General features: G+C 52.2%; 51 protein-coding genes (1 of these 51 running past the window's edge). 20 read left to right on the top strand and 31 right to left on the bottom strand.

What is annotated here, in order from left to right; translation table 11 throughout:
- The 18 genes from ahcY to VMT71_07645 all read right to left on the bottom strand — a co-directional run.
- Nucleotides 1-744, bottom strand: partial view of an adenosylhomocysteinase gene (ahcY, locus tag VMT71_07730; protein ID HVN23846.1) — the 5' portion only. Its footprint begins 579 nt before the window's first position; 744 of the gene's 1,323 nt are visible here — the first part of the coding sequence; its start codon is at nucleotides 742-744; its stop codon lies beyond the left edge, outside the window.
- A 9-nt stretch (nucleotides 745-753) separates the two neighbouring features.
- Nucleotides 754-1,917: a methionine adenosyltransferase gene (metK, locus tag VMT71_07725; GenBank protein HVN23845.1), complete on the bottom strand. Its 1,164-nt coding sequence runs from the start codon at nucleotides 1,915-1,917 to the stop codon at nucleotides 754-756.
- Between the two features lie 35 nt (nucleotides 1,918-1,952).
- Complete coding sequence (gene ptsP / locus VMT71_07720; protein HVN23844.1) at nucleotides 1,953-3,749, bottom strand: phosphoenolpyruvate--protein phosphotransferase; 1,797 nt, start codon at nucleotides 3,747-3,749, stop codon at nucleotides 1,953-1,955.
- Nucleotides 3,746-4,012 carry an HPr family phosphocarrier protein gene (locus VMT71_07715; GenBank protein ID HVN23843.1) on the bottom strand — a complete coding sequence of 89 codons (267 nt, stop codon included), beginning with the start codon at nucleotides 4,010-4,012 and terminating at the stop codon, nucleotides 3,746-3,748. Before VMT71_07715 ends, ptsP begins: the two co-directional genes overlap by 4 nt.
- On the bottom strand, nucleotides 4,009-4,425 hold the full coding sequence (locus VMT71_07710) for a PTS sugar transporter subunit IIA (GenBank protein ID HVN23842.1): 417 nt from the start codon (nucleotides 4,423-4,425) through the stop codon (nucleotides 4,009-4,011). The genes VMT71_07715 and VMT71_07710 overlap by 4 nt, the downstream gene beginning before the upstream one ends.
- A complete protein-coding gene (gene rapZ / locus VMT71_07705; GenBank protein HVN23841.1) occupies nucleotides 4,422-5,276 on the bottom strand; it encodes an RNase adapter RapZ in 855 nt (284 codons plus the stop codon). Before rapZ ends, VMT71_07710 begins: the two co-directional genes overlap by 4 nt.
- Nucleotides 5,273-6,214, bottom strand: coding sequence for an HPr(Ser) kinase/phosphatase (gene hprK / locus VMT71_07700; GenBank protein ID HVN23840.1), 942 nt, complete (start codon nucleotides 6,212-6,214; stop codon nucleotides 5,273-5,275). The genes rapZ and hprK overlap by 4 nt, the downstream gene beginning before the upstream one ends.
- Entirely contained in the window at nucleotides 6,211-6,678 is a 468-nt protein-coding gene (locus VMT71_07695; GenBank protein ID HVN23839.1) for a PTS sugar transporter subunit IIA, read from the bottom strand. Before VMT71_07695 ends, hprK begins: the two co-directional genes overlap by 4 nt.
- Nucleotides 6,675-7,199: a ribosome-associated translation inhibitor RaiA gene (gene raiA, locus VMT71_07690; GenBank protein ID HVN23838.1), complete on the bottom strand. Its 525-nt coding sequence runs from the start codon at nucleotides 7,197-7,199 to the stop codon at nucleotides 6,675-6,677. The genes VMT71_07695 and raiA overlap by 4 nt, the downstream gene beginning before the upstream one ends.
- Before the next feature lie 258 nt (nucleotides 7,200-7,457).
- Entirely contained in the window at nucleotides 7,458-8,831 is a 1,374-nt protein-coding gene (rpoN, locus tag VMT71_07685) for an RNA polymerase factor sigma-54 (protein ID HVN23837.1), read from the bottom strand.
- On the bottom strand, nucleotides 8,818-9,561 hold the full coding sequence (gene lptB / locus VMT71_07680) for an LPS export ABC transporter ATP-binding protein (GenBank protein HVN23836.1): 744 nt from the start codon (nucleotides 9,559-9,561) through the stop codon (nucleotides 8,818-8,820). Before lptB ends, rpoN begins: the two co-directional genes overlap by 14 nt.
- Nucleotides 9,558-10,469, bottom strand: coding sequence for an LPS export ABC transporter periplasmic protein LptC (lptC, locus tag VMT71_07675; protein HVN23835.1), 912 nt, complete (start codon nucleotides 10,467-10,469; stop codon nucleotides 9,558-9,560). Before lptC ends, lptB begins: the two co-directional genes overlap by 4 nt.
- Before the next feature lie 6 nt (nucleotides 10,470-10,475).
- Nucleotides 10,476-11,447 (bottom strand): KpsF/GutQ family sugar-phosphate isomerase, encoded by a 972-nt coding sequence (locus tag VMT71_07670; protein ID HVN23834.1) that lies wholly within the window; start codon nucleotides 11,445-11,447, stop codon nucleotides 10,476-10,478.
- Nucleotides 11,444-12,256 carry a 3-deoxy-8-phosphooctulonate synthase gene (gene kdsA / locus VMT71_07665; protein HVN23833.1) on the bottom strand — a complete coding sequence of 271 codons (813 nt, stop codon included), beginning with the start codon at nucleotides 12,254-12,256 and terminating at the stop codon, nucleotides 11,444-11,446. The genes VMT71_07670 and kdsA overlap by 4 nt, the downstream gene beginning before the upstream one ends.
- Nucleotides 12,241-13,890 carry a CTP synthase gene (locus tag VMT71_07660; protein HVN23832.1) on the bottom strand — a complete coding sequence of 550 codons (1,650 nt, stop codon included), beginning with the start codon at nucleotides 13,888-13,890 and terminating at the stop codon, nucleotides 12,241-12,243. The genes kdsA and VMT71_07660 overlap by 16 nt, the downstream gene beginning before the upstream one ends.
- Before the next feature lie 3 nt (nucleotides 13,891-13,893).
- Nucleotides 13,894-15,093: a cofactor-independent phosphoglycerate mutase gene (locus VMT71_07655; GenBank protein HVN23831.1), complete on the bottom strand. Its 1,200-nt coding sequence runs from the start codon at nucleotides 15,091-15,093 to the stop codon at nucleotides 13,894-13,896.
- Nucleotides 15,094-15,221: 128 nt separating this feature from the next.
- Nucleotides 15,222-16,511: a homoserine dehydrogenase gene (locus VMT71_07650; protein ID HVN23830.1), complete on the bottom strand. Its 1,290-nt coding sequence runs from the start codon at nucleotides 16,509-16,511 to the stop codon at nucleotides 15,222-15,224.
- On the bottom strand, nucleotides 16,508-17,692 hold the full coding sequence (locus VMT71_07645) for an aminotransferase class I/II-fold pyridoxal phosphate-dependent enzyme (GenBank protein ID HVN23829.1): 1,185 nt from the start codon (nucleotides 17,690-17,692) through the stop codon (nucleotides 16,508-16,510). Before VMT71_07645 ends, VMT71_07650 begins: the two co-directional genes overlap by 4 nt.
- 144 nt (nucleotides 17,693-17,836) lie before the next feature.
- Between VMT71_07645 and VMT71_07640 the strand changes: the two genes are divergently transcribed.
- The 10 genes from VMT71_07640 to VMT71_07595 all read left to right on the top strand — a co-directional run bounded on the left by VMT71_07640 (nucleotide 17,837) and on the right by VMT71_07595 (nucleotide 30,494).
- A complete protein-coding gene (locus tag VMT71_07640; protein HVN23828.1) occupies nucleotides 17,837-18,877 on the top strand; it encodes a potassium channel protein in 1,041 nt (346 codons plus the stop codon).
- Between the two features lie 32 nt (nucleotides 18,878-18,909).
- On the top strand, nucleotides 18,910-19,692 hold the full coding sequence (locus VMT71_07635; protein HVN23827.1) for a carbon monoxide dehydrogenase accessory protein CooC: 783 nt from the start codon (nucleotides 18,910-18,912) through the stop codon (nucleotides 19,690-19,692).
- 3 nt (nucleotides 19,693-19,695) lie between these two features.
- Entirely contained in the window at nucleotides 19,696-20,403 is a 708-nt protein-coding gene (locus VMT71_07630; protein HVN23826.1) for a lysophospholipid acyltransferase family protein, read from the top strand.
- Entirely contained in the window at nucleotides 20,388-22,421 is a 2,034-nt protein-coding gene (locus tag VMT71_07625) for a DNA translocase FtsK 4TM domain-containing protein (protein HVN23825.1), read from the top strand. The genes VMT71_07630 and VMT71_07625 overlap by 16 nt, the downstream gene beginning before the upstream one ends.
- Nucleotides 22,418-23,143, top strand: coding sequence for an outer membrane lipoprotein chaperone LolA (gene lolA, locus VMT71_07620; protein ID HVN23824.1), 726 nt, complete (start codon nucleotides 22,418-22,420; stop codon nucleotides 23,141-23,143). Before VMT71_07625 ends, lolA begins: the two co-directional genes overlap by 4 nt.
- Entirely contained in the window at nucleotides 23,143-23,922 is a 780-nt protein-coding gene (gene recO, locus VMT71_07615) for a DNA repair protein RecO (protein ID HVN23823.1), read from the top strand. Before lolA ends, recO begins: the two co-directional genes overlap by 1 nt.
- A 4-nt stretch (nucleotides 23,923-23,926) precedes the next feature.
- The gene (locus tag VMT71_07610; protein HVN23822.1) at nucleotides 23,927-24,808 is read left to right on the top strand and encodes a glycine--tRNA ligase subunit alpha; all 882 of its coding nucleotides are present in this window, start codon (nucleotides 23,927-23,929) and stop codon (nucleotides 24,806-24,808) included.
- Entirely contained in the window at nucleotides 24,805-26,892 is a 2,088-nt protein-coding gene (glyS, locus tag VMT71_07605; GenBank protein ID HVN23821.1) for a glycine--tRNA ligase subunit beta, read from the top strand. The genes VMT71_07610 and glyS overlap by 4 nt, the downstream gene beginning before the upstream one ends.
- A gap of 137 nt (nucleotides 26,893-27,029) precedes the next feature.
- Nucleotides 27,030-29,774 (top strand): pyruvate, phosphate dikinase, encoded by a 2,745-nt coding sequence (ppdK, locus tag VMT71_07600; GenBank protein ID HVN23820.1) that lies wholly within the window; start codon nucleotides 27,030-27,032, stop codon nucleotides 29,772-29,774.
- A 183-nt stretch (nucleotides 29,775-29,957) separates the two neighbouring features.
- Entirely contained in the window at nucleotides 29,958-30,494 is a 537-nt protein-coding gene (locus VMT71_07595) for an epoxyqueuosine reductase QueH (protein HVN23819.1), read from the top strand.
- A 24-nt stretch (nucleotides 30,495-30,518) separates the two neighbouring features.
- Here VMT71_07595 and VMT71_07590 read toward each other — a convergent pair whose 3' ends face one another.
- A complete protein-coding gene (locus VMT71_07590) occupies nucleotides 30,519-30,710 on the bottom strand; it encodes a twin-arginine translocase TatA/TatE family subunit (protein ID HVN23818.1) in 192 nt (63 codons plus the stop codon).
- A gap of 245 nt (nucleotides 30,711-30,955) precedes the next feature.
- Here VMT71_07590 and VMT71_07585 point away from each other — a divergent pair, with 245 nt between their 5' ends.
- Nucleotides 30,956-31,168, top strand: a complete 213-nt coding sequence (locus tag VMT71_07585; GenBank protein ID HVN23817.1) for a DUF2905 domain-containing protein — start codon at nucleotides 30,956-30,958, stop codon at nucleotides 31,166-31,168.
- 63 nt (nucleotides 31,169-31,231) lie between these two features.
- Here VMT71_07585 and VMT71_07580 read toward each other — a convergent pair whose 3' ends face one another.
- From VMT71_07580 to VMT71_07555, 6 genes are all read right to left on the bottom strand, one after another.
- Nucleotides 31,232-32,218 carry a patatin-like phospholipase family protein gene (locus tag VMT71_07580; protein ID HVN23816.1) on the bottom strand — a complete coding sequence of 329 codons (987 nt, stop codon included), beginning with the start codon at nucleotides 32,216-32,218 and terminating at the stop codon, nucleotides 31,232-31,234.
- Nucleotides 32,219-32,300: 82 nt separating this feature from the next.
- On the bottom strand, nucleotides 32,301-32,633 hold the full coding sequence (locus VMT71_07575; protein ID HVN23815.1) for a DUF4404 family protein: 333 nt from the start codon (nucleotides 32,631-32,633) through the stop codon (nucleotides 32,301-32,303).
- A gap of 284 nt (nucleotides 32,634-32,917) precedes the next feature.
- A complete protein-coding gene (gene corA / locus VMT71_07570; protein HVN23814.1) occupies nucleotides 32,918-33,985 on the bottom strand; it encodes a magnesium/cobalt transporter CorA in 1,068 nt (355 codons plus the stop codon).
- Between the two features lie 97 nt (nucleotides 33,986-34,082).
- Nucleotides 34,083-34,868 carry a prolipoprotein diacylglyceryl transferase gene (gene lgt, locus VMT71_07565; protein ID HVN23813.1) on the bottom strand — a complete coding sequence of 262 codons (786 nt, stop codon included), beginning with the start codon at nucleotides 34,866-34,868 and terminating at the stop codon, nucleotides 34,083-34,085.
- A gap of 51 nt (nucleotides 34,869-34,919) precedes the next feature.
- A complete protein-coding gene (locus tag VMT71_07560) occupies nucleotides 34,920-35,537 on the bottom strand; it encodes an HAD family phosphatase (protein ID HVN23812.1) in 618 nt (205 codons plus the stop codon).
- Entirely contained in the window at nucleotides 35,515-36,258 is a 744-nt protein-coding gene (locus VMT71_07555; GenBank protein HVN23811.1) for a hypothetical protein, read from the bottom strand. Before VMT71_07555 ends, VMT71_07560 begins: the two co-directional genes overlap by 23 nt.
- 253 nt (nucleotides 36,259-36,511) lie before the next feature.
- On the opposite strand from VMT71_07555, the gene VMT71_07550 reads away from it, so the two are divergent.
- The 7 genes from VMT71_07550 to VMT71_07520 all read left to right on the top strand — a co-directional run bounded on the left by VMT71_07550 (nucleotide 36,512) and on the right by VMT71_07520 (nucleotide 46,201).
- Nucleotides 36,512-37,150, top strand: a complete 639-nt coding sequence (locus VMT71_07550) for a LysE family transporter (protein HVN23810.1) — start codon at nucleotides 36,512-36,514, stop codon at nucleotides 37,148-37,150.
- Nucleotides 37,151-37,240: 90 nt separating this feature from the next.
- Nucleotides 37,241-37,846, top strand: coding sequence for a lytic transglycosylase domain-containing protein (locus tag VMT71_07545; protein ID HVN23809.1), 606 nt, complete (start codon nucleotides 37,241-37,243; stop codon nucleotides 37,844-37,846).
- A 266-nt stretch (nucleotides 37,847-38,112) separates the two neighbouring features.
- A complete protein-coding gene (gene mfd, locus VMT71_07540; protein ID HVN23808.1) occupies nucleotides 38,113-41,277 on the top strand; it encodes a transcription-repair coupling factor in 3,165 nt (1,054 codons plus the stop codon).
- Nucleotides 41,278-41,330: 53 nt separating this feature from the next.
- Complete coding sequence (locus VMT71_07535) at nucleotides 41,331-42,323, top strand: peptidyl-prolyl cis-trans isomerase (protein ID HVN23807.1); 993 nt, start codon at nucleotides 41,331-41,333, stop codon at nucleotides 42,321-42,323.
- Nucleotides 42,320-43,258: a peptidyl-prolyl cis-trans isomerase gene (locus VMT71_07530; protein HVN23806.1), complete on the top strand. Its 939-nt coding sequence runs from the start codon at nucleotides 42,320-42,322 to the stop codon at nucleotides 43,256-43,258. Before VMT71_07535 ends, VMT71_07530 begins: the two co-directional genes overlap by 4 nt.
- On the top strand, nucleotides 43,255-44,217 hold the full coding sequence (pdxA, locus tag VMT71_07525) for a 4-hydroxythreonine-4-phosphate dehydrogenase PdxA (GenBank protein HVN23805.1): 963 nt from the start codon (nucleotides 43,255-43,257) through the stop codon (nucleotides 44,215-44,217). The genes VMT71_07530 and pdxA overlap by 4 nt, the downstream gene beginning before the upstream one ends.
- 7 nt (nucleotides 44,218-44,224) lie before the next feature.
- Nucleotides 44,225-46,201: an APC family permease gene (locus VMT71_07520; protein ID HVN23804.1), complete on the top strand. Its 1,977-nt coding sequence runs from the start codon at nucleotides 44,225-44,227 to the stop codon at nucleotides 46,199-46,201.
- A gap of 573 nt (nucleotides 46,202-46,774) precedes the next feature.
- Here VMT71_07520 and VMT71_07515 read toward each other — a convergent pair.
- Genes VMT71_07515 through VMT71_07500 form a run of 4 tightly spaced genes read right to left on the bottom strand, consistent with a single transcriptional unit; the run spans nucleotide 46,775 to nucleotide 50,969 of the window.
- Nucleotides 46,775-47,665, bottom strand: a complete 891-nt coding sequence (locus tag VMT71_07515; protein HVN23803.1) for a phosphoribosylaminoimidazolesuccinocarboxamide synthase — start codon at nucleotides 47,663-47,665, stop codon at nucleotides 46,775-46,777.
- Between the two features lie 22 nt (nucleotides 47,666-47,687).
- The gene (locus VMT71_07510; GenBank protein ID HVN23802.1) at nucleotides 47,688-48,395 is read right to left on the bottom strand and encodes a flavin reductase; all 708 of its coding nucleotides are present in this window, start codon (nucleotides 48,393-48,395) and stop codon (nucleotides 47,688-47,690) included.
- A 23-nt stretch (nucleotides 48,396-48,418) separates the two neighbouring features.
- A complete protein-coding gene (locus VMT71_07505; GenBank protein ID HVN23801.1) occupies nucleotides 48,419-49,270 on the bottom strand; it encodes a 2-oxoacid:ferredoxin oxidoreductase subunit beta in 852 nt (283 codons plus the stop codon).
- Complete coding sequence (locus tag VMT71_07500) at nucleotides 49,248-50,969, bottom strand: 2-oxoacid:acceptor oxidoreductase subunit alpha (protein HVN23800.1); 1,722 nt, start codon at nucleotides 50,967-50,969, stop codon at nucleotides 49,248-49,250. Before VMT71_07500 ends, VMT71_07505 begins: the two co-directional genes overlap by 23 nt.
- Before the next feature lie 272 nt (nucleotides 50,970-51,241).
- On the opposite strand from VMT71_07500, the gene VMT71_07495 reads away from it, so the two are divergent.
- On the top strand, nucleotides 51,242-54,235 hold the full coding sequence (locus tag VMT71_07495) for a ChaN family lipoprotein (GenBank protein ID HVN23799.1): 2,994 nt from the start codon (nucleotides 51,242-51,244) through the stop codon (nucleotides 54,233-54,235).
- A gap of 12 nt (nucleotides 54,236-54,247) precedes the next feature.
- On the opposite strand, the gene VMT71_07490 is transcribed toward VMT71_07495, so the two are convergent.
- Complete coding sequence (locus tag VMT71_07490) at nucleotides 54,248-55,306, bottom strand: radical SAM protein (GenBank protein HVN23798.1); 1,059 nt, start codon at nucleotides 55,304-55,306, stop codon at nucleotides 54,248-54,250.
- 471 nt (nucleotides 55,307-55,777) lie between these two features.
- On the opposite strand from VMT71_07490, the gene VMT71_07485 reads away from it, so the two are divergent.
- Complete coding sequence (locus VMT71_07485) at nucleotides 55,778-56,611, top strand: aldo/keto reductase (GenBank protein ID HVN23797.1); 834 nt, start codon at nucleotides 55,778-55,780, stop codon at nucleotides 56,609-56,611.
- A 25-nt stretch (nucleotides 56,612-56,636) separates the two neighbouring features.
- On the opposite strand, the gene VMT71_07480 is transcribed toward VMT71_07485, so the two are convergent.
- On the bottom strand, nucleotides 56,637-57,671 hold a 1,035-nt coding region (locus VMT71_07480), incomplete at its 5' end, for an alpha/beta fold hydrolase (protein ID HVN23796.1).

Here is a 57,671-nt window from a genome sequence, read left to right as displayed (position 1 = left end):
CCTTTTCGCCACTCCCTTGCCACACCAGCCGTAACCTGAAACCACGAAATTCGAACCTGCCATGAGTATGTTGGTCGCGCGGATAATGCCATCGATCGTACTCTGGCCCGTGCCGTAACGGTTATCGAACATGTGTTTCGTGAGTGCATCATTCACCGCGATCGCAGGGAAACGGAGCACACCTTCTGCCTCCATGCTCTTAAGGCGTATCACGCCTGTCGTTGTCTCTTCGGTCGTTCCCACGATATTGTCTATCAGCTCCTGTCTCTTCTTTTGACCCAGTGTCTTTACCCAATTCTGGATCGATTTGTGTAGACTCTCGTACCGCTCGAACGCAATCATATGCAGAGCGCCCACAAGATCGGCTCCATCATCCATCGTGATGTGCGGCATCAGCGCCAGCGCCTGTTGAATGTGCGTGTAGTACTGGTCGCCGTTCTCACCCTTAATGGAGAATGCCTGCACTTTCACATGCTTGACAATCGCGGCAGCCACGTCATCCTGCGTGCTCAGCGGGTTCGATGCGCAGACCGCAACGGTTGCGCCGCCTTCTTTCAGTGTGCGCATAAGATTGGCTGTCTCGGACGTAACATGGAGACAGCAGGCTATCCGCATTCCCCTGAGAGGCTTCTCTTTGCTGAAGCGCTCCCGTATCCTCCTTAAGACCGGCATTCTCCGGTCGGCCCAATCCACCCTCTCCAGTCCGGCGTTTGCAAGTTTCAGATCTTTAACGTCGTAATCCATTGTGCCCCCTCACACTGATGCCGCTTTTTTGATCATATCCACCATGTCAAGCCGCTCCCAGGTGAATTCAGGCTCCACCCTGCCAAAGTGACCGTATGCAGCCGTCTTTCTGTATATAGGCCTCAGAAGATCAAGCTTCTCTATTATCTTTCTCGGGCGCATGTCAAAGACCTCGTTGACAATCTCCGCTATTCTGTCAGGGCTTATCTTGGCGGTTCCCTCAGTATCGACCATCACGGAGACAGGCTTCGCCACGCCGATGGAATATGCAATCTGCACCTCCATACGATCCGCCAGTCCTGCCGCAACAAGATTCTTGGCGATGTACCGTGCCATGTAGGAAGCGCTCCTGTCCATCTTGGAAGGATCCTTTCCGGAGAAGGCGCCGCCCCCGTGGCTTCCCTGGCCTCCGTACGTGTCAACGATGATCTTTCTCCCGGTCATCCCGCAGTCACCTTTTGGTCCACCAACAACAAAACGGCCTGTGGAGTTCACATAGATCGTTGTCTTATCATCCATAAGTTCCCGGGGAATCACCTTCTTGATCACTTCCTCTATGATACCTTCCCTGATAGTCTGGTAGGTAACATCCGGGTTGTGCTGCGCCGCTATGACGACAGAATCGACTCTCCTCGGCTTTCTGTCCACATATTCTACGGTAACCTGGCTCTTCCCGTCAGGCCTCAAAAAGTCGAGGGCCCTGCTCTTCCTCGCGTCAGAAAGCCTTCGCACAAGCCTGTGCGCGTAAATGATCGGCATGGGCATATACTCTTCGGTTTCGTTACATGCATAGCCGAACATCAAGCCCTGGTCTCCGGCACCCTGCTCGTGATCCGACGTTTCGTTCACGCCCATCGCGATGTCGGGTGACTGCTCGTCGATTGCGGTAACCACCGCACAGGTCTCCCAATCAAAACCCATTGAGGAATTGTTGTAGCCTATATCCTTGATCGTCTGCCTCACGACATCGGGCACGTGTACGTAACAATTCGTGGTTATTTCACCTCCTACCAAGCAGAGCCCTGTTGTAACCAGCGTCTCACACGCCACCCTTCCTTTTTTATCCTGTGCCAGAATGGCATCAAGCACAGCATCAGAGATCTGATCGGCAACCTTGTCCGGATGCCCCTCGGTGACTGATTCCGACGTAAAAAGAAAACGACTCATTCCCATCTCATTTCCTCCTTTATATAATTACATTTATACAATTACATTGCGGTTCTATCAGTGGATACCTGTCCAAAATCGTCGGGGAAGAGCTTCGTCATCTCCTTTCTCACAAAGGCCTCACTTTCTTTCGGTGAATCTTTAGCGAGAACTTCCGCGACAAGGGTCTTGCAATAGCTATGCCTCAAGCCCCGGATCATCTTCTTAACCCTCGGGATCGAATAGGCATTCATGCTCAACTCATCAATCTCCAGGCCAAGCAGTATGGGAACATAGAGGGGCTCCCCTGCCATCTCCCCGCAGATGGCAACTTCAATATTGTGTGCATGGGCATCATCGACTGTCTTTTTTATCATTCTCAGCACAGCCGGGTGAAGGGGTTCATACAGATACGATACATACTCATTGACCCTGTCTATTGCCAGCGTGTACTGAATAAGGTCATTTGTCCCGATACTGAAGAAGTCGACTTCGTCCGCCAGAAGGTCTGTAATCATGCAGGTGGACGGGACTTCCACCATGATGCCGATCTTTATATGCTCATCGAAGTCCACCTTTTCGTCGCGAAGTTCATCCATACACTCCCTCAGAAGGGCCTTTGCTTTTTTCACCTCTTCCATACCCGATATCATCGGAAAAAGAATCTTTAGCGGCCCGTGGGCACTCGCCCGCAGGATGCCGCGAAGCTGTGCCTTGAAGAGGTCGATCTCCTTGATGCAAAGGCGGATCGCCCGCAACCCCATTGCGGGATTTATTTCCTTAGCAACCTCGATATTGGAGGAGAACTTATCGCCGCCTATGTCGAGCGTGCGTATAGTCGTATACCTGACATTGCCATTCTCTGCAAGTTTACGGTAGATATGGTAATGATCCATCTCTGTCGGCAGCGTTTTGCTGGATAGGTAGATATATTCAGTCCTGTAAAGGCCGATGCCTTCGGCCCCGTAACGCTCGACAATGTCCATCTCGGCAAGTAACTCGATGTTGGCACCCACGCGCACCTTGAAGCCGTCCTGAGTTTCTGCTTTAAGCTTTCCAAGCCTCAGGAACTCCTTGCGCTGGGCGGTCAGATGGGCGTGCCTCATCAGGTACTCTTTCTGCAGGCCCTTGTCGGGGTTGACAATCACCGCGCCCTCATCACCATCTATGATAACGGTGTCACCGTCTTTTGCAATCGCAGTAATATTGCCGAGCCCCACTACCGCCGGTATCTCCAGAGCCCTTGCCACTATTGACGTGTGCGACGTCCGGCCGCCCACGTCGGTTACGAACCCCGACGTCCTGTTCAGATTGATCTGAATCGTGTCGGCAGGTGAGAGATCGTGGGCCACGATAATACCCTTCCCGCGCACGCTCCTCTCGTAAATACCTTCCACTTCCCTATTTACCATGATGCGCAGGAGTCTTTGATATATGTAATCAAGATCCTGCCCCCTCTCTCTCAAATAAGGGTCTTCGACTTTTCCGAAACCGGTCAGAAATTTTGAAACCACGAGGTCAAGGGCCCACTCCGCATTGACCTTCCTCGATTTTATTGTGTCGACAACTTCCTTAATGAAGGATTGATCCTGCAGCATCAATATATGCGCGTCTATTATGAAAGCGTGCCTGCGTATATCGTCATCAGGAATGTTCTCTTTGATGCTGTTCAGTTCATTGACAGCATTTTTTATCGCGTTCTGAAACTTGGCAATCTCTTTTTCGGTCTGCTCCTCTTTGATCGAATACTTCTCTACATGGATCCTTCCGCGCTCCAGAAGATAGACCTTGCCTATGGCAATCCCGGATGAGACGCCAAGGCCGCGCAGCATCTTGTTGTCGAAGCTATCCTCTGTCACCGCTCGCCAAACCCGTCCTCTATCAAATCTTTCAATGCTTCAAAAGCCTCGGTTTCATCGTTCCCCTCTACTTTGACCATGATGTCCGAACCCAGGGGGCAAGCCAGCATCAAAAGACCCATTATGCTCTTGCCGTTCACGCGTGTCCCGTCCTTTTCCACCCAGACTTCAGAATCATACTCGCCCGCCTTTTTCACGAAAATTGCGGCCGCACGAGCATGAAGACCCAAGCGGTTTCTGATCGTGAGCAGCCCTTCTCTCACGGGATCTCCGGCTTTTTGCTGCGGAGCACATCGGTCGCCACATATATGTTTCTCTTGCCATACCCTGATATGAATTCGGCCAACTCAGCCAGTGTCTTGTCCTTTCTATAGGTGACAAGCTTGATCAGCATGGGAAGATTCACTCCGGTTACCACCTCTACCTTCCCTGCTTCCAGAAAAGAAAGGCTTATATTGGACGGAGTTCCACCGAACATATCGGTGAGAATAATCACTCCCTTTCCGGCGTTAACGCTTTTGAGAGCAGCCACTACTCTGCCCTTAATGGCCTCGACATCCTCGTCCGGGAAAATATCCACGTAAGTAAATTGTTCCTGCTTGCCCACAATCAGCTCTGTTGCAGCAACCATTTCGCGGGCAAGGTTGAAATGCGCCACAACAATGATCCCTATCATCGCCCCTCCCTCTCTATATCCCGATGGATCGAGGACATCTTATAACCCATAGCGCGCAGGTTGTGTTCGAGCTCAGCCACTACGGACACGGACCTGTGCCGTCCGCCGGTACATCCTATGCCGACGGTAAGGTAGCTCTTTCCTTCCTTTTCAAAAAGCGGCAGCAGGTACATGAGAAAATCAAGCAACATGGGAAAGAACTTACCATAAATCTCGTTGGACTTTACATACCCTATCACATCAGGCTCCAGGCCCGATTTTTCCCTCAACCCCTTGACAAAGAACGGGTTCGGCAGGAAGCGTACGTCGAGAACAATATCGGCCTCCAGCGGAATACCGTACGCGTAGCCGAAAGAGACGAGGTTGATGTTCATCCTTTTCTCGTCCTGACCGTAAGCCCTGAGTACCAGGTTTCGCAGCCCGTGTGTGGTGTACTGGGAGGTATCGACCACATTGTCTGCCATCTCCTTTATCCAGTTCACCTGTTCCCGTTCAGTTTGCAATGCATCCTTGATATTTGACTCGGCGTACAGCGGATGAGCCCTTCTGGTCTCAGTGAATCTGCGAAGGAGCGTCTCGTCGCTGCTTTCTAGAAAGACCAACTCTGCCTGAAACTTCTCTTTGACGCTCCTGAGCACCTCTCTTCCCTCTTCAAAAAACTCCCTCTCCCGTATGTCTATAACAAAGCCACAGCGGGCTATTCGCTCACCCGCCAATTCGTATACCTCAAGAAATTTAGAGAGAAGAAAGAGCGGGAAATTGTCCACGCAGAAAAATCCGGTATCCTCGAGCGCTTTAAGAAAGGTCGTTTTGCCCGATCCAGAAATCCCGCTGACTATAACTACCTTCACGGTTTGTCCTTCCTCTGCATGGAGTCGAGTATTTTTTCATCAAGGTCCCTGGCGGTATGAACTCCCCCCATCTTCAGCACATGATTCCTGCAGGCGAGCTCAACTATTGTGGATGCGTTTCTGCCAGGACTCACAGGAATTCTCACTAGAGGGAGGTCTATGCCGAGCAATCTGTATTTCTCATCCTTGAGACCGATCCTCTCATATTCCATTGTCTTGTCCCAATCAACAAGCTCAACGACAAGCTCGATCTTTGTCCTGTCGCGAACGGCCGACACGCCAAAAAGGTGCCGTATATCCACGATACCCACGCCACGGACCTCGAGCAGGTTCTTTATCATTTCCGGAGCATCGCCAACCAGATCGAGCGCTGCCATTTTTTTTATCTGGATCGCATCGTCCGACACTAATCGGTGTCCACGCATGATCAATTCAAGTGCATTTTCACTTTTACCGATTCCGCTTCTTCCTATCATCAGTACGCCAACACCCATGATTTCCATGAGCACGCCGTGGATGACTGTGGAAGGGGCAAGTTCTTCCTCCAGGTATCTCATAATCCTGTCGATGAACGTAGAGCTCACAAGCTTTGTCCGGAGAAGGGGAATCCTCCTCTCATCCGCTTCGCGGAGCATCTCTTCCGGGACTTTGAGATTTCTGGTTACGATAAAGCAGACGACCTCTTGTCTGCAGAGCTCGCTGATAATCCTCCCTCTTTCTTCCGGACCAAGCTGCCTGAGAAATGAAATTTCAGTGTTTCCAAGGATCTGCACACGATGAGGATGGAGATAGACCATGAAGCCCGCGGCGATAAGGCCCAGCTTTTGTATTCTGGGATTGTATATCTTCTTGGAGAGGCCTTCCGAACCGGCTATGACTTCTAACTCAAATCCATATGCTTTGTTTTCGAGGAGCTCCTGGACCGTTATCCCCTTCATCCACTAAACTTCTTGTCCTCCTCCACGATGTCCTTGAACACCTGAGGAGCGTGCACCTCTTCCATCAGTTTCTTTCTGAAGGGGGCGTCCCTCACGATCCTGGAAATCCTTGACAACATCTTTAGATGCAAACCTGTGCTTGCTTCGGGCGCAAGGAGCAGAAAGAAGATATGCACCGGTTGGCCGTCAACGGCTCCAAAATCGATACCTTTCGCTGACCTCCCGAATGCGCAGAGAACGCTTTGCAAGTCCTTCATCTTCCCGTGGGGGATGGCCACCCCGTCACCTATGCCGGTACTCCCCAGTTTTTCACGGTCAAGAATTACTCTGACCCCTTCCTCCACGCTCTCTATCAGGCCCGTCTCCTTCAGTGATGAAACAAGCTCCGTCAAAACCTCTTCTTTTGTTTGCCCCTTGAGATCGGCTATAACACAGGTTTCCCTAAGGGCGTCACCTATATTCATGAAATTCTTCCTGCGGTCTCAATAAGGCCGTAATTACCGTCTTTCCGCTTGTACATGACGCAGACATTTCCTCGTTCGATACCTCGGAATATTATAAAATTGTTCCCCGATGCGGCCAGCTGCATTGCCGCCTCTTCCGGGTCCATGGGCTTTGCGTCAACCGGCTTCGTAACAAATATTTTCGCGCTTTCTTCCTCGGGCGCGGCGCCTACGAATTGAGGCTTCGCCTCCCTGTATCGCTTGATTTTTTCCCTGAAGCGCTTCAGCCTCACCTCGAGCTTGTCAACGATGCGATCGACCGCCGCATACATGTCATCCATCACTTCGTGGGCGTTGATGACCGCACCGTTGAGGGTAAACATCACATCAATCCTCTGCCTGTAGGTCCGCTCTATAGATAGCACCACATGAACATCGAGGGGAGTTTCGACGTACTTCTGAAGTCTCACCAACTTCTCCTCGACGTATCGTTTCAGGGTTTCATCAGGCGTAACGTGACGAAAACTTATGCTCAGATCCACGGCTCCTCCCCAGCAATTAAATAGATTCCGCGGTCAAATCTCCAATCCTGCACAGCCGTTACGAAGCATCCCCTCAATGCAAGGAGCACTTGCTGGCCGCCGGAATCTATCTGGCGATCTCAACCGACCGGGCACCCACAGCCGCAACGCGTCTGAAGGGTGAGGGGATGGCTCTGGCGGCCTTGCCGCGGGAGGGGGCGATGACGGCCCCCACAAGGGTACAATGCTATCAGACGAGGTACTACCTGTCAACTCAAATCAGTCCAGCCTTCTTCTCTCTCTTGACGACTGGATATGTAGCACTTCCCTGTATTTTGCTACTGTTCTCCGGGCTATTTTTATACTGTGTTGATTCTTCAAAAGGGCGACGATCTCCTCATCCTTGAGGGGATTTTTCCGATCCTCTTTGGATATGATCTCAGCGATCAGGTCCATGACGGCGTCCGTTGAAACAGCCTCTCCGTACTCGCTGCCCACGCCGGTGGTAAAAAAGAACTTCATCTCATATACCCCCGACGGGGTACCCATATACTTGTTCGTGGTTATTCTGCTGACGGTCGATTCATGGACTCCAATGTAGTGCGCAACATCCTTGAGTATCAGCGGTTTGAGGTAGCGTATGCCCTTCTCGAAGAATTCCGACTGAAAATCGACGATACTCTTGGAGACGAGGTAGAGTGTCTTCTGCCTCTGTTCCAGGCTCTTCATGAACCACTCGGCCTGTTTGATCTTTTTCTTGATGTAGTCGCGGGCGTCGCCGTTCAATTTCTCATCGCCGTGCATGCTCATGTAGTAACTGCTCATGCGCAGTTCTGGTATTCCATCATCGTTAAGAAGAACATCAAAGGTACCGTCTTCCGTTTTAACCACGTAGACGTCAGGTACCACATATATGGTCTGATCGCTCTCAAAATTGCGGCCAGGCTTAGGGTCAAAACTCTTGATCCTATCGAATACCTCCCTGATCTTCTCCATGGGGTGACCCGATTTCTTCGCGATCTCCTTTAAATCCATCTTACGGAAAAATTCGAAGTAGGAGTTCACCACCTCTTCAAAGACAGGGTCTTTCTCACCCTGCTCCCGGTATTGAATCAGAATACATTCTTTGAGGTCTCTGGCACCGACACCGGCCGGATCCAGCTTCTGCACCTTGAGAAGCACTCTTTCCAACGATTCGACCGGTACACCGGAGACTTCCGATATCTCATCCAGCGGGGAGGCAAGGTAGCCATTGTCGTTTATATTTTCAATGATCCACTCGCCCCAAAGACGTTCGTCGCTGCCGAAGTCGGAGACGCCAACCTGCCATCGCAGGTAATCGCGCAGGTCGCTTGCCTTCTTAACGATATTTTCGTAGTCGGGATAGTCCTTCTCTTCCCTGCCGAGAAAATCCTCAGACGGCGAGAATCTTTCCAGCCATTCTGCGATCTCCTCTTTCTTCTGGACCTCTTTTTCCTCCGCCGCAGCCGCCGGCTCTTCTTCAATCTCCAGGACAGGGTTTTCTTTGATCTCCTGCTCGATCGCCTCGATCAACTCCATCTGGGAGAGCTGAAGCAGCTTGATTGCCTGCTGGAGCTGTGGCGTCAATACCAACTGCTGGGCCAGCTTTTGAGTCTGCTTAAGTTCCAACATCTAAGTAAAATTCCTCTCCAAGATAAACCTCACGCACTACCTTGTTATTTACTATCTGAGACGGATCGCCTTCCAGGATTATTTTCCCCTCGCTCATGATGTAGGCCCGATCGCATATAGGCAAAGAATCTCTCACATTGTGATCGGAGAGCAGGACTCCTATCCCCCGTCTCTTCAGCCCGGTTACGACCCTCTTCAGGTCTGCAACAGAAATCGGGTCAATGCCGGAGAAAGGCTCATCCAGGAGTATGAAACGCGGAGTCAGCATCAGAGCCCGGGCCACTTCCAACCGCCGCCGTTCGCCACCCGATAAGAGGTCTGCATTGTTAGGGGCAAGGTGGTCCAGCTTGAAGGATTCCAGCAGCTCCTGGACCTTGTGCTCAATCACCTCGTGGTCCGCCTCATGGAATTCCATCACAGACTTGAGATTATCTGCGACGCTCAGTTTCTTGAAGATGGAAGGCTCCTGCGGCAAATACGTGATACCTTTTCTCGCCCTCATGAACATGGGGAGGGATGTGATCTCTTCATCGTCAAGGAGAGTCTTGCCCGCATCCGGCCTCAAAAAACCCACAACAGTATAAAAAGTGGTTGTCTTGCCAGCGCCGTTGGGTCCGAAGAGACCCACGATCTCACCTGTCTTGACGTCAAAGCTCACATCATTCACCACTCGCCTTGCGCCGAATGATTTTGAAAGCTCTTGAGCCTTAAGGATTGATTGCACGTTCACCGTTGTATTTTCATCTTCGGCCGCTCAACCGAAAATTTTCCAGACGAGAGGCTGTAAACGATCTTTTCGCCTTCCATATCCACCTTATCTCTGCTAACCCTCGGTGAATCTTCAAGCGTGACCTTGTCATCCTTAAAATAATATACTGCTCTGCCGCTTTTCGCAAGCGTGCCCTTTGCGTTGAGTACGACGTTGCCACGCGCATCCAGCTTGTCAACGGTATCTCCTGTGCTTGTTACATCTATCCTATCACAGAAAAGGGTCATATCTTCTCCCTTAACCGCGACACTGCCTTCAAATGTGTAGACGTTCTGTTTAACATCATAAGAAAAACGGTCCGACGAGAAGTTGAAACGACGTGTCTCCGTCTGGACCGTTCCACGTACGTCCTTCTCGATATGCACCACCTGCTTATCGGTATCCGCTACCATGCCAAGCCCCTGCATGGTCAATTTTTTCCCTTTCAGATCAACAGCGCTCCTGCTTGATACTCTTGAGCTTTTGAAATCAAAGTCCATACTCTTGCTCTTGACCGTATATTCATCCTTGTAGGTAATCTCCACGTCCTCCATTTTTCCCTTTTCGGCTTCCGTATCGAGATCCCCTTTACTGCCTTTGAACAATACAACGGTGTCGGGTCTCGGCTTGTAAGAACCATCGATATCCTCCAATTCCACTAGTGGTTTATCGATATATTTTCTTGCAACCTTAGCCCGCAGTTCCCAATCAACCGCACCCTTCTTTTCTCCTGAATAGCGTACATCGCGGAAAACGATTACCCGCTTCTCTTCTTCGACAACGTGCGTGATGGGTCGTTCCGGTCTCTTAACGAAAAAGTAGGCAGAATATAGAAGAATGCCGACTGCGAATCCGGAGGCGATATAGCCCGCTAGACTTCTTTGATTCATCTATCCTCATACGATCTTTGCCTTGAGCAGATCGTGAATATGGATGAGTCCCACAGGCCTCTTATCCGCAGGCCCCTCAAATACAAACAGGGACGTTATCGAAAACTCTTCCATTTTCTTCAAGGCATAGGCTGCCAGAGCATCTTTCTGGATTCCTTTGGGGTTGCGTGTCATCACGTCGCTGGCCTTCTTCTCCAGCATGTTATTGTACCGCTCCAGCGCCCTCCTCAAATCGCCATCGGTTATGATTCCCGATAGCTCCCCAGCTCCGTTGAACACGCCGCTTACGCCGAGTCGCTTGGAAGTTACCTCGAGAATAACGTGCCGCATCGTGGCGTCCTCGTGCACCATCGGCAATGCGTCACCCGTGTGCATCAGGTCCTCAACCTTGAGCAAAAGCCTGCGCCCCAAGCTTCCTCCCGGATGGAGCAGCGCGAAATCCTCCGCTCTGAAGTTCCTCTCTTTCATGAGTGCAACAGCGATTGCGTCACCCAGCGCCAGCGTCGCTGTTGTGCTGGAGGTAGGGACAATGTTGTAAGGACATGCCTCTTCCACCTTTACATCGAGCACATAATCGCCGTAACTCGCAATGGTTGATCCTGGGCAGCCTGTTATGACGAGCACCGGAACGTCCATTCTTTTTATCCATGGGAGCATCTTCACGACCTCTTCCGTCTCCCCACTGTATGAGATGATGAAGAAAACGTCTCCGTTCCGTATCATCCCCAAATCGCCATGCAAAGAATCCGCAGGGTGCAGAAAGATTGCCGGTATGCCGATGCTGGAAAAGGTTGAAGCTATTTTCTTTGCGATCAATCCTGACTTGCCGATGCCTGTAAAGACTACTCTTCCGCAGCACTTGTTTATGGTAGACACAACGTCATCAAAGCCCGGCCCGAGACGCTCCATCACCTGGAGGATCGCTTGGGCTTCTTTCTTCAGCACTTCCCTGCCGGCTTTCAACAATTCGCTGCTCATAGGGCGTCCTCTATCCTGCGCAGGGTGGCGAGCATGGCAGCCAATCCGTCGAGTTGGACGGAGTTGGCTCCATCACATCGAGCACGATCCGGCTCCTCATGCGCTTCCATGAAGATTGCGTCACAGCCCACCGCCACAGCAGCTCTCGCCAGAGGAAAAATGAACTGCCGTTCCCCTCCGGAAGCACCATGCGCTGCTCCCGGCATCTGCACGCTGTGGGTTGCGTCGAAGACTACGGGATATCCCAACTCTCTCATGACCGGGAGTGCCCTGAAGTCATTCACCAAGGTGTTGTAACCAAAGAAGGTGCCCCGCTCCGTGACAAGGATACGCTCGTTTCCGGTCGACTCTACCTTTTCGACTGCGTACCGTACTTCCGCAGGGGAAAGAAACTGCCCCTTCTTGATGTTCACTGCCCGGCGAGTCTCACCGCAGGCTACGAGCAGGTCAGTCTGTCTGGACAGCAGGGCCGGCACCTGGAGAATATCGACAACTTCCGCAGCAGCCCGCGCCTCATCGGGTGAATGGACATCCGTGAGAACGGGCACTTCCACCTGCTCCTTAACTTCTCCTAAAATCCGCAAACCCTCTTCCAGACCTGGGCCTCGAAAACTGGACACCGAGGTCCTGTTGGCTTTGTCATACGAGGACTTAAAGACAAAAGGAATCTGAAGTTCAGACGTGATCTTCCAGAGCCTTTCCGCAATCCTCAGGGTGGCCTCCCTGCCTTCTATCACGCAGGGCCCTCCTATGAAGACGAAAGGTCTTCTTCCAAAGATGATCGACCCGACTCTTACTTCTTTTTGCACTTTATTCTGTCCTGACGCTTTTTCAATGAAGCTTTTATGAATTCACGGAAGAGAGGGTGCGGTTTGAAGGGTTTCGATTTGAACTCCGGGTGGAACTGACAGCCAAGAAACCAGGGATGGCCCTTAAATTCGATAATCTCCACGAGCCTCTCGTCGGGTGATATACCCGTAATCTCCAATCCCCACTGCTCCAGTCTATCCCTGAAGACGAGATTGAATTCATACCTGTGGCGGTGCCGTTCATGAATCAGGTCCTGGCTGTAAGCCTTGTGGGCGTGGCTTCCGGGCTTGAGATTGCAGGGGTATGCGCCAAGACGCATCGTGCCGCCTTTGTCGGAGGCCACATCCCTTTTCTGCACCCGCTCATCGCGGTCAACCCACTCTTCCATCAGATAGATAACCGCATACGCTGTATTCTCGTCGAATTCCGTACTGTTCGCAGCTTTCAGCTTCGCAAGGTTTCTCGCGATCTCTATGACCGCAAGCTGCATGCCCAGACATATCCCGAAGAAGGGGATCTTCTTCTCCCTCGCGTAGTTGATAGCGTTTATTTTCCCTTCGATACCCCGTGATCCGAAGCCGCCCGGGACCAGCACCCCGTCAACGTCCGAGAGGTGTCTCAGCACATCCTTTTCCAGGTCTTCCGAATCCACGTATCTCAAATTCACCTTGCAGCCGTTGGCGATACCGCCGTGAGTAAGCGCTTCGTTAAGGCTCTTATAGGAGTCGGTCAGCTTCACATACTTTCCCACGACCGCTATTTCCACTTCTTTTTTCGGTTCTCTGACAGCATCGGAAATGGATTGCCATTTTGCGAGATCAGGCTTTTTGGACCATATATTGAGAAGCCTCGTAATTTTATCATCGAGGCCTTCGCGGTTGAACATGAGCGGCACTTCGTAAATATTGGCCACGTCTTTAGCGGTTATAACCGCATCTTTATCGACGTTACAGAAAAGTGCGATCTTATCTTTAAGGGCTGCGGGAAGAAATTCTTCGGTCCGGCAGAGGAGAATGTCCGGCTGGATACCTATCTCGCGCAGCTCCTTGACGCTGTGCTGCGTCGGCTTCGACTTCATTTCTCCGGCGGTCTTGATGAACGGAACGAGCGTGAGATGAATGAATAGCGAGTTCTCTTTTCCGAGGTCGTTGCGAAGCTGCCTGATTGCCTCCAGGAAAGGAAGGCTCTCGATATCGCCGACCGTGCCACCAATCTCTACCATAACGATATCGATCCCCTCATCCACATCGAGGATGCGCCTCTTGATTTCATCCGTGATGTGTGGAATCACCTGAACGGTTCCACCCAGGTACTCGCCCCGGCGCTCCTTCGATATGACCGAGTCATAGACCTGGCCTGTAGTAAAATTGCTCCTCTTCGAGACGACAGCTTCTGTGAAGCGCTCATAGTGTCCGAGGTCGAGGTCTGTCTCGGCACCGTCATCCGTGACAAAGACCTCCCCATGTTGAAAAGGGTTCATCGTCCCCGGATCCACGTTGATATATGGATCAAGCTTCTTCAAGGTGACCGTGAGGCCTCGTGCTTCCAGAAGAGCTCCAATCGAAGCCGAAGCCAGACCTTTGCCGAGAGAGGAAACAACACCGCCCGTGACGAATATGAATTTTTGTCTCATCATCTACCCCTTGAGAAAGCGCAAGATCATCTCTTCGCCCTTCATCGTGGTTAAGCTTGAATCCTCATGGTAGGCGTGCCCTGTACGGGCACCCTTATGAAGATTATTTTTTTCATAGATCACGAAAGGCACCGGGCAGGCATAGTGCGTCCGCAACGATATGGGCGTTGCATGGTCGGTAGTTAAAAGAAAACGCACATCACTGCCGGTGTTGGCAAGCAGATAGGCGAGGACTTCTTTGTCTATCCTTTCTATTGCCTTCGATTTTTCTTTCAGGCTGCCGCTGTGGGAGGCTTCGTCCGGTGCTTCAACATGCACGTAGACAATGTCATGACGTTCAAGAAGCGCGAGCGCTGCGCGAGCCTTCGCCCCGTAGTCGGTGTCCAGGTAACCCGTGGCTCCTTTGACGTGGGGCGTCTCAAAACCTATAAGAGAGCCGATCCCCTTTATGAGGTCTACGGCAGTAACAGCAGCGCCTCTTACCCCATACTTCTCCACATACAGTGGAAAGTAAGGTTTCTTACCCTGCCCCCAGAGCCAGATGCTGTTGGCCGGCTTAAGACCCTTGTCCTGCCTTCTCCTGTTCACCGGGTGGTCCTTGAGAAAAAGCTGCGAATCGCTCATAAGCTTGATGAGCGTTGAAGCCCCTTCTCCCTTGGGGAGGTAGTCGATCACTTCCTTGTCAAGAATGTCATGGGGAGGTGTGGTCTGCATCGACTCTTTGCCATTCTTCCATATCATGATATGCCGGTAACTCACACCAGGATAGAAGCGGAATTCATCCTTGCCTGCTCCATCCCCGATGGCACCCTGAAGATCGCGCACCAGTTCGGTAGCCTCTTCCGTTGAAATATGCCCTCCACTGTAATCACCCATGAGGACCCTGGTCGGACTCGCGTCCAGGTAGACCAGATTGCAGCGGAAGGCAATATCCGTCTCATTCATGGTCAGGCCCATGCCATATGCTTCTATGGGAGCCCTTCCCGTGTAATATTTCGCGGGGTCGTAACCGAAAATGGACATGCAAGCAACGTCGCTGCCGGAAGGAAAGCCGTCCGGGATAGTCACCACATTTCCGCAGAAGCCGTTCTGCGCCATGTAATCCATCGAAGGCTTGTCCGCTGTCATGAGTGGTGTCTTCCCGCCCAGTTCCTCCACCGGGAAATCAGCCATCCCATCGCCTATAACGACTATGTACTTCATACCATCGCCTCTATCACAAACCTCGTTACGGGTTACAAACAAGAGCTTGTTACGAGTTAAGTAAACCGCGCCGAAGGCGCGCTAACCCGCAACTCGTAACGAGCTATTTGCGCGGCAGCGCAAATAGCTCACAAGTCGCCTTCTTCTATGCGCATATGCACACTCGGCCCCCCAATAAAGGAAAGCCGATCTATCTTTTCTATTGCCAGTTTCAGACTCCCCTCAGAAGCTTCATAGGTAAGCATGACAATCGGGACATAATCATTTTCCATGCGCCTCTTTTGAATGACAGCCGCAATGCTGATACCATACTCACCGAGGATGCCGGAAATCTTGGAAAGCACTCCTGGCTGATCCTGCGCCTTGAATCTCACGTAGAACCGGCAGATCGATTCATCTCCCTTTTTGACGCGCCTACCGCCGCCGGTCAGGGTCGGTCCCTTCCTGGGACATTTTGCGGCCCTTCTGACGGCCATATCCACGATGTCGCCTACGACCGCGCTTCCTGTAGGATCAGCTCCCGCTCCTTTTCCATAGTAGAGGCTGGGACCGGCGTGGTCGCCCACCACGTAGACCGCATTAAAGACTCCGTTTACCGTGCTCATGGGATGGCGCAATGGCAGCATCGTCGGCTCAACGCGAGCCTCTATAGAATCGTCCTGCTCTTTGGCTATGGCAAGCAGTTTTATCTTGTAGCCAAATTCTCTGGCAAAGTCTATGTCGGTGGGTTCTATGCCGGAGACTCCCCTCGTCACTATTTGTCGCATACCTATAGAAACGCCGAAGGCAAGTCTCACGAGCACACAGAGCTTGTGCGCCGCATCGACTCCGGAGATATCGAGTGTTGGATCCTGTTCTGCAATCCCCAATCCCTGGGCCTCGCGCAGCGCCTGCTCGAAGCCAAGCCCTTCATCTGCCATTTTTGTGAGGATATAGTTACTCGTGCCGTTGAGAATCCCGAGAATAGACTCTATTCTGTTCCCCACGAGTCCGTCCCTTATAGCCCTAATGACCGGAATGGCGCCAGCCACCGATGCCTCAAAACCGATCTCTGTACCTGACGCTTCTGCAGCCGCAAAGAGCGCGTCACCCTTTTCTGCGAGCAGTGCTTTGTTGGCTGTCACCACCCACTTTCCCGCATTCAGCGCCTCCATAATAAAGTCGTAAGCCGGTCCCACACCGCCTATCAACTCCACACAGATATCAACTGCGGGATCATTAATCACCTCCCGCGCATCACGGACCACAGCAATGCCTTCTCCTTCGCATGGTCTGGAGCGTTCGGGATCGATCTCTGCGACTTTAACGACCCGCAGGTCAATCCCTGTTTTTTGCTGGATGAGACTTCCGTATTGTCTGAGGATATTGTAGGTACCCCGGCCGACGGTTCCGAGGCCTATGATGCCAACACCGATCATCTCTTCCGTGAGTTGAGCATCAGATTTCTAATGCCTTTCACTGCCTGTCTGATTCTGTGCTCATTCTCCACAAGAGCAAAGCGCACATATCCCTCGCCGCACTCACCAAAACCAATGCCCGGAGAGGCCGCAACCCTGGCTTCCTGCAGAAGCTTTTTGCAGAAATCCAGGGACCCCATTGCAGCGAACTCGTCAGGTATCTTCGCCCAGACGAACATTGTTCCCTTTGGCAGCGGCACGTGCCATCCGGCCCGGTTCAGTCCTGATATCAGGGTGTTTCTTCTCCTTCGATATTTTTCGACGATTTCGTGAACTATCTCATCGTCTGATTTAAGCGCTGTAATAGATGCGATTTGTATCGGCTGAAATACGCCATAATCCATGTAGCTTTTTATTTTTGAAAGAGCCGCAATCATTTTTCGATTGCCTACGGCGAATCCCACTCTCCAGCCCGGCATGCTGTAACTCTTGGAGAGTGAAAAGAACTCAACGCCTATCTCCTTCGCCCCCTTTACCTGTAGGAAGCTCGGGGCCTTGTAGCCGTCAAACACAAGATCGGCGTACGCCAGATCATGAATCACCATCATGTTGTGCTCTTTGGCAAAAGCGACCAGTTTCTCAAAGAAATCGAGGTCCACTACTTCCGTCGTTGGATTATTCGGAAAACTCACGATCAGCATCTTCGGCTGCGGCCACGTTGTCTTGATCGCCCAACTCAGACGTTCAATAAACTGATCCAACGGCAGAAGCGGCAAGGTCCTTAAATCTCCACCGGCGATCACCACAGAATACGTGTGAATGGGATACGTGGGCTCGGGCACGAAGACAACGTCACCCGCGTTGATCGTGGCAAGCACAAGATGACTGATGCCCTCTTTGGCCCCCATGGTCACGACCGCTTCTGTTTCCGGATCTACATCAACATGATACCGCCTCTTGTACCAGTCCGCGATCGCTACCCTCAGCTTGTAAATGCCTCTGCTGACTGAATACCGATGATTCCTGGGGTTCTTGGCGGCCTCCACGAGTTTTGCAACGATCTCCTTCGGCGTCTCAAGGTCCGGGTTACCCATTCCAAGGTCGATAATGTCCTCACCTTTTCGCCTGGCCTGGATGAGGAGGTCGCGTACAATGTTAAACGTGTACGGCGGAAGCCTGGAGATCCTGTAAAATTCTTCCATCGCATGAAATTACCATATGGAGCGCTGACAATCAATAGGGGCGACCCGCGGATGGGGGCGGCCCGCGGATCTTGAGCAGACCCTTGAAGTTCTATCCGTTTTCGCTCTAGCGCACTGCAGACTCAAATGCTATACTGAGCGTAGATGCTGCGAAGAAGCCTGGTCCCCCGTCGTGTCGCCTATGTTTTTTACCTCATACTTCTTATCATCGTCATCGGCACTGTAGGATTTAAATTAATAGGCGGAAGCAGGACAAGCTGGCTGGACGCCCTTTTCATGACCGCAACTACCATCACGACCGTCGGGTACGGCGACGTGATAGGGCTCGATGACAAACCGATCGGCAAGCTCTTCACTATCGTCTACGTCTTATTTTCAACCGGCGCTATCCTTTATGTTTTTACCGGCCTCGCCGCGTATATCATTGAAGGAGAGCTCAGAAAAGCGTTCAGGCAAAGGTCAATGCACAGGAGGATCTCAAAGATGAAGGACCACTACGTCGTGTGCGGTATAGGTATGGTAGGACTCTATATCGTGCATGAACTCTATCAGAGCAAATATCACCAGATCGCCGTGGACAACGACGAGGCAAAGGCAGAGGTCCTGAAAGCTCACAAGGTCAATATAGATCTTGTCGTCGGTGACGCGACAGAAAACGAAATCCTTGAACTGGCCATGGTGAAATACGCGAAAGGGCTTTTTGCCACAACCAACTCAGACAACGATAACGTGGTGATCTCCCTTACTGCCAAGCAGCTTAACCCAGAACTTCGCGTGATTGCCCGCTGCAATGATACCAAGAATATTGACAAAATACGGCGCGCCGGTGCTGATGCGGTTGTGGCCCTCAATTATATAGGGGGGCTGCGTATGGCTTCCGAAATGCTGCGACCCCACGTGGTGACATTGATAGACGCAATGTTAAGAGACAGATCGTCGGAAGTACGCGTGGAGGAGCTTGAGGTACCAAAAAACTCTCCCTATGTCGGCAAGTCTCTCGAGGAGGCCGATTTCAGGGCAATGGGCAATATTCTGATCATAGCCTTGCGTAAGGAACATGGAGAATGGATCTATAACCCCATGCCGAGCGCGCTGCTCGAAAAGAATATGCACATGATTTTCCTCGCCACATCCGAAGAACGCGACCTGCTGGAAAGCCTTATCACTGGCCGGCCGTCGCCTTGACACCGCCCGGGTGAAATGGTAGGTTTTTCCGCATGAAAGTAGCCATTTCAGGCAAGGGAGGCGTAGGAAAAACAACCCTGGCGGGCGTCATGTCGCGTATCCTTGCCGACAGGGGATTCAAGGTCCTTTCCATAGATGCGGATCCCGATTCCAACCTCGCAAGCGCTATCGGCATAGAACCAGCCAAACTGAAAGATGTCCAGCCTCTTGCGCAGATGAAAGAGTTCATCGAAGAGAGAACGGGTTCCAAGCGCGGCGCTTACGGTTCCTTCTTCAAGATGAATCCCAAAGTGGATGATATCCCGGAAAAGTTCTCCATTGCCAAAGATGGAGTCAGACTTCTGATCCTCGGGACAATACCGCAGGGGGGCGGCGGCTGCTTCTGTGGAGAGAATGTGTTACTCAAGAGTCTTCTTTCCCACCTCTTCGTGGAGCGGGACGAGTACGTGGTCGTCGACATGGAGGCCGGACTGGAGCACCTCGGGCGGGGCACTACCGCGTATATGGACGCCCTGATCGTCGTAGTTGAGCCGGGCCAGCGGAGCATGCAGACAGCCCGTCAGGTCAAGAGCCTGGCCGATGACCTCGGTGTCAGGCGAGTCTACATCGTAGGAAACAAGGTAACGGGCGAGCCTGACGCTGCGATGATAAAGGAGCACCTCGCAAGCCTTCCCTTCCTTGGTTACATCAGTCAGAACGAGAAGATCCTCGAAGCAGACAAACTGGGTGTTTCTCCTTATGATCTGGATGAAAGAATAAGGTCGGAGGTATCAAGCATCATCGAGGCCCTCTCGCAGCACATGACCAAAACGTGAGAAATGAGGAGAGTCCTTTCTTTCCTTAATCTCGTTGTCACGACGCTCATTCTTTCCTTTGTTGCCCTTTGTACTGTTCCCTTCGACAAAGGAGGGGCAACCATCCACAAAATAGCGCGTCTGTGGGCTCACATCTACCTGAGGATCGGGGGCATCACGGTTTCTGTGACCGGGCTCGATAGAGTTACGAATCCCCCCTATGTGTTCATGTGCAACCATCAAAGCGCACTCGACATACATGTGCTGCTTGCCTCCCTTCCCTTCTCGTTCAAGTTCGTCGCTAAGAGATCTCTCTTCCTGATCCCTGTGTTCGGATGGGCAATCAAGCGGGCCGGCTACATAAGCCTCGACAGGGACAATCCCAGGAGAGCGCTGAAGGCGATGGACGAAGCAGCTCAACGGATACAGAGTGGCACCAACATACTCGTCTTCCCCGAGGGCACGCGGAGCGTGGATGGCAAACTGCTCCCCTTTAAGAAGGGCGTCTTTTCTCTCGCTATGAAAGCGCGCGTGCCTATAGTGCCCGTGGGTATCTGCGGCACTTCTCTCCTTCAGCCTGAAGGATACCAGGTGCCGGTTCAAACGGGCACCGTTTCCATACACCTCGGTGAACCAATGTCTGTAGCCGGGCAAGGCGTCTCCTACAAAGCAGAAGTGGTGGACCAGGTGCGGGCTGCGATCGAACGGTTAACTGCATGTCAGAAGAACTGAAAAAAGAGATAATTGGCATAGGCTTGCTCGGGCTTTTTCTTTTTATTATGGCGAGCCTTGTCTCGTATCATCCTTTTGATCCGTCCATCAACACTATCTCCTCGGCTCCTGTCAAGAATCTATGCGGCAAAGCAGGCTCGTACACGTCGGATACGCTGATCCAACTCTTCGGCTTCATGAGCTATCTTCTTGCAGCATGCCTCCTCTTTTTTGCAGGCGTGCACATCAAGAAGAAGAGTCTTCCCCACCCGCTTCTTCTCGCCTCGGGGATCGTGCTCCTTTTCATCTCATTGTCGATGCTGCTGCAGGTCCTATTTGGAAAATTGCAGGTCAGAACGGTTTCAATACCTTTTTCCGGTCTGCTTGGGCTCCTCCTGGAGCGTACGCTGTTGAATGTGTTCAGCAGGTTCGGCAGCATTCTTATCTCGACCATCATGTTCGTCATATCCCTTTTTCTTATCGTGCAGGTTCCCCTGCTTTCGGTGCTCGAGAAGAGGATGGCGCGAAGAAAATCTGTCGAGCGCACCAAAGAAATCAAGGTAGTGGAAGAGCCGAAGCCGCCACCACCTCCCAAAGAGGATCGAAAGCAGCAGATCCAGGAGACCTTTGAATTCGTCAAGGACATAGGACCGTACAAGCTGCCGTCTGTCTCGCTTCTTGATACCGTTGAGAAAAGGGAAATGAAGGTCGACAGGGAGTCCATCCAGGCAAACGCACGCATCCTCGAAAAGAAATTGAAAGACTACGGGATAGATGGAAAAGTCACTGAGGTGCGACCGGGCCCCGTGGTGACGATGTATGAATTCGAGCCGGCTCCCGGGATAAAGGTGAGCAGAATATCAAACCTGTCGGACGATCTCGCTATGGCCTTGAGCGCGGTCTCTATAAGGATCGTGGCGCCCATCCCGGGGAAATCGGTGGTGGGCATAGAGATCCCGAACAAGGTTCGACAGACAGTCTATCTCCGCGAGATAATAGAATCTGATCTTTTTTCTGCCTCTAAGATGTTTCTTGCCCTTGCCCTCGGCAAGACGATCGCGGGCGAACCTTTTGTGGCAGAACTGACCAAGATGCCCCACCTGCTCGTTGCCGGTTCCACAGGCTCGGGCAAGAGCGTGTCGCTCAACTCAATGATCTGCAGCGTGCTCTTCAGGGCCACACCCATGGCTGTGCGGTTTCTCATGATAGACCTCAAGATGCTGGAACTCTCTTTTTACGAGGGCATCCCTCACCTTCTCCTCCCTGTGGTCACCACCGCGAAGAACGCGAAGACCGCGTTGCGCTGGCTCATCGACGAGATGGAGAGACGCTATGCGGTAATGGCCGAGCAGGGTGTTCGCAATATCGAAAAATACAATCAGAAAATGGGGCGGCAGGAAGCAGGCAGCATACCTTATATTGTGGTGGTTATCGACGAGCTTGCAGACCTGATGATGGTCTCGTCGAGAGAGGTCGAAGAGTATATAGCCCGTCTGGCGCAGATGGCGCGGGCGTCCGGCATACACCTGATTCTTGCGACGCAGCGGCCCTCCGTTGATGTGCTCACCGGTATCATCAAGGCTAATTTTCCAGCCCGGATTTCCTTTCAAGTCTCATCCAAGGTGGACTCCCGAACCATCCTCGATTCCAATGGCGCGGAGAGCCTGCTCGGATACGGGGACATGCTCTTTTTGAGCCCGGGGCTTGGCCGACTGCAGCGAATCCATGCGCCTTTCGTCTCAGAAGGCGAGATAAAAAGAATTGTGGAATTCCTGAAAACACAGGGAGCACCCGCGTATCATCACGAGATCCTCGAGGAGAAGGAGGAATCCGGCGCCGAAGATGAGATCGATGATGAGAAATACCAGGAAGCAGTCGACTTCGTTTCCGAACGGGGCGAAGCCTCCATCAGCATGATCCAGAGGCGATTTCGTATCGGTTATAACAGGGCTGCCCGCATTGTGGAACGCATGGAGCAGGAAGGCGTGGTTGGTCCTGCCACAGGCGTGAAGCCGAGAGAGGTACTCAAAAGAAAATGACAAGAACAGTTGCCAGTCCCCAGTCGACAGTTGACCGCCAAAGATCAGGATGGTGTCCCGTCCACGGGTCACCGTCAACCGTCAACCGTCAACCGTCAACCACTGGCGCGGCGATCGGTTTACTCGTGTGCCTGATTGCACTCTTTCAGGCCGCGCCTGTATGCGCTGATGCCATTGACACACTTAAGAAGACCTATGCAGGGATCCAGACAGTGGAGGCTCGTTTCAACCAGACGATAACGATAGCAACTCTGAAACGGGAAAGGGAATCAAAGGGCGAGTTCTACTACAAACGCGGCAAGGGGTTTCTCTGGAAATATACGAGCCCGAACAGGAAAGTATTTCTGTACGATGGTAAAGCTTTGTGGCAGGCAGATGAAGAGCAATCCTTCGTTATAAGGGAGAGAGTGGACAGGAATAAGGTGCAGGGGAGCTTCCTTGACCTTGTGGAAGATATATCGAAGCTGGATGATTATTTCACCATCCGGGAGGTGGCCCAGGATAAAGAGGGCTTCATGTTTCTCCTTGCCCCCAAGAAGGAGGGGATGCTCAAAGAGGCCCGCATATGGGCCGACGCCAAATACCTGGTCAGCAGGATCGAGATCACAGAGGTCACGGGAAATACCAATACCCTGTCGTTCTCGTCGGTAAAGGTCAACAAGCCCCTTGATGATGCTCTTTTCATCTTTAATCCCGGAAAAAAGGAAATCATGGAACGGTAATGGGTCTGGTAAAAGACGAGGCGATCATCCTCTCCACGAGGCTTTTCGGAGAATCGGACAAAATTGTCAGATTCTTCACCCTGTCTTCCGGCAAGGTTTCGGGTATTGCCAAGGGAGCAAAAAAAAGCCAGAAGAGATTCATGAATACACTGGAGCCGTTCAGCCAGGTGCTGATCGAGTACTTCGAAAAACCAACAAGCAACCTGGTGCGCATTGAGAACGCTGACCTGAGGGAGTCAAACGGCGGACTCGAATTGAACCTTAAACGAATCTGCGCGGCAAGCTTCTTCACCGAATTTGTCGACAAGCTCACGAAAGAGAAACAGCGAAACGGTCAGCTGTTTCAGACTCTCAAGAGAATCATCGACAGCCTCAAGACTGTTGAATTCACGGTGACCGATGTACTATATTATCAACTCCAGATGCTCCGCCATCTCGGATACATGCTCAATCTTTCAGCATGTGTCCATTGCGGAAAGACATTGTCGGACGGAGAAAAACTTTACTTCTCCAAAGAACGCGGCGGGACCCTCTGTACGGGGTGCGCGCGCTCGGTTCCACATCGCCAGTACCCGCAAGGCTTCATCCCGCGTATGCTTCATCTGACCGAGACCGGGATGGATTCAAGCTTTCCCGCGGAGGCGGCGGCCGGGTACCCGCGCGCGGGTGTCCCAGTATTTGACAGGATGGGAAGAGAGGTACTGGAGGATTTTGTTAAGTTTCATCTCGCCGTCGAGTTTAAGTCATACAGGCTTCTAAGAAGTGTTATTACTGGATAAGAGCGTGTATTTCCAAGACCTGATATTCGAACTTCAAAAATTCTGGGCCGCCAAAGGCTGCATCATTCAGCAGCCGTATGATCTGGAGGTCGGTGCGGGGACGTTCCATCCCGCTACCTTCCTAAGAGTATTAGGTCCCGAGCCCTGGAATGTTGCTTACGTGCAGCCGTCGCGACGCCCCACGGACGGGCGGTATGGTGAAAATCCAAACAGGCTGCAGCATTATTACCAATTCCAGGTCATCATGAAGCCCTCGCCCGCAGACATCCAGGATATGTACCTGGAGAGTTTGCGCTCTTTCGGCATTGATCCGTCGCTTCACGACATACGTTTTGTAGAGGATGACTGGGAATCACCGACTCTCGGCGCATGGGGATTGGGCTGGGAGGTCTGGCTGGACGGCATGGAGATAACGCAATTCACCTATTTCCAGCAGGTAGGCGGCATTGATCTGTCGCCGGTCAGCGTTGAAATCACCTATGGTACGGAGCGCATAGCCATGTACCTGCAGGACGTCGATAATGTTTTCAACATCAGGTGGAACAAGGATATTCTGTACGGGGACGTGCACCTCGAGACAGAGCGAGAGTTCTCTACATACAACTTCGAAGAGGCGGACAGCGACATGCTCAGGGCGCTCTTTGACCAGTACGAGGCTGAAAGCCGGAAGGTGAACCGCACGAGGGAACTGGCGCTGCCGGCTTACGATTTTTGCCTGAAGTGTTCACATGTGTTTAACCTGCTTGATGCGCGTGGGGCGTTGAGTGTTGCCGAGCGCACAAACTATATAGCCCGTGTCAGGAACCTTGCGAAACTTTGCGCAGAGCTGTACGTGAAGAAAAGAGAAGAGCTCGGCTACCCCCTGTTAGGACGAACAGCATCGTGAAACCTTTCCTTTTCGAGATAGGTGTGGAGGAACTTCCTGCCCGATTCATTCAGCCTGCCAAAGAAGGGTTGCTCAAAGCGTTGAATGAGAGCCTTGATGCGGCGCGCCTCGACCATGGCCCGATAACTATTTATGCGACACCGCGAAGAATAGCTGTCCTGGTCGATGACATGTCGGAGACCCAGCGGGATATCGTTACGATAAAGTATGGTCCGCCGGCAGCGAAAGCGTTTGACGGAGCGGGCAAGCCTCTGCCTGCAGCCACGGGTTTTGCTAAGTCACAAGGGGTGGATGTCTCGGAGCTGAAAATACGTAAGAAAGAGGCAAATGAGCTGATCTGCGTGGAAAAGATGGAGACAGGAAAGAGCAGCCTGGAGGTGCTTCCTGAATTACTCGGCGGGCTGATTGGACGGATACCTTTTCCCAAGAGGATGCGCTGGGGTGCGGGTGATTTCGAATTTGCCCGTCCTATCCAGTGGCTGCTCGCACTCCTGGGCACCACTGTAATTCCCTTCTCTATTGCTGGAATAACCAGCGGCAACACGTCACGCGGCCACCGCTTCCTCGCGAAGAGTCTGATTACAGTCCCCGATCCGCCCTGCTACCTGGAAGAACTCAAATCTGCTTACGTGATTGTCAATGAGCAAGAGAGACTCGCCATAATGATGGAGGGTATCCGTGCCGTCGAAGACAGTGCGAACGGCAAGGCGGTAACTGATGATGCACTCATTCAAGAGATTCTCTACATCACAGAATACCCATACGCTTTGATGGGCAGATTCGAAACGGAATACCTTGACCTCCCCAGAGCTGCACTGGTCAATGTGATGAAGGGTCATCAGCGTTACATACCCCTGCAGGGATCTGATGAAAAACTGCTGCCTGCCTTTATCTTCTTCGCGAATACCTTGCCCAGGGACCCAGAGCAGGTGATTCACGGCAATGAGAAGGTGCTGCGCGCACGCCTTGCTGACGCCCGTTTCTTTTTTCAAGAGGACAAGAAGATAAAACTGGAAACCCTCTACGAGAAGCTCTCCGCAGTGGTATTCCACGAACGCCTCGGGAGTTTAAAGGACAAATCAGAGAGGGTCAAGCAGATTGCTCTTTTTATCTGTGGAAAGACGGGTGTCGACTCGCAGGATGCGGCCAGGGCTTCTCTATTGCTGAAGGCGGATCTGCTCACCCACATGGTGGGCGAATTCCCGGAATTGCAGGGCATCATGGGCAGGATTTACGCTCTGGCGAATAAAGAAAAGGAAGGCGTTGCCCGGTCAATCGAGGAACATTATTATCCTGTCGGCGTGGGTGGCGCTCTGCCCGAATCAGAACTTGGAGTGGTCATGGCCCTTGCGGACAAGATGGACACGATGGCCGCCTTCTTCTCCGTCGGCATCACACCAACCGGCAATCTTGATCCGTTCGCCTTGAGAAGGCAGGCCCTAGGCGTGATCAGGATTCTCATCAGCCGCTCACTGCATCTCCCATTGCAGGAGTTGATCAGCATGGGGCATGACGCGGTAGAAGCAAAAGGCAAACTTGCGCTGGAGGCCGTGCGGCAGACACTGACGGACTTTATCCTGACACGCTTCAAATTCTCCATGATCGAAGAAGGCCACAACCAGGAATTCGTCAACAGCGTCCTGCCGACCACGGCAGACGACATCTATGATGGCTTCATGAGGCTCACTGCGCTCGAAACCCAGAAATCGATCGAGGATTTCGTCCGGCTCATGGTTGGATTCAAACGCGTCTACAACATCACAAAGAACCTAACGGATAGCGCAGATATCGAGAGCGGACTGCTGGCAGAAGGAGAAGAGCAGGATCTGTTCCGGCTTTACTCGGAAAAGCGCGAGCCCTTCCTCGCTGCGATGCGTGCCCGGGAATACGAGGCAGCCCTTGCCCTTCTCGTTGGTTTTAAGGAGACCATTGACCGGTATTTTGATAAGGTGTTCGTAATGGTGGATGACGAGCGCGTAAGATCGAATCGCCTTGCGCTACTGACTAAAATCAAAGACATGTTCCTGGTCTATGGTGATTTCTCGAAGATCCGGGTAGAAGAGATTTCCAGGGCGTCCAGCTAGAACATACATAATTCGGACACTCAACCTTAGACCTCATACTTTTCAGTAGCTTCAGACTTATGTCTATGGTCTAATGTCTGAGGCCGGGAGTTTCGGTGCCTGAATCGAAGAACTGAGAGAATAATAAGGAGGAGAAGATGGCCAAGTATGTCTACTTTTTCGGCGGAGGCGTTGCTGAAGGCAGTGACAAATTGCGCAACCTCGTCGGCGGCAAAGGCGCAGGTCTTGCCGACATGGTCAACCTCGGAATACCCGTCCCGCCCGGGTTTACCATTACTACAGAGGTGTGCACCATTTTTTACGAACGTAACCAGACTTTTCCTGAGGGACTGGACACGGAGGTTACCTCAAACCTGAAAAAGATTGAAGAGATCATGGGCATGAAATTCGGCGACCCGAAGAACCCGCTCCTTCTCTCCATCCGGTCGGGTGCGCGCGCCAGTATGCCGGGCATGATGGACACTGTGCTGAACCTCGGGCTTAATGAAGCCACGGTCAAAGGCCTTGCCGAACTCACGGGGAACGAATGGTTCGCGTACGACTGCTACCGGCGGTTCGTGGCCATGTACGGAGACGTCGTTCTGGGCTTGAAACCGGAAACCAAAGAAGAGCACGATCCCTTCGAAGAGATCATTGACGCAAAAAAGAAACAGAAGAAGATCAAGCTTGATACGGAATTTTCCGTTGATGATCTGAAAGACCTTGTAGCACGTTTCAAGGGGGCAATCCAGAAAAAGCTGGGTGTCACCTTTTCTGAAGACCCGATGGAGCAACTCTGGGGGGCCATCGGTGCTGTTTTCAAATCGTGGAACAATGCCCGCGCCATAGCATACCGCCAGTTGAACAACATCCCTGCATCGTGGGGCACAGCTGTCAACGTCCAGGCAATGGTTTTCGGCAACATAGGCATGGATTCGGGTACAGGTGTAGCCTTCACAAGAAACCCCGCCACGGGTGAAAACGTCTTCTATGGCGAGTACCTCCTCAATGCCCAGGGAGAGGATGTGGTGGCGGGCATCAGAACACCGCTTCCCATCAACAAGAAACAGAAGAAGGATGCGTCGGTGCGAAGCCTGGAAGAAGAGATGCCGGAATCCTACGCGGAACTGATGAAAATACGCGGCATTCTCGAGAAGAACTACAGGGACATGCAGGACATTGAATTTACGATTCAGAAAGGTAAACTCTGGATGCTCCAGACAAGGAGCGGCAAGCGCACCGCCTTCGCTGCGTTCAGGGCCGCCGTCGACATGGCAAAGGAAGGGCTCATCAGCAGAGAAGAGGCGCTGATGCGCATAGATCCCGATGGACTCAACCAGATTCTGCGCCCCATCTTCGATCCGAAGGAGAAAGAAAAAGCCCTTAAAGAGGGCCGGCTCGTGGCGAGAGGGCTCAATGCAGGTCCCGGCGCTGCTTCCGGCAAGGTGGTGTTTAATGCAGAGGATGCGGAAAGCTGGGCTGCCCGTAAAGAAGAGGTTATCCTCGTGAGAATCGAAACATCACCCGAGGACATCCGCGGGATGAACGCAGCCCAGGGTATCCTCACTGCCCGCGGCGGCATGACAAGCCACGCCGCTCTGGTAGCACGCCAGATGGGCAAGGTCTGCGTGGCAGGCGTGGGGGAACTGGATATCGACTACCGTAAGAAGACAATCAGCGTCAAAGGGAAAACGGTCAAGGAAGGCGATTATGTTTCCATCGACGGCACAACAGGCGAAGTATTCGTCGGACAGGTAAAGACCATTCCCTCGGAGGTTCTCAGGGTACTCGTAGACAAAACATTGAAACCTGAGGAATCTGAAGTGTACCAGTCCTTTGCTCTCGTGATGCAGTGGGCTGACGAAGCAAGAAAACTGGGCGTCTGGACCAACGCGGACCAGCCGGACCAGGCTGCACTGGCAGTCGCTTTTGGCGCGGAGGGGATTGGGCTCTGCCGGACCGAACACATGTTCTTTGAGGGCGAACGGATCGACGCCGTGCGCGAGATGATCGTCGCGGAGAGTATCGAAGGAAGAAAGAAAGCCCTCGCAAAGCTTCTACCCATGCAGAAGGAGGATTTTGCGGGCCTTTTCAAGGTAATGAAAGGCCTTCCTGTGACTATCCGCACGCTTGACCCGCCGCTGCACGAGTTCCTGCCGCACACCAAGAAGGAGATTAAAGAACTGGCGGAGAAGATGGGCATCAAAGCGAGCCGCCTTACATTAAAGATCGAAAGCCTCCACGAGGCAAATCCGATGCTCGGGCACAGGGGCTGCAGACTTGGCATAGTCTTTCCCGAGATCACAGAGATGCAGGCGCAGGCCATTTTCGAGGCTGCTTGCGAGGTTAAAAAATCGGGTGTCGACGTAAAGCCCGAGATTATGATCCCGCTGGTCGGTCACGTGAACGAGCTCAAACTCCAGAAGGATGTCGTCGACAAGGTAGCCATCGAGGTGACCAAGAAATATGGTGTCGACGTCCATTACACGGTTGGCACCATGATAGAGATACCGAGGGCTGTGGTCACGGCGGACGAGATTGCCGAAGTGGCCGAATTCTTTTCATTCGGCACGAACGATTTGACGCAGACCACCTTCGGCATGAGCCGGGACGATGCGGGAAAGTTTCTAAGATACTATGTGGATCACGACATTCTGGACTATGACCCGTTCCAGAGGCTTGACGAAGGCGGTGTAGGCAAGCTGGTAAAACTTGGCGTAGAGCTTGGAAGAAAAACTCGTCCGAACCTGAAGATAGGCATATGCGGGGAGCACGGCGGAGAGCCGAACTCGGTGAAATTCTGCCACAGAGCAGGCTTGAATTACGTCAGCTGCTCTCCTTTCAGGGTGACGCTGGCGCGCCTGGCAGCGGCGCAGGCAGCGATACAAGAAAAGAAAAGTTGAAAAACACGTTGCGAGTTGCGAGTTAAAAAAATGCGGTTACGGGTTTCGAGTTACGCTTTACGAGTTCAAGAAAGTCTGGGAGCGCATTAGAGAGCATTGATGGAGCGTTGCCTTGTTTTCAACTCGTAACTCGTAACAGGTTCTTGTTCATGCCTCGCAACTCGTGACACTCGCGGCGATACGATGAATATCTTACTTCACACTTGCTGCGGTCCATGCACCATATACCCGCTGCGTGTGCTGCACGAGCAGGGGCACGAGGTCTCGGGCTATTTTTTTAATCCCAACATTCACCCCTTCTCTGAATTCATAAAGCGCAGAGACACGCTTTTCACGTTTGCAAGAGACGTCTCCTTCCCGCTGATAATCGACGACAGTTACGAGCTGGATTCGTTCTTGAAAGGAGCTCTCGATTATGGCCTTGACCGCTGCCTCTTCTGCTACAGGACGCGATTGAGCAGGGTCTTCGCTCAGGCAAATGAGCGGGGCATCGACGCGGTGACAACAACACTCCTTTTCAGCAAGTACCAGAGGCACACTGATATCGCTGCTATTGCTACCGAACTTTCGGAAGAGTACGACGTGCCCTTCCTGTATGAGGACTTCAGGGTAGGCTGGCCAGAGGGAGTCGCAGAATCAAAGCGGTTGAACATGTATCGCCAGAACTATTGCGGATGTGTATTCAGCGAACTCGAAAGACACAAGAACAAAAAAAAGTGAGGGGCTGCAGACAGCCAGATCGGATTACGCCTTCTTCTCTTCTCCTGAGTTGTCTTTAGATGCGGGCGGCAATTTCTCATCGTCAGACATCGCTTTCTTAAAACCTTTTATCCCTTTTCCAATTGCTCCACCTACTTCTGGAAGCTTTCCGGCCCCAAAAACCAGAAGGGCGATTACGAGGATCACTACCAGTTCGGGCATCCCAAGACCAAACATTATCTCTCTCCTTTTTAAACAATAATGGTACTTTTAAGTATAACACAGGACGGCTTGTATTTAAATACGCACGCCCAATCCCCTTCCCATGCCCACATCCATGAGACGCATTACTCTTTCAGTTCAATCCATCACGGCGTCAAGATTTCTTTCCACACAAGGTGCGGGCGTTGACAACAGTCCTTAATCATTGTAGTTTGTTCCGTAGACCTTAAGCGACTATTTTGGGAGATACATAAGAAGAGATGCCGGGAATAGGCAGGACGCTCGTCATCCTCGGTGTAGTGCTCGTCATCATAGGATTAGGGTTCACGTATGCTGACAAGATCCCCTACCTAGGACGCCTGCCCGGCGACATTTTTGTCAAGAGAGAGAAATTCAGTTTTTATTTCCCTCTCACCACGAGTATCATCATCAGTATCATTCTGACCATACTCTTTTCCATATTCCGAAAATGACCAGCCCCGTCTATTGGATGCCTCAACCTTAACCCTGGTCGTTGCTTAACTGTCATCCGCTCTTCACTTTCTGTACTTCGCCACCCATGCGTCAAAATCCCAGTGCGCAAGGAACGTTCTTGCGGTAGTAGCGCCGTTTTCAAAGAGCGCCTGACTTTGTTCCCGGGTGATGCCAAAATCAGTCGTCTTGATCTCGATATCACTTCCTCTGAGGTTAATCACCGTCGGAATGCCTATAGTCCTGTCAAAATCGCCTTTTGAATTCGAAATGTGATAATTGTCATGGGCGTCCATCATGGTACCGCCAAGCGCCTTCAGAAAGGTTACCATACTGTTGATCGGGTTAGGGCTACCAGCTTTCAACTCCCGTTTGTCGGGCTCCATCAACTTGAAACCAAACGTGGGCCAAGGCGGCGCACTTGTTCCGTCGTCAAGAAGCCAGATCGGGTAATTGCTCAGTGCGCCTCCGTCCACTATGTAGTGATCAACCCCATCTTTGTCCCGCAATTTGACGGGCTCGAAGAATATCGGGATACTCATGCTCATACGCACTGCTCTCGAAATACTGAACTGGTCGGGATCCAACCCGAAGTAGGCAAGATCACGGGGCAGCACAAGCAGCTTTCTGTCACTGATGTCTGAAGCGATCGCCTGGAATTTGTACCTGTATTTTTCGTCAGGGTCATCTGTTTTTATCTGCCCAAAGGTCTTCTTGCCTTTTTTGACCAACAAACCTTCGTACCATGACTCGAAATACTTCCCTTCGTAAATGCCGTAGTCCAGCCCAATATTGATGCCTTTCCCTATCAAGCCAATTTCATCGAGCGGCCCTTCATCCTTGAACTTGTTGTAATCGAGCTTCTCCATTTCCTGCTCGATCTCGGCAGCGCTGTAGCCCACTGCCAGCAAACCAGCCACTATGGCGCCAGCAGAGGTACCGGCAAGATTCTGAAATTCATAGCCCGCCTTTTCAATCTCGGAAACGGCGCCCACGAGCCCAATTCCCTTAACCCCACCACCCTCGAATACAGCGTCCGCCTTTTTAGTCATGCGCATCCTCCTTCAGCGCTGCTCTGATTGCCGCGTCAGCACGTCGATCACGTCAGCTTTCATACACGTTCCCGTACCGCGGTCAGATCCCCATATTGGCCAGAGCCTGCGACACTCTGTTTACAAGACGCGTAAGATTTGGGTGAGATGTTTCCAGTTCCTTGACCGACCCTGACAGGCCATCCAGAGAGAGCTTGAGAAGATCAGGATTCTTCTCTTTTCTTGTAGCCTCATGTGCAGATGCCTGCGCAAAAGAGGTGATACTCTCCGCCTGCTCCGGATGCGTCTTTGAGAGCTCCCCGATCTCAGCCTTGAGGGTTGCCAGAAGGCCCAATAATTCGCTTCTGCTCTCATTGCTGACAGAGTCGCTTTCTCGTATCTTCGTTTCAATATTCTCGATCGTCTTCTGAATCATTAGCCACCCCTTTATCTATATTATGACTCTCGAAGCAAAATTGTAACAGAAAGTCTCATGGCGCACAAAGAAAACCAGCCGGAGAAGCGATCTCGAATCAATTCGCATTTGAGATGGACGACCCAGCCTTCAGCTGGGTACCCCGGGCGAGCCGAGGCCTTGGTTTGGCCGGGTACCCGCGAGCAACCCTCCGTCAAGCGGGGGCAATCAACATCCACGCGGGTGGCGGGAGCAAGAACAGGCTGAAGGGCAGCGAAGGTAGGCGACTCAAAGGCGAATTGATTTCAGAACCATTTCTTTCGCTTGAAGGCCCCCAGCATAATCAGCGTCACCACAACCATGACGAGCCAGAACAGAGGATAGCCCCATCGCCACTCGAGTTCTGGCATGTTCTTGAAGTTCATGCCGTAGACGCCGGCCAGAAATGTGAGAGGGATGAATATTGTTGCTATGATCGTGAGCACGGTCATGACCTGATTCAACTTGTTGCTCACGGTCGACATGTACAAATCAAGAGTCTCGGAGAGCATTTCACGGTACAGGTCAACAGTGTCCATGATCTGGAGTGTATGGTCATAGACGTCCCGCAGGTAAACGATCGTCGATTCCTTCACCAGCGCTGAATCGCGTTTTCCCAGCATGCTCACTGTCTCCCTCAGGGGCCATATCCAGCGGTGCACGAAGAGCATCTCTCGTTTCGAAGTCTGAATCTCGCGCAGGGTTGAGGGCTCAGGTTTGTCGAGGACCCGATCCGCCAGAACCTCTATGTTCTCTCCCAGCTTTTCCAGTACCGAGAAATAATTATCAACGACAATGTCCAGCAAACCGTACACCAGATAGTCCGGCCCGAGCTTGCGCAGCAGCCCTTTCCCAGAAAGCACACGTTCTCTCACAGGCTCGAACACCTGATTCTCAGCTTCCTGGAAGGAAATAACAAATGTCTGCCCAAGAACAAGGCTGATCTGCTCCTGGGTAACCTCCCTCCTGTCCACCCCGCAATAAAGCATCTTGAAGACAATGTAGAGGTAATCACCGTAATCTTCCATCTTTGAGCGCTGATCAGTGTTGAGAATATCTTCCACCACAAGGGGATGAAGCCCGAAACACTCGCCCAGAGCTTTCACTTTTTCCGTTTCATGGAGGCCTCTCACCCTTATCCACGTAACTGCAGGCTTTTCTTTCAAACCCGCACACTGCCCGCGAACATCCTCTATTTCATATTCGTGTACGCCGCTCTCATCATAATCCAGAACGCTTATCTTCTGGACATCCAGCTTCTGCTGTCCTATATGCACAAGCGTTCCCGGCGGCATGCCTATCTTTTTTGACCTGCTCACCAACCCCCTGTTCATCGCGGTTCACCCCGGAAGGCTTCATTCCGGACATCAGACACCAGACTCCTGACTTCAGAACCCGTTGCCTTGGTCTGACGTTCCAACTCCGATCCCATTACGATCGACCCCTCCTTCTCAAGTACCCATATTTCAGGAAGAGACCAATACACACCATGGACAGGCTCAGTATCTGTCCCATGGTGATGATGCCGAAGATGTAACCCACCTGCACATCAGGTTCCCTGAAGAACTCGCAGAACGTCCGGAAAAATCCATAGCATATGAGGAAGAGCGCGAACACATCCCCGTCCCGTTTCTTCTTGTCCTTATAAAACCAGAGAATCAAAAAAAGAAGGAGCCCTTCCAGAAAAGCCTCATAGAGCTGTGAAGGGTGCCTGGCCACCGGACCCCCTTCCGGAAAGATCATCGCCCAGGGCACGTCCGACGGTTTACCGTACAACTCTCCGTTGATGAAGTTCCCCAGTCGTCCCAGTCCTATGCCTACCGGGGCGGTCGGAATGATCAGATCGGCCGCTTTCCAGAAATCTATTTTTTTTCTTCTGATCCCAGCGTAGCCCGCGAGGAATGCTCCTATGAGGCCGCCATGAAAGGACATGCCTCCATGCCACAGCACGAAGATCTCAACAGGATGCTCCAGAAAAAATGGCAAATTGTAAAAGATCACGTATCCCAGCCGGGCGCCAACGAGAAGCCCGAGAATCAGGTAGAAATATAGGTCATCTATCTGGGCGCGTGTAACTGCCACGCTTCTGCGTCCGACCTGGTACAGCAAGAGCAAATACGAAAGGCCAAAACCGGCGACGTACATCATGCCGTACCATCTGACGGCAAGGGGTCCTATCTGGACGATAACCGGATCAATATGGGGATAAGGGATCACTCGAGGCCGCCCTGAGCCGTGAGCCGTGAGCCGTGAGCCGTCAAAATACCCTTAAATGCCATACTGCCTCAGAACGTGCCACAGATCTTCGGGGCTTGTGTAGACGAGCCCCGGAATCCCGTAAGAACGGGCTGCCTGAACATACGCATCGATGTCATCGATATACAGGACGTGAGCCCTGTCCACGTCTGTTTTTTCAAAGATTGCATCGTACATGCGCTTGGCGGGTTTTTTCGCGCCCACCTCAAATGAGAGTATCCATTCATCAAAAAGGTGAACAATCGGGAACCGCTCGATCACGTATGAGAAATGGAGTTCATTTGTATTGCTGAGCAGGAACAAGGGATAGCCCTTGCTTTTCAGGTACACAAGTACTTTATCTACTTCTGGATTGTCCCAGAAAATATTGTTCCATATCTCACTGAATTCCTCAAACTCCACTGCGAGGTCATAGCGCTTGCGAATGTCCAGGAAGAACTCCTCGGACGAAGAGAGTCCTTCCTCGTAGCGGTTTATTGCGCCGTTTTCCATGTCAAAAAGGTCATCGAAAATGGCGCTCTCTGGCAGACGTCCCTTGTTCCTGCACCTTTGCCACAGCTTTGACGCGATCTGCCGGTGTTCGAAGGGAAGAATTACTTTTCCCAAGTCAAACACGAAGAGTTCTATCATGAAGAAAAACCTTTACCGGATTGAGTGTATGATACAGGTTGCCCTGGTCGACGAGGTGTTGCCATCCGCATACGTGGAGAATGCGCTTACCATTGTAGCGGTGCGCCAAGGAAGCCAGTTTCTCTACTATATGCCTGTCGCGCGTGAGCATTTCGTCAGTATAAGCAAAAGCCCGCACACCCTTGTCGAAAAAAAGACGGGCGAGTGCTCTCTCTTTTGTGATCTCGTTTTCACGCGATGTTTGATCGCCCAACCACGTCCGCAGATTTCGCTCATCAATCAACTCCTGTACGTGCCAGAGATTGATCATAGAGAAGCGATCTACATCCAGCAGGTGGAGCGGCACTCCGGCACCGTCAGCGTAGCGTGAGGTTTCGGCATATTCGTAGGGAAGGTCAATGTAGTCAGAGAGTGCCTGAACTACTGCACGCGACTGCTCCACAGGGACTGCCATTTCTCTGATGAGTGCACCTACCCGTTTGCGGAGTTCGGGCCCGTGGACTTTTCTGAACAGCATGCCGTAGAGGGAGAACTCCAGGGTAATCACTTCGGGCTTGACGCGGTCGAGCCATCCCGAAAGGAGCAGACCGCCATCCTTATCCCGGTGGATGGTGCCGAGCATTACCAGCCTCGCCTGTACCAGTGTGTCTTCAATCAGATGGCTTCGTTGTCTGCGCCCTGTTTCACGCTGACGACCTTTGAGTACGCCTCTGTTCGCCACGGCTTGAGCGCCTCGTTCTATTATCGAATCCAAACCGGTACAAGGCACCTTGGCTGAGATCGGAGGGTGAAAATCGCTGCTTTGTTGTCGTTCCATATATGAGGCCCGTGCGGTCGACATTATACCACAAAAGCCTGAACCATCTTCGCAATCCGCCGCGGAGAAACAACGCGTCAGCAACGCACTTGATGTCCTGCTTTCATGCCTCTTGACGCTACCATTTTCCTCACGAACTGTGGTTTACTTAAACCCTATGACCTTGTGGAGCCTCTTCGCTGTGGGATTTATTCTGGGCCTGACAGGGGCAATGGCACCCGGCCCTCTCCTGACCGTCACCATAACTGAATCAGCGAAACGGGGCGGGCACGTGGGCCCGCTAGTGGTGCTGGGACACGGCGTGCTTGAGGTTATCTTACTGATTCTGATTGTGTTCGGTCTCGGCGGCCTGCTCGCTAATCCAACGTTGTACATGTCCTTCTCATTCTGCGGCGGCGTGGTCATGATATCCATGGGCATCGCTATCATGAAAAGCTTGCGCGGATATAGCCTCAATGCCGGCGACAATGGTTCTGTCAAAGGCCTACACCCTGTTTTCGCCGGCATCATCATAAGCCTCTCCAATCCATATTGGTTTATCTGGTGGCTCACCATCGGTCTCGGCTACGTCATGTTCGCAAGAGGCCTTGGCATAGCTGGCGTGGTTGCCTTTTTTGCAGGGCATATCAGTTCAGATCTGGCATGGTACAGCTTTGTCTCCTATAGCATTCACATGGGGAGGAGATACGTCAGCACTCCCATCATAAAAGGCGTACTTTTCGTATGCAGCCTCTTTCTTATCTTCTTGGGCTTCTTCTTCATCAACAAGGGATATCATTTTTTGACTCAGGGTTGAGACAACCTCTGCGGACAGAAACCCTTCCTTTCAACTCGCCGTCTTTCCCATGGTTGACATTAAGACCCAGGTGTCTTATAGTAACACGCTGTGAAACCATCAAGGAAAGTATTACTCGTTCTGACTTCGGCTGCGATGATACCCGCGCTTATCGTTACGGCAACGCATACGGTGAAGCACGTGCAAGCCCCTGACTCTCACGATGACAACACCATAGAGAACATTGTGGGCTACCTGCAAGAGCGCATGCCGGATGTGTCTGAAGAAAGGCTGCGGGAAATAGCAACTCACGTGTATGCTGAGTCGAAGAAGCACGGTCTCGATTACCGGCTCGTATTGGCCGTCATGAAAGTGGAGAGCAACTTCAAAGAGAATGCTGTATCTTCGAAAGGAGCCAGGGGATTGCTGCAGATCAAACCGTCTCTGGGTCGGGACATCGCGGAAACGCTTGGTGTCAACTGGAGCAGTGACCGCATTCTCCATGAACCGGAAAAGAACATCAAGTTTGGGGTTTACCAGCTCTCGCAGCTTATTGAGAATTTTGAGACCCTCTCCTGGGCGCTTTACGCATACAATAGCGGTCAGACGAAGGCGAGGGAACTTGCAACCAAACGTCAGAAGCCCAGCCTGCGCTTCGCAAAGGCGGTTCTGAGCGAGTACGAAAAAACCGTGAGCGTCCTCCCCGAAGCACAATAGACTTAAAGTGAGCGGTAAGCGGTGAGCAGTAGCGGTGAGCATCAATATACTGTTCATCGGAATAACCACAGACTCTGGCTGAACCTCCGAAAAACTGATATAATAAAGAGACTAACCAGTGAGCTGTGCGCAGTATGGAAGAGAACCCTCGCCATATACGAACTAGCTTCTGCAGATAAGCTTTCAAAAAATCTGGTAGACTAAGGGCTGTAGGTCGTGGTTTGACCGCTTACTGCGCACAGTTAACTGCTTACCCAAGGTCATGTATGTACCACGTTCCAGATAAAGGCACAATTTACATAACCGGAAGAATAGGTTCCTTTCTCTCCTTTTTTCTATCAACAATAGTAGACCGTAAGATCATCGTACTTTACGATGCCGACGATGAAGCCCTCCTTTTGAAGGAGGAGTTGGAGTTTTTTACCGGACGTGATGTACATTACTTCCCAACATACACTCAGCGTATTTTCGAAAAGGAAGACGATTCAAAACGCATAGCTTTCCTCCATCACCTGCTTACCGACAATTCCTTCATTGGTCTTTTTCCGTCAGAAGCCCTCTTTCATAGGCTCTTTCAGGCTGAATACCTCACACGGGGTAGTCGCGAAGTGGTCTTCGGCGACACGATCCTGCAGGAAGAGTTGATAACATTCCTTGAGTCTGCAGGATACGAGCCTGCATCGCTGGTCCGTGAACAGGGCGATTTTGCAAAACGGGGAGCAATAGTCGACATTTTTTCACCCTCTTCCGACAAACCCCTGAGGATAGAGTTTCTGGGCGATCAGGTCTACTCTATCAGGCACTTTGATCCTGCAAGCCAGAGGTCGCTCAAAGAGATCGAGCGATGCCTGCTTATACCCACCCGCTCATCAGAAGGAGATGCGACACTCCTCGATTACCTCCAGGAAGGAAGCGTCGTCGCACACAGGGAATTAGCCTCGCTGCTGAACAGCAACGCCGATACATCGCCTATCACCTCTCTTGAGGATCTGGAAACAAGATTTTCATTCTTTCTCAATATTGATACCTCAGGCATCAGAGGGAATGAAGATGGCCCCGTACTGGAGGCCGTCTCGAACGACGATCTAAGAATTGCATTTGAAGCAAGAAAGACGGAGATATTCAAGACCCTGGCTGAGAAGCTGAGGAGCGATTGGGCAGGCTTCTCCCACCTCTACATATTCGCAGTGCACAACCACCAAGCGGAACGATTGCAGGAGATTTTCAAAAACTACGATATAGCGCTGCCGGTACTCTCCTCCATGAGCCCGGCCACGAAAGAGAAAGAGTGGGGCATCGTTATCGGCCCGCTGAGACGTGGATTCCGGACAAATAGCATCATCCTGCTGACGGAAGAAGAGATCGTCGGACCAAAGAAAAGAGTTATAAAGAAAAAATGGGAAGGGGTCGACGAGTTCCTCAATTCATTTAAGGACCTGGCTGTAGGGGAGTATGTAGTCCACATCGAACATGGCATCGGCGTATACAGGGGCATTCGAAAACTTAAGGTCGGCGACTACGAGAAAGATTTCCTTCTCATCGAGTATCAGGATGACGACCGGCTCTACGTGCCGATCGATTCACTTGAGCTTGTACAGAAATACATCGGGGGTGAGAAAGCTCAGCCCAAGATCGACAAGCTGGGCTCAATGCGGTGGAAGTCCGCGAAGAGCAAGGTCAGGACGTACGTTGAAGACATAGCAAAGGAACTCATCCAGTTCTACGCAGAAAGGGAATTGGCGAAGGGACATGCGTATCCGCCGGAGGATGAAGTCTTCCGGGAGATGGAGGAACGATTCGAGTTCGAAGAAACGGAAGGGCAGCTGCGAGCCATTGAGGAAGTGCAGCGGGACCTCCAGCGGGAAAGGCCGATGGATCGCGTCGTCTGCGGTGATGTCGGCTTCGGCAAGACTGAAGTGGCGCTCAGGGCGGCTTTCAAGGTCGTGATGGACGGAAACCAGGCCGCGGTGCTTGTACCCACAACTGTCCTGGCACAGCAGCATTACAGCACGTTTGTGGAGCGGTTCAAAGATTACCCGATGATGATAGAAATGCTGAGCAGGTTCAGGTCAAAGGAGGAACAGGCACGCATCGTCGAGAGACTCAACAAAGGAGCCGTAGACGTAATTGTGGGCACCCACAGGCTGCTGCAGAAAGATATAACTTTCAAAGACCTCGGGCTCCTGATCATCGACGAGGAGCACCGCTTCGGCGTGAAGGCAAAGGAGAAGCTGAAATTCATCAAAAAGGATGTGGACGTACTCACGTTAAGCGCCACGCCCATCCCGAGGACGCTCCATATGGCCATTACCGGCATTAAAGACCTCAGCATCATAGATACGCCTCCTCTTGACCGACTGGCAGTCAAGACGTCGGTCGTGAAGTTTAATGACGAGCTGATTAAAAAGGCTGTCACAAACGAGCTGGCACGCGGTGGGCAGGTATTTTTCGTCCACAACGTCGTGCACAATATCGGCGTTGTCTGCGGGCACCTTGAGAAACTTCTTCCCGATGCAAAGATAGCAGTTGCGCACGGGCAGATGCGGGGAAGCGAGCTCGAAAGAATCATGCTGGGTTTCATAAACCGAAAGTACGATATCCTTCTCTCCACAAACATTATCGAATCAGGCCTCGACATCACCAACGTGAATACAATATTCATAAACAATGCCCACCGATTCGGGTTAGCCGACCTCTACCAGCTACGCGGCCGGGTCGGCCGGGGCAAACGACAAGCCTATGCGTATCTGCTCGTCCCCAAAGAAGAGGTACTAACGCGCGATTCCCTGCTTCGACTCAAGATCATCGAAGAGATGACCGAACTTGGGTCCGGGCTTAAGGTTGCCAACTACGATCTGGAGATACGGGGAACAGGGAATCTTCTCGGAAGAGAGCAATCGGGACATATCAATCTCATCGGCTTCGAGCTTTATGTGAAGATGATCGAAGACGCCGTAAAGGAGCTGAAAGAGGACGTGCACGAGGTAGAGGAATTCACGCCGGAGATCAATATTCCCATCAACGCATTCATTCCGGAAGAGTATATACCCGATGAGACCGGCAAGCTCCTTACCTATAAGAGGCTTTCGCGGATCAAGGATGAGATTGAGCTCGCTGAAATGGAGGAGGAGCTGAAAGACCGCTACGGTATCATTCCCGAACCTCTCGAGAATCTCCTGGAGATCATACAGTTGCGTATTTTTCTTGCGCGGATTCGTGTGAAAAGACTCGATTACTCTGGCAAAAGGATGGCCGTGCAGGTAACCGAATCTACACCGCTGCGCATGGAAAAACTGCTTAAGCTGGTCAAAGAAGACAAAGGCATGGTAAAGATCCTTCCGGACGGGAAAATAGTATTTCAAGCGGATGGCGGCCCGAGGGCCGTCATGGCCTCAGCCAGAAATATATTGATGAATATCACCACCTTATGATATAAAACTGGGACTCCACAGGTATATGGCATTTAATCAAATGAGGTGATTCCATGCGAAAATTCGTGCTTTTTTTCTGTTTTGCGCTGTTGCTGCTCGGGTGCTCAAAAAAGGAGGACGGCAAAGTCCTTGCCACGATTGATGGCGAAAAGATAACACTCGAGGAGTTCAATAAAGAGCTCGACAGAATTCCCGCGAACATGAAGATGCTCGTGCTAACGCAGAGCGGCAAGCAGAGCTTTCTGGACCGGTATATCGTAAAAAGACTCCTGATGGAAGAGGCAAAAAAAGAAAGTATCGAGAAGGATAAAGACTTTCAGGACAGGCTCTCCGACATAAAGGAACAGCTGCTCATCGAGTCTTTGCTCAAGAAAAAAATAGCCACCAACATCAATCCCTCGGAACAGGAACTGAAGGACTACTACGAAAAAAACAAAGATAAATTTAAGACGGGCCAGGAGGTCGATACGCGGCAGATTCTGGTTAAAACAGAAAAAGAGGCCAAAGAGATCCAGGCCAAACTGCAGAAGGGAGAGGACTTTGCGAATCTCGCCAAGACATACTCCATAGATCCGTCCGCCAAGGCCACCGGCGGGGCAATTGGTTTCCACGCTAAAGGCACATTGCTGCCCGAGTATGAGGCGGCAGCCGCAAAACTCACGAAGGTAGGCCAGATCAGCTCCCCTGTCAAGACCCAGCTTGGCTACCACATCATCCAACTGCAGGGAATAAAGCCGGCCGCATATACGCCATTCGATGAGGTGAAAGATTTTATCAAACAGAGGATCGTTCAGGAAAAACAGAATGATGTGCTCGAAAAATACGTATCCGACCTCAAATCAAAAGCAAAAATAACGATCAATGCGGACCTTCTCAAGAGTGATGCAGACAAGGCTGCCCCGGCCGGCAAGGTAGGAGAGGCCCCAGGCGCTGCTCCGGCTGCAAAACCTGAGGACGCTGCTTCCAAGAGCGAGCCTGCGCCCAAGCCAGAAGTTCCATCAAAGCCCGAACCGCCCGCAAAGGAAGAGCCGGGAACAAAGAAATGATACGAACAAGAAACATTCTTTCACTCATCCTCAGCGCGTTTACGCTTCTCTGCGCCTTTACTGTGCGCGGCGAGGTCATCGACAAGATTGTTGCCATTGTCAACGATGACATCGTCACCATGGGCGAGGTCCAGAAGTTTGTCCAGGTCGAAAAGCAAGGTGTATTCACCTCCGCCGACGAGTATTTCAGGGACATGGACATGAAAGACAAACTGGACGGTTTCATCGAGAATAAGCTTGTGCAGCAGCAGGCAAAGAAGATGAAACTGGATGTATCCGACAAAGAGGTGGAGTCGGTCGTTGACAGCATAAGAAAGCAAAACCTTATCACGGAAAAAGAGTTCAGGGAGCGCCTGGAAAAAGAGAACATCGATTACAAGAGTTTCGTGGAGGGAATCCGCAATAATCTTCTGAGGAGTCGCGTCCTGGGAAGGGCAGTAGGCACAACCGTGGTGGTGAGCGATGCAAGCGTGAAAGAGTATTATGACAAGAACCCGGATCAGTTCAGGTCAGAGGAGTTCCATCTGCAGCAGATATTCATCTCTTCACGAAGAGAGGACGCATCCACGAGAGCTCAGGCAGCATTCAATGAGCTGCAGCAAGAACAACCATTTGAAGCTGTCGCCAGGAAATATTCGGACGACCCGTCAGGTGTACGCGGCGGAGACATCGGGTTCGTTAAAAAAGAGGAACTGATACCACAGCTACTCCAGGCTATTACGCTCCTCATGCCGGGAACATCTTCTCACCCCATTGTGACGCCTTACGGCTATCACATCATAAAGCTGTTGGAGGTAAGGCAGGGTGAGGCTGTCCCGTTTGACGTCGTTAAAGATGCCATCAAGGCAAGAATCATAGCGCAGGAGACCCAGAAACGATACAGGGAGTATATCGGAAAGATCAGAGCCTCCTCTTACATTGAGGTCAAGATCTGAAAAGAGTAGCTGTCACGTTCGGTGACCCTGCGGGCATCGGCCCGGAAGTGATTCTGAAAGCCCTGCCTGACGTGTGCCGAAAAAGTATACCGGTTATCGTCGGCGACGTTCGGGTCATCCAACAACTCAAATCCGCATTTTTCAACGATCGCCATCTTCATTTCAAGCGTCTGGGTGAGGCTCGGGTAGGCGAGGCCGAATTAGTCGATGTAGGAGTGATAGCGGAAGACGTGCGGTTTGGCTCTGTTTCACCTTTGTACGGACACGCGGCTTACCGTTACATCACAGAGGCTCTGAAGCTTCTTTTTCTTAACGAGGTCTCCGCAGTAGTTACCTGTCCCATCAGCAAGGCAGCCATCAGCCTTGCCGGAATACCCTTTGTAGGTCACACGGAACTCCTCGCCCATTACGGCGGTGTGACGGATTATGTTATGATGATGGCCGCCGGGACCTTTCGCGTTTCGCTTGTGACGATACACGTCCCTCTGCGATCCGTGCCTGCGGCAATGACGGCAGAAAGGGTATTCAGGTGCATAGCTCTCACTGCGTGGTCGCTCAGAGACTATTTCCGGATCGAACTTCCCCGGATAAAAGTGTGCGGCCTGAATCCACATGCGGGCGAGCAGGGGGTTATAGGCAACGAGGAGGAGATGATTGCGGAGGCCGTGGCGCGAGCAAGGTCGTTCTCAATGAACGTTGAAGGACCCCTGCCTGCCGACACTCTCTTTCACAAGGTCGACTGCGATGCCTACATTGCCATGTATCACGACCAGGGGCTTATCCCCGTAAAGACGATGAATTTCGAGAGGACAGTCAATATCACTCTCGGCCTGCCCTTCATAAGAACATCGGTCGGACACGGAACAGGCTTTGACATAGCAGGAACCGGCAGGGCCGACCCCACCAGTTTCGTCGAAGCGTACAGAACCGCTGAGTCCATGCTGACCGCGAGAAAATGAGGACCTGATGGCACCAGATGATCAGCAACTGAGCCCTCTTCACCGATTCGTGCACAAGATAATCGGGGCGCCTAAGGACGTTGAAGACAGACACATCTGGCATAAAATATCCCTGATCCCGATTCTCGCGTGGATAGGCCTCGGCGCAGACGGCCTGTCCTCGTCCTCTTACGGTCCCGAAGAGGCTTTCAGGGCTCTCGGGCAGCACGCCTATCTTGCGATCATTTTGGCTTTGGCCACTGCGTTCACGGTATTCATCATATCGTACGCCTATGCGAGGATCATCGAACACTTCCCGCACGGAGGCGGCGGGTACATCGTCGCAACACACACCATCAGCGAAAGGGCGGGCGTCATCTCCGGTTGCGCACTGCTCGTAGACTATATGTTGACAATCACTGTTTCGCTGGCTTCATGCGGTGACGCATTATTCAGCTTCCTCCCCATCCATTATTACCACCTGAAAGTGCCGTTCGTAATCTTCCTCATAGCCCTGCTGGTCATGATAAATCTGAGAGGAGTAAAGGAATCCGTTACCTTTCTCGCTCCTATTTTTATAACCTTTATAGTGACTCACGCCATTCTAATCTTCTACGGCGTGTTCAGCCACACCGGGCAGATAGGCGCTGTAAGCCGGGAGTTTCACAACGACATTTCAAAGGATCTGGGCATAATCGGCGTAATGGGCGTTCTCGCAATTTTCCTTCGCGCGTTTTCGCTGGGTGGCGGTACCTACACCGGTATCGAGGCAGTATCTAACGGCATGCAGATCATGCGCGAGCCCAGGGTCCACACAGGCAAGAAAACGATGGTTTACATGGCGACTTCGCTCGCCTGCACTGCAGGCGGACTCCTGTTCTGCTATCTTTTGTGGAACGTTAAGCCTGCCGAAGGACGGACCATGAACGCCATACTCGCTGACACCATGTTTGGAGCCTGGCCGGGTGGCTACTTCCTTGCGCTTATCACCATCCTGTCTGAGGGCGCTCTCCTCGTCGTGGGTGCTCAAGCCGGGTTCATCGACGGGCCAAGAGTTATGGCCAATATGGCGGTCGACTCATGGTTTCCCCGACGCTTTGCAGCCCTGTCTGAACGACTCACCATGCAGAACGGCGTACTCCTCATGGGCATAGCGGCCCTTGTTCTGCTCATCTACACGCACGGTTCTGTATCGTCGCTTGTGGTCATGTACTCTATCAATGTCTTTCTCACGTTCTCGCTTTCGCAATTCGGTATGGTACGTTTCTACATTACAAACAGAAGCAGGGAGTCGAAATGGAAACAGCACATCATCGTTCACCTCATCGGATTGTTTCTGTGCCTCACTATCCTCATTGTCACCACGTACGAAAAATTTGAGGAGGGAGGTTGGCTCACCCTTCTCATCACTTCTGTCTTTATAACCCTCTGTTACCTTATTCGTAGCCATTACGTGAAAGTCAGAAACAGCGTAAAGAGGCTTGAGGAGATAGTTGAAGACATACCTACCACTGAGGTATATAACGACCAACCGCTTGATCCTAAGCAGATGACGGCGGTGCTCCTGGTAAGCGGCTTCAACGGCTTCGGCATTCACACGCTTCTCTCAATTGTGAGAAGCTTTCCCAACTTCTACAGGAACTACATCTTTGTTCAAGTCGCGGAGATTGACTCAGGATCATTCAAGGGTGTGCAGGAAGTTGAGGCGCTTAAGGAATCTGTGAAACGAGGACTCGAGAAATACGTTAAGATCACCCGCAAACACGGATTCCCGGCCGACTACCGGATGGACGTCGCGACTGACGTCGTGGAAGCCGCCACGCAGCTCTGTGAGTCCATTGTACGGGAATTTCCAAAGTCGACCGCATTTACAGGCAAACTGGTCTTTCGCCATGAGCGGTTACTCAGCAGGCTGCTGCACAACCAAACCGCGTTTGCTATCCAACGCCGCCTTCAGTGGGACGGGATTACGGCCGTGATTCTCCCGATCCGCGTAGATATGTAAGAACGGCTTTGCCTTCAAGCGCCTACCTTCGTTGCCCTTCAGTCTGTTCTTACTCCCACGTACCGTCAGGTACGCCTCCGTAGCCCAGACCTCGGAGCGCTTCGGTATCCATCTTGAATCCAAAGCCGTTCTACCGATCCATCGTCGGCATTATCGCTCTCTATCCTATTCACAACTGACGCTGGAACTGAATAGGTCACCGCTCACTACTGCTGACTGCTCACTGCTGACTGCTTACTGTCCTTAAGGAACAGCCTGAAACCCTTGCCTTGAGCATCTTCCACATAGTCGATAGAGACAACCGACGCGTTTTTTTGCACTGAGACTGCAGCTGGCTTCGACATCAGGAACTTTATTCCCTCGACTTCATAACTTTCATCGTTTTCTCTTGATTCATCCAGAATCAAGCCAAGCTTAGGGCCGCATCAGCCTCCTGTGTCAAACGTGACTCTCACCTTCTTGGTCCCTGCATCCGGTCCTGTAACCACCTCTTTGAACGCATCCGCTGCTCTCTTGGTTACCTCAATCATACCGCCCTCCTCTTACCACTTCGCCTCAAGTGTGCTACTGGTATCATTCAAGACCTTTTCCGGTCAGTATCTTCAATATTTCAATATAACGCGCCCTCGCTTTCTCGACAATCTCCGGCGGTAGCTCCGGTCCCGGAGACGTCTTATTCCAGTCCAGGGTGTTCAGGTAATCACGCACGATCTGCTTATCGTAACTTTCCTGGGGTTTCCCAGGCCTGTACTCTTTGGCCGACCAGAAGCGCGACGAATCCGGGGTAAGCATTTCGTCGATCACTTTGAGCTTTCCGTCAATAATGCCGAATTCAAACTTCGTGTCTGCTATCAGGATGCCTCTTTTCTCTGCTATCTCACTCGCTCTCTTGAAGATCCTGACACTCACGTCCCGCAGCTGTTCAGCAAGTGGCTGTCCTGCAAAGCGCACCAGATCGTCGAAGGACATGTTGGTGTCGTGACCCACTTCAGCCTTTGTACTCGGTGTAAAGATGGGCTCGGGGAGTTTCGCGGATTCCACGAGGTTTGGCGTAAGCGTTATCCCGCAGACACTACCTGACTCCTTGTAATCCTTCCAGCCTGAGCCGGTAAGGTACCCTCTCACCACGCACTCTGCGGGCACGGTCTTTGCTTTCTTCACCACCATGCTCCTGCCCTGCAGCTGATCACGATACTTCCGCAAAGCCTCAGGGTATTTATCCACGTCTGTTTCCACCAGGTGGTTTTCGATCACATCCCGCATCTCGTGAAACCAGAAGAGTGAGAGCTGAGTCAAGACCCTTCCTTTGTCCGGAATTGCCGTTGGCAGCACAACGTCAAAGGCTGAGATCCTGTCCGTGGCCACAATCAGCAGCTGCTCTCCGAGGTCATACACATCACGGACCTTTCCTCTACGGGGGGGAGAAAGAGAAGGGAACTGGGTCTGCGTTATAACCTTTTCCATGGCTGATCCTTTCAGCGATGTTTCAATTCGACTTCTCGAAGGCGCTCTTGGGAGCCCCGCACACGGGACAAACCCACGAGTCCGGCAGGCTTTCAAATGATGTACCGGGCTTCACTCCTGATGCAGGGTCACCCTCTGCAGGATCATACACATAACCGCAGATAGTGCACACATACTTGTCCATAGTCCCCCCTTTTTCTTCCGCCGGCTTTGCGGCTGTGATTTCCTCTTTCACATATGTAGGTGCGGTTTTAGGCGCTTTTCCACCCTTCATCCTATGGTAGTATTCATAGGTCATTGGCGAGCCCTGCTGCAGCACAGCGGCGTCCACAATCTTGCCGATAAAAATAGTATGCGTTCCAACATCCATACTACCGACGAGCTCGCATTCCAGATAGCTTATCGCATTCTCCAATACGACGGGCGCCTTGGTGACACCGAGCTTGTAATTCAGGCCCGCCAGCTTGTCGAGGTCACGACCCGACTTGAAACCAAATCGGCCGATGAACGACATCGGTGTCTCCTCCGGCAGAATCGACACTGAAAAGGCCTTTCCTGCCAGTATGTACTCGTGGGTTAGATTCTGTTTGTTGATACTCACCGAGACCGTGGGCGGTTCCGAGGTGATCTGAAACACGGTATTCACGATCTGCCCGTTAAGCTTTCCATCCTTTGCCGCACAAACCACATACATACCATAGCTGCACTTCTGTAGCGCCACTCTATCCATGAAGTCTGCTCCTCTCGTATCGACTAATAGAATTCCTCGAGCATTCCCTCCCCGCGGGGGAATAGAGATTTCTGTTTTACCAGCGGGGCCTCCCTTAGCACCGGCACCTTCTCCTCAAACAGCGGCCGCTGATGTTTGTAGAGCACGCCCAGGGGGATGCGTTCACCGAACTCCAGAGCTCTTTTGAAAGCCTCCAGGCGGTCATAAGGATCGTGCGACGCTTCAATAGGGTAACACCTCTTCCTGTACCAGTCGTACGTATTAATCTTGTTGAAGGTCACACATGGCTGCAAGATATCAACAATGGAGAAACCCTGATGATTGATCGATTCTTTCATCAGTTCCTTCAAATGATTGAGATCGCCTGCAAAACCTCGGGCCGCAAAGCTGCTGTCCATCGCAACTGCCAGCACCATAGGGTTGAACGGCTGCGACAGGGCGCCGAAGGGCTGTGTGCCTGAGGTTGTTCCTTCACTGCTCGTGGGTGACGCTTGCCCCTTGGTAAGGCCGTAAATCTGGTTGTCGTGGACAAAAAGTTTGACGTTGATGTTTCGTCTCATTGCATTCAGGAGATGATTTCCCCCTTCCCCATAGCAGTCGCCGTCACCGCAAAAGACAAAAACCGGCAAGGAATGATTCGCCAGCCTCACACCCGTAGCAACGGGCAGGCTTCTCCCATGAAGACCATTAAAGGTATTGCATCTGATGTAGTGGGGGAACTTCCCTGACTGGCCTATCCCGGAGACCACCATAAACTGGTGAGGTTCAAGGCCAAGCTCAAGTAGTGCCTCCTGGAAGGCTCTCCTGATAGAGAAATTACCGCAGCCCGGGCACCACGCGGGTGTCCGGCCCTCATAGTCCTGCAAGGTGGCCATCAATCTCTCCTGCCAGACTTTCAACGGTGAAGGGACGTCCATCATACTTCCGAACATGAGCATCAAACGCGTATCCTGTTTCTGATCGCATCAGGGCAGCAAATTTCCCCATAGCATTATGCTCAACGCAAATTGTCTTCTTCGCTCTTCTGAGGAGCGTCACGAAGTCGAACTTCTCCGTGCCCGGAAAAGGACAGAGCTCGCTGAAATGGAGCATGCCTACTTTGCGGCCCGCAAAACGTTCCGCAACCTCCCTCAACACTCCATACGTAGAACCCCAGCCGACCAGTACAACTTCCGGCGCATCGTGCCCATGAAACGACGGAGGCGCAATCTCGGCTCTCATAGCCGGCAATTTCTTGAGCACCCGCTTATTCACCATCTCGCGCCTCGTCTTCGCATCTTCTATAATGTGCCCCTCCTCGTCATGCTCATCGCTGTCGGTCACGACGAGATACGGCCCATCCCCTGGGATTGCAAAGGGCGATACCCCGCTATCGGTGAGCGCATGCCTTTTGTAGGATAGGGGATCCTGAAGCGCCTCGCCGCGCAGCCTGTAATCCACTTTCCGCAGCGTGTCAAGGTTGAGGGCTTCATACGACCAGGCGGAATCCGCAAGGTATTGGTCTGTCAGGATGAAAGCAGGAACCTGGTATTTCTCGGCGAGGTCGAAGGCTTTATTTGTCAGGCGGAGAGCCTCGTCGGCAGTACCCGGGGCGAAAATCAAGCGGGGAAATTCTCCGTGACCGGCGTAGAGCGCAAAAAGCAACTCTCCTTGTTCGGTGCGAGTAGGAAGTCCCGTTGCAGGTCCCGGTCTTTGGCCAAGCCCTATGACCACGGGCGTCTCGGTCATGCCTGCAAGCGAGAGCCCTTCTACCATCAACGAAAAACCTCCCCCTGAACTGGAGGTCATGCTCCTCACGCCTCCAAAGGAGGCGCCGAGCGCCATGTTGATGGCCGCTATCTCGTCCTCTGCCTGCTCAACAACTATACCGCACGCGAGTGCTTTACTGGCTATGAAATTGAAGATACCTGTCGATGGGGTCATGGGATATGCAGAGTAAAATTTACAGCCGGAGAGCACTGCGCCCAGGCCCACGGCTTCATTTCCGGTCATGAGCAATTTCTTTTGGCCCCGAGGAGGAAGTGTAAATGAGCAGCGGACACATTCCCGAAGGGCGAATTCGTGGCCGGCCCCAACAGAAGCGAGGTTTGCCTTGATGACCTCTGCATCTTTCTTCTTCAACTCGTCTTTAATCACATCCCGGGCGGTTCCGAGGTCCATGCCCAGCATGCCCAGCACTGCCCCCGTGGCGACCGTGTTCGCCATGATTTTGCTTCCACCCTGGCTCGTGGCCAGTTCCACAAACGGCACATCGAAAAATGAAGGCCTGTCAAATTTCTCCTTCAAAGCAGCTGCATCGTACACAACAATCCCGTCAGCAGAAATCTCCTTTTCATGGGCAAGGATACTCTGACGATCAAGCGCAACGAGGATGTCCACGACGTCCCGCGACGCGGCTATTTCTCGATCCGAAAGACGTATCTGGATAAAATTGTGCCCGCCACGAATGCGCGACTCGTAATCCTGGTGGCTGAAGACGAAGTATCCCGCCCTTATGAATATCTTTGACAGGATGGCGCCGATCGTGTCGACACCTTGCCCTGCTTCGCCGCCTATTTTTAACGTGTAATCCAAATATCCTCCGGAGATGTAACAGAGCTAGGTGCATGGACTTTGTCCGTGCACGCTAGAGTTTAAGCCTCCGACCGCGATCTTGTCAAGGCGGACTGCGCCAAAAGCTGGCTCGACCCCGCCCGGGGGATCTATCTTGCGAGCACGGCGACCGGGTACCCGCTTGCGGGTGATGGCTTTGCCGCCGGGTACCCACGACGTGGGTGGAGGCGACACGAGCCCCAGAAATGGACAAATACCGAGCCACAGTTTAGATTATTGCGGGATTTGACTCTATGCCTGAGCTGCGGGTTCATACATTTATCTTTCTTATCTCTCTCGTTCTCGGCGCAAGCGGAGTGCTCAAGGCGGCGAATCAAGAGTCGGTAGATTATTTCCTGAAGGTTTCTATTGATGTTCATTCGTCGACAATTAAAGGCGTCGCATCAATCAGGCTAAAGCAGGGAGATACTCTCCTCGTGGAGACCGGATCACTTCGGGTTCGCGATCTGCGTCTGGGAGGAAAACAGCTTAACCTGCCTGGGCATAAAGAAAGACTCTCCGTCGCTGCTTCGCGTCCCGGCCTTCTCCGTATAGAGTACGAAGCAGTTTTCAAACCCCGTATCCCGTCTACGCCCACACGAGACCTGGAATATACAAGCGTCATCGGCGAACAAGGGGTGTCCCTGACGGGGACATGGTATCCGCGCATAGACCGTTTGTGCCGCTATCACCTGAGCGCAAGGCTCCCGCAGGGTTTTGAGGCAGTTTCGGAAGCAGATGTCATCCGCAAGAGCCGGGAAGCAGGCAAAACAGTCTTCACCTTTCAATTTCCCTACCCCTTGGACCAGATCACCCTTGTGGGATCAGACCGCTACAAAGTGACAAAAGAGCGGCATGGACGCATTGATGTTTTTGCCTATTTCTTTGCTGCGGAATCGGACCTGGTACCTACCTACATGGAACAGACGCGCCGTTACCTTCAGCTGTATGAGGGGATGCTCGGCCCCTATCCCTACAAGAGATTTTCCGTTGTCGAGAATATACTTCCCACAGGTTTCTCCATGCCCACCTTTACCCTCCTCGGCCAGGATGTGGTGAGGCTGCCCTTTATCCCTGCAACGTCCCTCGGGCACGAGGTACTGCATCAATGGTTCGGAAATCTTGTCTACGTCGATTATGCCAAGGGGAACTGGGCGGAAGGATTGACTACATACCTGGCTGACCATCTTTTTGAAGAACAGAAAAACGCTGGTGCCTCTTACCGGAAAGACCTTCTCATTGACTATCAGAGTTACGTGAACAAAGGGAATGAATTTCCCCTTGCCGAGTTCAGGGGAAGAACCGATTACGCGTCAAAGGCCATCGGTTACGGCAAGGCCGCCATGCTGTTTCACATGCTGAAGAGAAGACTCGGGAACAACGTCTTCCTCAGCTCCTTGAGATACTTCGTCGCTACTCATTGCCATCGTCAAGCTTCGTGGGATGATCTGAGAAACTCGTTTGAAAAAGAGTCGGGGAAGGACCTGAGGGAGTATTTTGAGGAGTGGGTGCATGAAAAAGGTCTGCCGGACCTTACGCCGGAGGATACAGAGGCGGGCGGCAGAGAAGGCGGCTGGGAAACACGTGGCACGCTTGTTCAGTGGGAAAGGCCGTACAGTATCGATGTGCCGGTCACGTTGATCTCCAGCGAGGGAAGCAGTGCGAAAACGCTTTCTGTGGAAAAGAGGAGAACCGGCTTTGTCATGAGTTCTGCGACATTCCCCGATAGTTTATCCATGGACCCGGAGTATGACCTTGCACGAAAACTGGGCCGGCGTGAATTCCCACCAGTCATAGCGCGCCTGCTGGGCAGCGACAAGACCATAATCGTGCCTTCTCCGACAGGAAGTGCCATCTACGCCGACGTCGTTGACGCGTTTCTGCAGAGGGGCGCCCTGCTGGCAGGTAGCAGCTCTCTGACGGACGCAGCAATGACAGATGCAACCCTCCTTCTTCTTGGTGCCGACAATCCCGTTGCCCTGGGTCTCTTCGGCCCGATCAAACAAGAAGGTGGATTCAGCATCAGCGTGAAGGAAAATCCACTCAACCCTGCACGCGTCATAGCAGTGCTTTGTGCGGATTCGAAGGAGGAGGTGACGCTGGCCTTCAACAGGATTTTCCATTACGGCAGGTATAGTCGGCTGGCATTTCAGCAGGGGAGAAATATTGCACGAAGTGTTGAAGCAACCGAAAGCGGCATCAGGCGAGACGTTGTGGTGATTCCGCAACTGGATCATGCGACCCGTGAGGCACTGGAGCAGGTCATCAGGCACGCAGCCCAAAAAAAGATCGTCTACGTAGGCGAAGCGCACGATCATTTCGCCGATCATCTCGTCGAGCTTGAAATCATCAAAGGCATGCATCGATCGGGCCCCCCTGTTGCGATCGGCATGGAGATGTTTCCGAAATCGGCGCAGCCCGCGCTGGACGACTACGTCGCGGGCAGGATCGATGAACGGCAGTTTCTCAAGCAGAGCCGATATTTCACGGGGTGGGGGTTCGATTACAAACTCTACAGACCGATTCTCAACTACGCCCGCGCTCAAGGTATTCCTGTCGTGGCCCTCAATGCGGAGAAGGAACTGGTACGCAAGATTTACCGAGCGGGCCTGAACAGCCTCTCCCCGGAGGAAAAGAGTAAACTCCCCGCGAGTCTCGATTTTTCAGACAGGTCTTATGAAGAGAAACTAAAAAGCGTTTTCAAGGAGCACGAGGGCTGGGAAAAAGAGCGCTTTGAATTTTTTTATCAGGCACAGGTCCTCTGGGACGAGACTATGGCTGAGTCAATCGTGGCGTTCCTGGAAGCACACCCGGCTTATAAGATGGTGGTGCTTGCGGGGAGCGGGCATGTTGCCAATGGATCAGGGATACCACGCAGAGTCGCGCGCAGGTTGGCGTCCCCGTCAGCCATAGTGTTGATTGCATCCGACGTGGAAAAAGGGGCTGCGGATTATGTGGTGTCGCCAAAGGCAGTGGCCTTTGAGCCGGCGCCAAAGCTCATGGTCTTCTTGAAAGAAGAGAGCGGGAAAGTAATCATTCAGAGCTTTCCTGCAGATAGTATCTCTGAGAAAGCCGGAATGAAGCCGGGGGATGTGATCCTCGCCATCGACCGCGTGCCTGTGCGCTCAACAGATGATGCAAAGATAGAACTCCTTTCCCACAAGAAAGGGGATAAGGTAATCATTTCCGTGTTGCGCCATGAACCCTCAGGCGAGGAGAGGGAGATCCCTCTCGATCTCATCCTCTGACGAGCTTCTCGTTCAGGACAGGACTGCCACGTGTCTTGCAAAACACTGAGGATCGTCCGCAAGTATGTCCTCGCGTCCTTGTGATCGGGCATAGGCGTAGGCTATCGCCCTGCATCCCCTGCAATTAGCCCACCTGGGGCAGATGCCGCATGTTCCCTTGTACGCTTTTCTGTCACGGAGAAGATTGAGAACACTTGACCCTGCCCAGACTTCCCGCAATGAATCGGTTTGTATATTCCCGATGGCCACCGGCATCCGTCTGCACGGGGTGATCGTGCCGTCGGGCAGAAAAGTGAGTCCCGAGATACCTGCTGCGCAGCCACCTGTCGGCGTTGATCCGAGATCCTCTCCGTTACCGTCGTGCACTTGCGACGCAACAGGATCCCCTGTGATAACCTCAAGCCCGGGACGGCTTGTCGACAGTGCTCTTTCATACAGTCTCTTGACTTCATCCGCACCAAGCATTTCACTGGCAAGAGCCGTTCCCCGCCCCGAGGGCACCAGACGGGAGAAACCAAGCCTTTGCACGCCCGCGTGCGATGCCAGGTCTATGAGATCCATGAGGTAGATGGCATTTATCCTCGAAAGAGTGGCATTCAGAGTAACTGTCAGGCCGGCCTCGAGCAGATGACCCACACCGCGCATTGCCTTGCCGAAGCTCCCCTGACCTCTCACCTGATCGTGAATCTTCTCGGGCCCCTCGATACTGACCTGAACACCTCGGACCCTGAGCGCGGCAAGCTCAGAGGCGTTCGACGACGTGATCAAGGTTCCGTTTGTGAGTAAATAGATCTCACCGCGGCTCTTCCCTATCTCACTCAGTACATCATAAAGATCCGGGCGGAGAAAAGGTTCACCGCCGGTAATGTTGTAGCTCAGGGAAAACGAGAGATCGTACGCATCCTCCCATGCGTCAACCATTTCCTTCACGCCGGCTACGACGGGCTTTATTCCAGAAAAAGTCATCTCCTTTCCACAATTTCCAGATTGGTAACAGTGCGCGCATTTCAGATTACACCGTTCCGTCAGGTGCCACTGGACGAAGAAATCAAATGGTTGGCGTGTGGTCATCAGTTACCCTTGTCGCGCTTTCAGCGTCCCAGTTCCGGGGCGCATTACGGGATCGAAAAAAAAGGCAGATACGAAAAATAAACGGTCTTGGCGCCTACCCCTTCCGTACCTGCCTCGCTCGTTCGTTGCTGAACCAGCAACGTCTAACTCTTTCAGCTCTTTCACTTGTGGCATAGCGTTACAGGACGGTCTTTAGCGGCTTTCTTCATGGCGCCCCAGAACGCAGCCTCCTTCAACAATGTCTCCTTTTTCATCCCTCTTCACCTCCTTTCCGACGTAGGATATGGGCAACCCCACTTCAATGATAAGCAGCGATTCTATGGAAGTCAATCTCTATATTTCCGCACTGTCATTTTTCGGATATGGCGCATGTACACGCGCTCCGTCGTGAGGCGTTCTCTAGTACATTCCACCAACGCACGTTCAATCTGAACTGCTTCAAAAAAGCAGAAATCGTAGTATAATGCACCTATGGCGCTCCCAAAGAGAGAACTCGGTCACACCGGGGTCCAGGTGAGCATACTGGGTCTCGGCGGAGAAGGTATCCTTCGCACCTTCGGACGGGAGAAAGAGGCGCACCAGATGATCAACGCTGCCATTGATCTCGGCATCACCTACTTTGAGTCCGCCCGCGCGTACTCCGGAAGCGAGAGCTACTACGGCGGTGCGCTGCAAGACAGGAGAGAGGAGATCTTTCTCGCAAGCAAGTCTCACGCGCGAGACAAAGAAGGTGCTTTTGCCCATCTGAGGCAAACGCTCAACGCGATGAAGACAGACTACCTGGACCTGTGGCAGATTCACGATGTGAGAACAGAAGAGGAGATGGAGGAGATTTTCGGGCCGGATGGCGCGCTACAGGCTTTTGTCGAGGCCAAGAGAAATGGAGACGTGCGTTTCATAGGGATTACCGGACATTATGACCCGTCTGTTCTGAGACGCTGTCTTCAGAAGTTTCATTTTGATACGGTACTCATGCCGGTCAATGCGGCTGAGCCTCACGATCAGAGTTTCCTGACAGAGGTTATTCCCGTGGCAGTCGCCAAACATATGGGGATTATCGGTATGAAAGCCTATTTCCGGGGCCTTGCTCAGCGTATCCCCTGGTACTCGGGAATGGAACGCTTCTTTCGTTTCGCGCTGACTCAGCCTGTTACCTCTGTAGTTATCGGATGCGACAACCTCATGCAGCTATCAGACAATGCGGAAATGGCGAGAAAGTTTCTGCCTATGTCTGACAAGGAAATGACTGAACTGATAGATGCGCTTGCGCCGTTCGCGCGACAGCTCATGTACTACAAACCTTGAAGTTCTCTTGGTCCCGTAATCTCCTTCAGGGCAGCGTCTTCAAAAAGTCAGCCACATAAGGCCCCCATACGGCGCCCTGTGACTGGTTCTGGTGGCCTAAACTTTTTTCTTTAGGCGCAATCAGCACTGACGTGCCCTTCTTAACTTCTTTCATAGCGCGTTCCATTACGTTGAGTTCGGCGGGATTGAGCAAATCATCGCTGAAGTTGATGGCAAGCACTTTTGCTTTGATTTTGCCGAGATCAGGTTCAGGGTTATAATCGGCTGAGGCTTCCCAGCGATACAGAAAATCATTTGCGTCGAGGCGTTTTGCGCTCTGAACCATCTGATCATAATAAGCCAGGGCCTTCTCGCGAGTCGGCGCCAATTCCTGCAAGTGGGCTGCGCTGTCTATCATAATAGTGAAGACCGGGACCGCGAAGGCAAACCTGGTTGGAGGTTTCGTGTAATTCCCTTCTTGCCAGTCAGGGTCATTACGAATTGCTTCGATAATGACTCGCCTCCAGAGAAGGTTCCTCCCGGAGATTTCCACAGGCTGGCTCGTGAGGGCAACTACACCGTCCGTCATATCGGGATACCGCTCCGCCCAGAGCCAGGCGTGCATGCCGCCCATGGACGTGCCCAGCACGAGACGGAGATGTTTTATCCCGAGTCCTTCAGTCACAAGCCTGTATTGGGCATCTACCATGTCACGGTACCCGTAACTAGGGAACTTTGTTTTAAGCCCGTCACTCGGCTTGGCAGACCGGCCCAATCCTATGCCATCCACAAGGATGAGATAATATTTACCAGCATCCAACGACTGCCCTTCCCGGAAAAGAGTCTCGGTAAAGGAAGGCGCGAGCCAGTTTGCGCCCGTCCCTGTGGTGCCGTGCAACAGCAACACACCATTGGTTATAGCGCCCGACGAATCCCGTTTTGGAGTCCCTATGGTGGTATAGCCCAGTTTCAATTCCGGAAGCACGTCACCGCTTTGGAATTTGAAATCCCGCACAACGAACGCGCCTTCCTGCCGGTTCGGCAGTGCGCGCACTTCATCCGCCCCACCTGCAGACACAAC

This window comes from Syntrophorhabdales bacterium (assembly GCA_035541455.1).
Lineage (GTDB): Bacteria > Desulfobacterota > Syntrophorhabdia > Syntrophorhabdales > WCHB1-27 > JADGQN01.
The sequence above is the reverse complement of the archived record's forward strand: the minus strand, read 5'-3'. Positions and strand labels throughout refer to the sequence as shown.

Coding starts and splice junctions, on each gene's coding strand:
- VMT71_07530 (HVN23806.1), top strand. CDS start 42,320: ATGATACGAACAAGAAACATTCTTTCACTCATCCTCAGCGCGTTTACG.
- metK (HVN23845.1), bottom strand. CDS start 1,917: ATGGGAATGAGTCGTTTTCTTTTTACGTCGGAATCAGTCACCGAGGGG.
- VMT71_07640 (HVN23828.1), top strand. CDS start 17,837: ATGCTGCGAAGAAGCCTGGTCCCCCGTCGTGTCGCCTATGTTTTTTAC.
- VMT71_07550 (HVN23810.1), top strand. CDS start 36,512: ATGACCTTGTGGAGCCTCTTCGCTGTGGGATTTATTCTGGGCCTGACA.
- VMT71_07535 (HVN23807.1), top strand. CDS start 41,331: ATGCGAAAATTCGTGCTTTTTTTCTGTTTTGCGCTGTTGCTGCTCGGG.
- recO (HVN23823.1), top strand. CDS start 23,143: ATGGGTCTGGTAAAAGACGAGGCGATCATCCTCTCCACGAGGCTTTTC.
- VMT71_07510 (HVN23802.1), bottom strand. CDS start 48,395: ATGGATAGAGTGGCGCTACAGAAGTGCAGCTATGGTATGTATGTGGTT.
- VMT71_07585 (HVN23817.1), top strand. CDS start 30,956: ATGCCGGGAATAGGCAGGACGCTCGTCATCCTCGGTGTAGTGCTCGTC.
- lolA (HVN23824.1), top strand. CDS start 22,418: ATGACAAGAACAGTTGCCAGTCCCCAGTCGACAGTTGACCGCCAAAGA.
- VMT71_07645 (HVN23829.1), bottom strand. CDS start 17,692: ATGGAAGAATTTTACAGGATCTCCAGGCTTCCGCCGTACACGTTTAAC.
- VMT71_07650 (HVN23830.1), bottom strand. CDS start 16,511: ATGATCGGTGTTGGCATCATAGGCCTCGGAACCGTCGGCCGGGGTACC.
- VMT71_07595 (HVN23819.1), top strand. CDS start 29,958: ATGAATATCTTACTTCACACTTGCTGCGGTCCATGCACCATATACCCG.
- corA (HVN23814.1), bottom strand. CDS start 33,985: ATGAACAGGGGGTTGGTGAGCAGGTCAAAAAAGATAGGCATGCCGCCG.
- VMT71_07630 (HVN23826.1), top strand. CDS start 19,696: ATGAGGAGAGTCCTTTCTTTCCTTAATCTCGTTGTCACGACGCTCATT.
- VMT71_07520 (HVN23804.1), top strand. CDS start 44,225: ATGGCACCAGATGATCAGCAACTGAGCCCTCTTCACCGATTCGTGCAC.
- mfd (HVN23808.1), top strand. CDS start 38,113: ATGTACCACGTTCCAGATAAAGGCACAATTTACATAACCGGAAGAATA.
- VMT71_07490 (HVN23798.1), bottom strand. CDS start 55,306: ATGACCACACGCCAACCATTTGATTTCTTCGTCCAGTGGCACCTGACG.
- VMT71_07560 (HVN23812.1), bottom strand. CDS start 35,537: ATGATAGAACTCTTCGTGTTTGACTTGGGAAAAGTAATTCTTCCCTTC.
- VMT71_07580 (HVN23816.1), bottom strand. CDS start 32,218: ATGACTAAAAAGGCGGACGCTGTATTCGAGGGTGGTGGGGTTAAGGGA.
- VMT71_07590 (HVN23818.1), bottom strand. CDS start 30,710: ATGTTTGGTCTTGGGATGCCCGAACTGGTAGTGATCCTCGTAATCGCC.
- hprK (HVN23840.1), bottom strand. CDS start 6,214: ATGAAGGGGATAACGGTCCAGGAGCTCCTCGAAAACAAAGCATATGGA.
- VMT71_07625 (HVN23825.1), top strand. CDS start 20,388: ATGTCAGAAGAACTGAAAAAAGAGATAATTGGCATAGGCTTGCTCGGG.
- VMT71_07485 (HVN23797.1), top strand. CDS start 55,778: ATGGCGCTCCCAAAGAGAGAACTCGGTCACACCGGGGTCCAGGTGAGC.
- VMT71_07660 (HVN23832.1), bottom strand. CDS start 13,890: ATGAGACAAAAATTCATATTCGTCACGGGCGGTGTTGTTTCCTCTCTC.
- VMT71_07505 (HVN23801.1), bottom strand. CDS start 49,270: ATGGCCACCTTGCAGGACTATGAGGGCCGGACACCCGCGTGGTGCCCG.
- VMT71_07695 (HVN23839.1), bottom strand. CDS start 6,678: ATGAATATAGGTGACGCCCTTAGGGAAACCTGTGTTATAGCCGATCTC.
- VMT71_07515 (HVN23803.1), bottom strand. CDS start 47,665: ATGGAAAAGGTTATAACGCAGACCCAGTTCCCTTCTCTTTCTCCCCCC.
- VMT71_07670 (HVN23834.1), bottom strand. CDS start 11,447: ATGAGCAGCGAATTGTTGAAAGCCGGCAGGGAAGTGCTGAAGAAAGAA.
- VMT71_07710 (HVN23842.1), bottom strand. CDS start 4,425: ATGATAGGGATCATTGTTGTGGCGCATTTCAACCTTGCCCGCGAAATG.
- rpoN (HVN23837.1), bottom strand. CDS start 8,831: ATGTTGGAACTTAAGCAGACTCAAAAGCTGGCCCAGCAGTTGGTATTG.
- VMT71_07495 (HVN23799.1), top strand. CDS start 51,242: ATGCCTGAGCTGCGGGTTCATACATTTATCTTTCTTATCTCTCTCGTT.
- VMT71_07635 (HVN23827.1), top strand. CDS start 18,910: ATGAAAGTAGCCATTTCAGGCAAGGGAGGCGTAGGAAAAACAACCCTG.
- VMT71_07575 (HVN23815.1), bottom strand. CDS start 32,633: ATGATTCAGAAGACGATCGAGAATATTGAAACGAAGATACGAGAAAGC.
- lptC (HVN23835.1), bottom strand. CDS start 10,469: ATGAATCAAAGAAGTCTAGCGGGCTATATCGCCTCCGGATTCGCAGTC.
- ppdK (HVN23820.1), top strand. CDS start 27,030: ATGGCCAAGTATGTCTACTTTTTCGGCGGAGGCGTTGCTGAAGGCAGT.
- VMT71_07655 (HVN23831.1), bottom strand. CDS start 15,093: ATGAAGTACATAGTCGTTATAGGCGATGGGATGGCTGATTTCCCGGTG.